Annotated in this window: 54 protein-coding genes and 2 pseudogenes (2 of these 56 only partly in view); 21 read left to right on the forward strand and 35 right to left on the reverse strand. The window is 71.4% G+C overall.

The genetic code is table 11. From position 1 onward, the window contains the following. Positions 1-424, forward strand: the 3' portion of a protein-coding gene (locus IE118_RS25045; RefSeq protein WP_189560289.1) for a serine/threonine-protein kinase. 857 nt of this gene lie to the left of the window's left edge; only the last 424 of its 1,281 coding nucleotides appear in the window; the start codon falls outside the window, past its left edge; it ends in the stop codon at positions 422-424. Between the two features lie 91 nt (positions 425-515). Here the strand turns inward: IE118_RS25045 and IE118_RS25050 are convergent, their stop codons facing one another. The 9 genes from IE118_RS25050 to IE118_RS25090 form a co-directional block, all read right to left on the reverse strand. Then, entirely contained in the window at positions 516-1,331 is an 816-nt protein-coding gene (locus IE118_RS25050; protein WP_189560290.1) for a TrmH family RNA methyltransferase, read from the reverse strand. A gap of 1 nt (position 1,332) precedes the next feature. Next, positions 1,333-2,565: a uroporphyrinogen-III C-methyltransferase gene (gene cobA, locus IE118_RS25055; protein ID WP_189560291.1), complete on the reverse strand. Its 1,233-nt coding sequence runs from the start codon at positions 2,563-2,565 to the stop codon at positions 1,333-1,335. A 262-nt stretch (positions 2,566-2,827) separates the two neighbouring features. After that, positions 2,828-6,628, reverse strand: a complete 3,801-nt coding sequence (gene cobT / locus IE118_RS25060) for a nicotinate-nucleotide--dimethylbenzimidazole phosphoribosyltransferase (protein WP_189560292.1) — start codon at positions 6,626-6,628, stop codon at positions 2,828-2,830. A gap of 370 nt (positions 6,629-6,998) precedes the next feature. Further along, positions 6,999-8,210: a precorrin-6y C5,15-methyltransferase (decarboxylating) subunit CbiE gene (gene cbiE / locus IE118_RS25065; RefSeq protein ID WP_189560293.1), complete on the reverse strand. Its 1,212-nt coding sequence runs from the start codon at positions 8,208-8,210 to the stop codon at positions 6,999-7,001. A gap of 132 nt (positions 8,211-8,342) precedes the next feature. Continuing rightward, complete coding sequence (locus IE118_RS25070) at positions 8,343-8,981, reverse strand: GNAT family N-acetyltransferase (protein WP_189560294.1); 639 nt, start codon at positions 8,979-8,981, stop codon at positions 8,343-8,345. A 133-nt stretch (positions 8,982-9,114) separates the two neighbouring features. Continuing rightward, positions 9,115-9,942, reverse strand: a complete 828-nt coding sequence (locus tag IE118_RS25075; RefSeq protein ID WP_189560295.1) for a MetQ/NlpA family ABC transporter substrate-binding protein — start codon at positions 9,940-9,942, stop codon at positions 9,115-9,117. Between the two features lie 67 nt (positions 9,943-10,009). Further along, positions 10,010-10,747 (reverse strand): methionine ABC transporter permease, encoded by a 738-nt coding sequence (locus IE118_RS25080; protein ID WP_189560296.1) that lies wholly within the window; start codon positions 10,745-10,747, stop codon positions 10,010-10,012. Further along, positions 10,744-11,781 carry a methionine ABC transporter ATP-binding protein gene (locus IE118_RS25085; RefSeq protein ID WP_189560297.1) on the reverse strand — a complete coding sequence of 346 codons (1,038 nt, stop codon included), beginning with the start codon at positions 11,779-11,781 and terminating at the stop codon, positions 10,744-10,746. The genes IE118_RS25080 and IE118_RS25085 overlap by 4 nt, the downstream gene beginning before the upstream one ends. A 397-nt stretch (positions 11,782-12,178) precedes the next feature. Then, on the reverse strand, positions 12,179-12,829 hold the full coding sequence (locus tag IE118_RS25090; RefSeq protein WP_189560298.1) for an HAD family hydrolase: 651 nt from the start codon (positions 12,827-12,829) through the stop codon (positions 12,179-12,181). A 127-nt stretch (positions 12,830-12,956) separates the two neighbouring features. Between IE118_RS25090 and IE118_RS25095 the strand changes: the two genes are divergently transcribed. Both IE118_RS25095 and IE118_RS25100 read left to right on the forward strand, forming a co-directional pair. After that, positions 12,957-13,316 carry a hypothetical protein gene (locus IE118_RS25095; RefSeq protein WP_189560299.1) on the forward strand — a complete coding sequence of 120 codons (360 nt, stop codon included), beginning with the start codon at positions 12,957-12,959 and terminating at the stop codon, positions 13,314-13,316. A gap of 1 nt (position 13,317) precedes the next feature. Further along, complete coding sequence (locus IE118_RS25100; protein ID WP_189560300.1) at positions 13,318-13,758, forward strand: hypothetical protein; 441 nt, start codon at positions 13,318-13,320, stop codon at positions 13,756-13,758. Here IE118_RS25100 and IE118_RS25105 read toward each other — a convergent pair whose 3' ends face one another. Beyond that, entirely contained in the window at positions 13,759-14,256 is a 498-nt protein-coding gene (locus tag IE118_RS25105; RefSeq protein ID WP_189560374.1) for a GNAT family N-acetyltransferase, read from the reverse strand. Positions 14,257-14,503: 247 nt separating this feature from the next. Further along, positions 14,504-15,673: a glycerophosphodiester phosphodiesterase gene (locus IE118_RS25110; protein WP_189560301.1), complete on the reverse strand. Its 1,170-nt coding sequence runs from the start codon at positions 15,671-15,673 to the stop codon at positions 14,504-14,506. Positions 15,674-16,130: 457 nt separating this feature from the next. Here IE118_RS25110 and IE118_RS25115 point away from each other — a divergent pair, with 457 nt between their 5' ends. After that, complete coding sequence (locus tag IE118_RS25115) at positions 16,131-16,760, forward strand: lysophospholipid acyltransferase family protein (protein WP_229846934.1); 630 nt, start codon at positions 16,131-16,133, stop codon at positions 16,758-16,760. A 329-nt stretch (positions 16,761-17,089) separates the two neighbouring features. Here the strand turns inward: IE118_RS25115 and IE118_RS25120 are convergent, their stop codons facing one another. The 5 genes from IE118_RS25120 to IE118_RS25140 all read right to left on the reverse strand — a co-directional run bounded on the left by IE118_RS25120 (position 17,090) and on the right by IE118_RS25140 (position 23,159). Beyond that, positions 17,090-18,631: an MFS transporter gene (locus IE118_RS25120; RefSeq protein ID WP_189560303.1), complete on the reverse strand. Its 1,542-nt coding sequence runs from the start codon at positions 18,629-18,631 to the stop codon at positions 17,090-17,092. After that, on the reverse strand, positions 18,628-19,197 hold the full coding sequence (locus IE118_RS25125; protein WP_221345330.1) for a TetR/AcrR family transcriptional regulator: 570 nt from the start codon (positions 19,195-19,197) through the stop codon (positions 18,628-18,630). Before IE118_RS25125 ends, IE118_RS25120 begins: the two co-directional genes overlap by 4 nt. 86 nt (positions 19,198-19,283) lie before the next feature. Further along, positions 19,284-20,255 carry an aldo/keto reductase gene (locus IE118_RS25130; protein WP_189560305.1) on the reverse strand — a complete coding sequence of 324 codons (972 nt, stop codon included), beginning with the start codon at positions 20,253-20,255 and terminating at the stop codon, positions 19,284-19,286. A gap of 181 nt (positions 20,256-20,436) precedes the next feature. Then, complete coding sequence (gene argH / locus IE118_RS25135; RefSeq protein ID WP_189560306.1) at positions 20,437-21,870, reverse strand: argininosuccinate lyase; 1,434 nt, start codon at positions 21,868-21,870, stop codon at positions 20,437-20,439. A 95-nt stretch (positions 21,871-21,965) separates the two neighbouring features. Next, positions 21,966-23,159 (reverse strand): argininosuccinate synthase, encoded by a 1,194-nt coding sequence (locus IE118_RS25140; protein WP_189560307.1) that lies wholly within the window; start codon positions 23,157-23,159, stop codon positions 21,966-21,968. 226 nt (positions 23,160-23,385) lie between these two features. On the opposite strand from IE118_RS25140, the pseudogene IE118_RS25145 reads away from it, so the two are divergent. The 6 genes and pseudogenes from IE118_RS25145 (at position 23,386) to IE118_RS25170 (ending at position 28,135) form a co-directional block, all read left to right on the forward strand. Continuing rightward, positions 23,386-24,083 (forward strand): annotated as a pseudogene (locus IE118_RS25145) (hypothetical protein). Positions 24,084-24,179: 96 nt separating this feature from the next. Beyond that, positions 24,180-24,767, forward strand: a complete 588-nt coding sequence (locus IE118_RS25150; protein ID WP_189560308.1) for a pyridoxamine 5'-phosphate oxidase family protein — start codon at positions 24,180-24,182, stop codon at positions 24,765-24,767. Between the two features lie 77 nt (positions 24,768-24,844). After that, positions 24,845-25,036 (forward strand): annotated as a pseudogene (locus tag IE118_RS25155) (hypothetical protein); the annotation flags it as partial. A 76-nt stretch (positions 25,037-25,112) separates the two neighbouring features. Further along, on the forward strand, positions 25,113-26,495 hold the full coding sequence (locus IE118_RS25160) for a ferredoxin reductase family protein (protein WP_189560309.1): 1,383 nt from the start codon (positions 25,113-25,115) through the stop codon (positions 26,493-26,495). A 52-nt stretch (positions 26,496-26,547) separates the two neighbouring features. Next, positions 26,548-27,342 carry an FMN-binding protein gene (locus IE118_RS25165; protein WP_189560310.1) on the forward strand — a complete coding sequence of 265 codons (795 nt, stop codon included), beginning with the start codon at positions 26,548-26,550 and terminating at the stop codon, positions 27,340-27,342. A gap of 55 nt (positions 27,343-27,397) precedes the next feature. After that, positions 27,398-28,135 carry an FAD:protein FMN transferase gene (locus tag IE118_RS25170; RefSeq protein WP_189560375.1) on the forward strand — a complete coding sequence of 246 codons (738 nt, stop codon included), beginning with the start codon at positions 27,398-27,400 and terminating at the stop codon, positions 28,133-28,135. Between the two features lie 245 nt (positions 28,136-28,380). Here IE118_RS25170 and IE118_RS25175 read toward each other — a convergent pair whose 3' ends face one another. Genes IE118_RS25175 through argC form a run of 5 tightly spaced genes read right to left on the reverse strand, consistent with a single transcriptional unit; the run spans position 28,381 to position 33,208 of the window. After that, on the reverse strand, positions 28,381-28,920 hold the full coding sequence (locus IE118_RS25175) for an arginine repressor (protein ID WP_030867522.1): 540 nt from the start codon (positions 28,918-28,920) through the stop codon (positions 28,381-28,383). Between the two features lie 7 nt (positions 28,921-28,927). Beyond that, on the reverse strand, positions 28,928-30,136 hold the full coding sequence (locus IE118_RS25180) for an acetylornithine transaminase (protein WP_189560311.1): 1,209 nt from the start codon (positions 30,134-30,136) through the stop codon (positions 28,928-28,930). Continuing rightward, positions 30,133-31,035 carry an acetylglutamate kinase gene (gene argB, locus IE118_RS25185; RefSeq protein WP_189560312.1) on the reverse strand — a complete coding sequence of 301 codons (903 nt, stop codon included), beginning with the start codon at positions 31,033-31,035 and terminating at the stop codon, positions 30,133-30,135. Before argB ends, IE118_RS25180 begins: the two co-directional genes overlap by 4 nt. Continuing rightward, positions 31,032-32,183, reverse strand: a complete 1,152-nt coding sequence (argJ, locus tag IE118_RS25190; RefSeq protein ID WP_189560313.1) for a bifunctional glutamate N-acetyltransferase/amino-acid acetyltransferase ArgJ — start codon at positions 32,181-32,183, stop codon at positions 31,032-31,034. Before argJ ends, argB begins: the two co-directional genes overlap by 4 nt. Next, positions 32,180-33,208, reverse strand: coding sequence for an N-acetyl-gamma-glutamyl-phosphate reductase (argC, locus tag IE118_RS25195; RefSeq protein WP_189560314.1), 1,029 nt, complete (start codon positions 33,206-33,208; stop codon positions 32,180-32,182). The genes argJ and argC overlap by 4 nt, the downstream gene beginning before the upstream one ends. 442 nt (positions 33,209-33,650) lie before the next feature. On the opposite strand from argC, the gene IE118_RS25200 reads away from it, so the two are divergent. The 7 genes from IE118_RS25200 to IE118_RS25225 all read left to right on the forward strand — a co-directional run bounded on the left by IE118_RS25200 (position 33,651) and on the right by IE118_RS25225 (position 39,838). After that, positions 33,651-33,803: a hypothetical protein gene (locus IE118_RS25200; RefSeq protein WP_189560315.1), complete on the forward strand. Its 153-nt coding sequence runs from the start codon at positions 33,651-33,653 to the stop codon at positions 33,801-33,803. A gap of 1,200 nt (positions 33,804-35,003) precedes the next feature. After that, positions 35,004-35,288 carry a helix-turn-helix transcriptional regulator gene (locus IE118_RS25205; protein ID WP_189560316.1) on the forward strand — a complete coding sequence of 95 codons (285 nt, stop codon included), beginning with the start codon at positions 35,004-35,006 and terminating at the stop codon, positions 35,286-35,288. A gap of 138 nt (positions 35,289-35,426) precedes the next feature. Beyond that, complete coding sequence (locus IE118_RS34140) at positions 35,427-36,314, forward strand: DUF6083 domain-containing protein (protein ID WP_229846929.1); 888 nt, start codon at positions 35,427-35,429, stop codon at positions 36,312-36,314. Next, complete coding sequence (locus IE118_RS25210; RefSeq protein ID WP_189560317.1) at positions 36,311-36,838, forward strand: hypothetical protein; 528 nt, start codon at positions 36,311-36,313, stop codon at positions 36,836-36,838. The genes IE118_RS34140 and IE118_RS25210 overlap by 4 nt, the downstream gene beginning before the upstream one ends. Positions 36,839-36,861: 23 nt before the next feature. Next, positions 36,862-38,325 carry a UvrD-helicase domain-containing protein gene (locus IE118_RS25215; protein ID WP_189560318.1) on the forward strand — a complete coding sequence of 488 codons (1,464 nt, stop codon included), beginning with the start codon at positions 36,862-36,864 and terminating at the stop codon, positions 38,323-38,325. Positions 38,326-38,561: 236 nt separating this feature from the next. Continuing rightward, complete coding sequence (locus IE118_RS25220) at positions 38,562-38,930, forward strand: BlaI/MecI/CopY family transcriptional regulator (protein WP_189560319.1); 369 nt, start codon at positions 38,562-38,564, stop codon at positions 38,928-38,930. Then, positions 38,927-39,838 (forward strand): M56 family metallopeptidase, encoded by a 912-nt coding sequence (locus tag IE118_RS25225; RefSeq protein ID WP_189560320.1) that lies wholly within the window; start codon positions 38,927-38,929, stop codon positions 39,836-39,838. Before IE118_RS25220 ends, IE118_RS25225 begins: the two co-directional genes overlap by 4 nt. A gap of 190 nt (positions 39,839-40,028) precedes the next feature. On the opposite strand, the gene IE118_RS25230 is transcribed toward IE118_RS25225, so the two are convergent. From IE118_RS25230 to IE118_RS25245, 4 genes are all read right to left on the reverse strand, one after another. After that, positions 40,029-41,633, reverse strand: coding sequence for a multicopper oxidase family protein (locus IE118_RS25230; RefSeq protein WP_189560321.1), 1,605 nt, complete (start codon positions 41,631-41,633; stop codon positions 40,029-40,031). A 92-nt stretch (positions 41,634-41,725) separates the two neighbouring features. Beyond that, positions 41,726-42,136, reverse strand: coding sequence for a hypothetical protein (locus IE118_RS25235; RefSeq protein ID WP_189560322.1), 411 nt, complete (start codon positions 42,134-42,136; stop codon positions 41,726-41,728). A gap of 193 nt (positions 42,137-42,329) precedes the next feature. Further along, positions 42,330-42,875: a DUF2269 domain-containing protein gene (locus tag IE118_RS25240; RefSeq protein WP_189560323.1), complete on the reverse strand. Its 546-nt coding sequence runs from the start codon at positions 42,873-42,875 to the stop codon at positions 42,330-42,332. A 2-nt stretch (positions 42,876-42,877) separates the two neighbouring features. Next, the gene (locus IE118_RS25245) at positions 42,878-43,132 is read right to left on the reverse strand and encodes a hypothetical protein (RefSeq protein WP_189560324.1); all 255 of its coding nucleotides are present in this window, start codon (positions 43,130-43,132) and stop codon (positions 42,878-42,880) included. A 123-nt stretch (positions 43,133-43,255) separates the two neighbouring features. Between IE118_RS25245 and IE118_RS25250 the strand changes: the two genes are divergently transcribed. The 4 genes from IE118_RS25250 (at position 43,256) to IE118_RS25265 (ending at position 46,466) form a co-directional block, all read left to right on the forward strand. Next, entirely contained in the window at positions 43,256-43,843 is a 588-nt protein-coding gene (locus tag IE118_RS25250) for a TetR/AcrR family transcriptional regulator (RefSeq protein WP_189560325.1), read from the forward strand. Positions 43,844-43,992: 149 nt separating this feature from the next. Next, positions 43,993-44,901: a DUF5134 domain-containing protein gene (locus tag IE118_RS25255; protein WP_189560326.1), complete on the forward strand. Its 909-nt coding sequence runs from the start codon at positions 43,993-43,995 to the stop codon at positions 44,899-44,901. Between the two features lie 199 nt (positions 44,902-45,100). Next, complete coding sequence (locus IE118_RS25260) at positions 45,101-45,490, forward strand: hypothetical protein (protein WP_189560327.1); 390 nt, start codon at positions 45,101-45,103, stop codon at positions 45,488-45,490. A 1-nt stretch (position 45,491) separates the two neighbouring features. Further along, a complete protein-coding gene (locus IE118_RS25265) occupies positions 45,492-46,466 on the forward strand; it encodes a tyrosinase family protein (protein WP_189560328.1) in 975 nt (324 codons plus the stop codon). Positions 46,467-46,485: 19 nt separating this feature from the next. On the opposite strand, the gene IE118_RS25270 is transcribed toward IE118_RS25265, so the two are convergent. The 10 genes from IE118_RS25270 to IE118_RS25315 form a co-directional block, all read right to left on the reverse strand. Then, positions 46,486-47,352, reverse strand: a complete 867-nt coding sequence (locus IE118_RS25270) for a F510_1955 family glycosylhydrolase (RefSeq protein ID WP_189560329.1) — start codon at positions 47,350-47,352, stop codon at positions 46,486-46,488. A 135-nt stretch (positions 47,353-47,487) separates the two neighbouring features. Then, the gene (locus tag IE118_RS25275) at positions 47,488-48,156 is read right to left on the reverse strand and encodes a DUF305 domain-containing protein (protein WP_189560330.1); all 669 of its coding nucleotides are present in this window, start codon (positions 48,154-48,156) and stop codon (positions 47,488-47,490) included. A 93-nt stretch (positions 48,157-48,249) separates the two neighbouring features. Further along, positions 48,250-48,705 (reverse strand): hypothetical protein, encoded by a 456-nt coding sequence (locus tag IE118_RS25280; protein WP_373303225.1) that lies wholly within the window; start codon positions 48,703-48,705, stop codon positions 48,250-48,252. Positions 48,706-48,890: 185 nt separating this feature from the next. Next, positions 48,891-50,312: an NADH-quinone oxidoreductase subunit N gene (locus IE118_RS25285; RefSeq protein WP_189560376.1), complete on the reverse strand. Its 1,422-nt coding sequence runs from the start codon at positions 50,310-50,312 to the stop codon at positions 48,891-48,893. Positions 50,313-50,317: 5 nt separating this feature from the next. Continuing rightward, positions 50,318-51,826 (reverse strand): complex I subunit 4 family protein, encoded by a 1,509-nt coding sequence (locus IE118_RS25290; RefSeq protein WP_189560332.1) that lies wholly within the window; start codon positions 51,824-51,826, stop codon positions 50,318-50,320. A gap of 5 nt (positions 51,827-51,831) precedes the next feature. Beyond that, entirely contained in the window at positions 51,832-53,679 is a 1,848-nt protein-coding gene (locus IE118_RS25295) for an NADH-quinone oxidoreductase subunit 5 family protein (protein ID WP_189560333.1), read from the reverse strand. Beyond that, positions 53,676-53,981 (reverse strand): NADH-quinone oxidoreductase subunit K, encoded by a 306-nt coding sequence (locus tag IE118_RS25300; RefSeq protein WP_189560334.1) that lies wholly within the window; start codon positions 53,979-53,981, stop codon positions 53,676-53,678. Before IE118_RS25300 ends, IE118_RS25295 begins: the two co-directional genes overlap by 4 nt. After that, positions 53,978-54,541 (reverse strand): NADH-quinone oxidoreductase subunit J, encoded by a 564-nt coding sequence (locus IE118_RS25305; RefSeq protein WP_189560335.1) that lies wholly within the window; start codon positions 54,539-54,541, stop codon positions 53,978-53,980. The genes IE118_RS25300 and IE118_RS25305 overlap by 4 nt, the downstream gene beginning before the upstream one ends. 10 nt (positions 54,542-54,551) lie before the next feature. Next, a complete protein-coding gene (locus tag IE118_RS25310) occupies positions 54,552-55,496 on the reverse strand; it encodes an NADH-quinone oxidoreductase subunit H (protein ID WP_189560336.1) in 945 nt (314 codons plus the stop codon). Beyond that, a protein-coding gene (locus IE118_RS25315; RefSeq protein ID WP_189560337.1) for a hypothetical protein crosses the window boundary here: on the reverse strand, positions 55,489-56,431 show its 3' portion. 476 nt of this gene lie beyond the right edge of the window; only the last 943 of its 1,419 coding nucleotides appear in the window; its start codon lies off the right edge, out of view; it ends in the stop codon at positions 55,489-55,491. Before IE118_RS25315 ends, IE118_RS25310 begins: the two co-directional genes overlap by 8 nt.

Consider the following 56,431-nt stretch of genomic DNA (forward strand, 5'->3'; position numbering starts at 1 on the left):
GCGCGCCCCGGAGCCGGACCGGTCCGGCGGGCGCCTCGCGGAGACCCATCCCGAGCGGGCCCGGCGCAGGCAGGGCGGACCGGGGACCCCGCCCCCGCGCGGTCGCGGTACCGCGCCCAGGAACAGCGGTTCCTCCCCGGTGCGGGGCAGCAGGGGCGGGCCACCCGCACGGGGCGGGTCCGCGCGGGACAGCAACCCGCGCGGGGGCGTGCCGTCCCGGAGCGGATCGCGCCCCGCTCCCGCGTCCCGGAACACCACGCGGTCCGGCACCGGTGCGCGCCGTCCGGGACCGCGGACCACCGGAACCGGTCTGCGGCCGGCCAATCCGCGGCTGCTCAGGCAGCGCCTCTTCGTGTTCGTCGTGGTGACGCTGGTCGTCGCGCTGGGCATCGCACTGGTGCAGGGCTGCCAGGGCCCGGGCTGAGGCCACGACGGCGGCGGCAGGGCCCGATCGGCTCGCGCGGGCGCGCCCCGGCCGCGTGCCGCCCGCCCGCGGAGGGCCTCCCGAAAGCCTTCTACCGCGGACGTCCCGTGGTCACCGCGTAGAAGGCGACCGCGGCCGCGGCTCCCACGTTGAGGGAGTCGACACCGTGGGACATCGGGATGCGGACCCACTCGTCGGCGGCCGCGAGGGCCCGCGCGGACAGGCCGCTGCCCTCCGCGCCGAGCATCAGCGCCACCCGTTCCATCCGGTGCGCGGCCACGTCGTCCAGGGGCCGGGCCTTCTCGCCGGGGGTGAGCGCGAGCAGCCGGAACCCGGCCTCGCCCACCGCCTCCAGCCCGCGCGGCCAGGTGTCCACCCGCGCGTACGGCACGGAGAACACCGCCCCCATCGACACCTTCACGCTGCGCCGGTACAGGGGGTCGGCGCAGTCCGGTGAGAGCAGGACGGCGTCCATGCCGAGCGCGGCGGCCGACCGGAAGATCGCGCCGATGTTGGTGTGGTCGTTGACGGACTCCATGACGACGACCCGGCGGGCGGTGCGGAGCACGCCGGCCGCCGTGGGAAGGGGCCGGCGCTGCATGGAGGCGAGCGCGCCGCGGTGCACGTGGTAGCCGGTGACCTCCTCGGCGAGCGCGGGCTCCACCACGTACACCGGGGCGTCGGAGCGGTCGATGACGTCCCGCATGACGTCGACCCACTTCGCCGACAGCAGCATCGAGCGCATGGCGTAGCCGGCTTCGCCGGCGCGCCGGACGACCTTCTCGCCCTCGGCGATGAACAGGCCCTCCGCGGGTTCGCGCCGGCGGCGCAGTTCGACGTCGGTCAGGCCGGTGTAGTCGTGCAGCCGGGGGTCGCCGGGGTCGGTGACGGTGATGAGCTCGGCCATGTCAGGCCGCCTCGTGCGGGCCGACGCCGACGACCTCGCCGATGACGATGACGGCCGGCGGCTTGACCTGCTGGGCGACGACGGTCTCGGCGACGGTGGCGAGGGTGGCGTCGACGCGGCGCTGGGCGGCGGTGGTGCCCTCCTGGACGAGGGCCACGGGGGTGTCGGGGGACCTGCCGTGCGCGACGAGCGTCTCGGCGATCCGGCCGATCTTGTCGACGCCCATGAGGACGACGAGGGTGCCGGTCAGCCGGGCGAGGGCAGGCCAGTCGACGAGGGAGCGTTCGTCGTCGGGGGCGACATGGCCGCTGACCACGGTGAACTCGTGCGCCACCCCGCGGTGGGTGACGGGAATGCCGGCGGCACCGGGCACGGAGATGGAGCTGGAGATGCCGGGGACGACGGTGCAGGCGATGCCCGCCTCGGCGAGCGCCTGGAGTTCCTCCATGCCCCGGCCGAAGACGTAGGGGTCGCCGCCCTTGAGCCGGACCACCGACTTGCCCTGCTTGGCGTGTTCGATCAGCGCGTTGTTGATGGCCTCCTGGGCCATGAACCGGCCGTAGGGGATCTTCGCGGCGTCGATCACCTCGACGTGCGGCGGGAGTTCGGCGAGCAGGTCGCGCGGGCCGAGCCGGTCGGCGATGACGACGTCGGCCTCGGCGAGCAGGCGGCGGCCGCGCACGGTGATCAGGTCGGGGTCGCCGGGGCCGCCGCCGACGAGGGCGACGCCCGGCGTGCGGGTGCGGTGGTGCGGCGCGACGAGCGTGCCGTCGCGCAGGCCCTCGACCACTGCGTCGCGGACGGCGGCGGTGTGGCGCGGGTCGCGGTCGCGTGCGTCCGTGGTGAGGACGGCCACCGTGACGCCCTCGCTGGTGCCGGTGGCCGGGGTCCACGCCGTCGCCGCGTCGGCGTCGTCCGAGCGGACGCACCACACGCGGTGCGCCTCCGCCTCGGCGGAGGCCCTGTTGTTCGCCTCGGTGTCGCTGGTGGCGATGAGGGCGTACCAGGCGGCCGCGAGGTCGCCCTCGGCGTAGGGGCGCCGGTGCCAGGTGATCTCACCTGCGTCCGCCATGGCCTCCACGGAGGGGGTGGCCTCGGGGGACACGAGGTGGATGTCGGCGCCGGCGGCGATCAGGGCGGGGAGGCGGCGCTGGGCGACCTGGCCGCCGCCGAGGACGACGATCCGGCGGCCGGCGAGGCGGAGGCCTACGGGGTAGGCGGGGTGTTCGGCCATCAGGTGGGGCTCCTCGGACAAGCGGGGGGTCAGCGGGCACGCTGCGGCTTTGGAGCGGGCCTGACGGGGGGATTTTAAGCGCGCCCGCGGTGGGGGCCGGGGTGGGTGGGGTGTTTTCCCGGCCCGCCCCTTCCGGGGACGGTGAGACCGCCCCCGGCCCCGCACGTGCGGGTGGACGGCCGTGCCCGCCCGTTCCGCCCGGGGGTACCACCCAGACCCTTGAGGTACTGGGGGAGGAACGGGGAGCGCACAGCCGTCCGGGCTACTTCTCGGTCACCCCGGCCGAGTCGAACGTCGCCACCTCGTGCATGGCCCGGGCCGTGCTCTGGACCAGGGGGAGCGCCAGCAGCGCGCCCGTACCCTCGCCGAGGCGAAGGTCGAGGTCGACCAGGGGGCGCAGCCCGAGGGTGTTGAGGGCGGCCACGTGGCCGGGCTCGGCACTGCGGTGGCCCGCGATGCAGGCGGCCAGGACCTCGGGGGCGATGGCCCGGGCCACCAGGGCGGCGGCGCCGGCGCTGACGCCGTCCAGGATCACCGGCGTGCGCAGCGACGCGCCGCCGAGGAGGAGGCCGACCATGGCGGCGTGTTCGAAGCCGCCCACGGCGGCGAGGACGCCGAGCGGGTCGGCCGGGTCCGGCTGGTGCAGTTCGAGGGCGCGGCGCACCACGTCGGTCTTGCGCACGAGCGTCTCGTCGTTGATCCCGGTGCCGCGGCCGGTGACCTCGGCCGGGTCGGCGCCGGTGAAGACGGAGATGAGGGCGGCGGACGCGGTGGTGTTCGCGATGCCCATCTCACCGGTGAGCAGGGCCTTGTTGCCGGCCGCCACCAGGTCGCGGGCGGTCTCGATGCCGACCTCGACGGCCTGTTTGGCCTCCTCGCGGGTCATCGCGGGACCGGTGGTCATGTCGGAGGTACCGGCGCGGATCTTGCGCGGCAGCAGACCGGGGGTGGCCGGCAGGTCGGCGGAGACGCCCACGTCGACGATGCAGACCTCGGCGCCCACCTGGGTGGCGAAGGCGTTGCAGACCGCTCCCCCGCCGAGGAAGTTGGCCACCATCTGGGCGGTGACCTCCTGCGGCCAGGGGGTGACGCCCTGGGCGTGCACGCCGTGGTCACCGGCGAAGATCGCGACGGCCGCGGGTTCCGGGATGGGCGGCGGGCACTGGCGGGACAGGCCGGACAGCTGGGCGGAGATGATCTCCAGCATGCCGAGTGCCCCGGCGGGCTTGGTCATGCGCTTCTGGCGCTCCCAGGCCTCGCCGAGCGCCTTGGCGTCCAGCGGGCGGATCTGCGCGACGGTCTCGGCAAGCAGGTCGTGGGGGTCCTCTCCGGGCAGGGCGCGACGCCCGTACGTCTCCTCGTGCACCACCCAGGACAGGGGGCGGCGCTTCGACCAGCCGGCCTGCGCCAGTTCGGGCTCGTCCGGGAACTCGTCGACGTAGCCGACGCACAGGTAGGCCACGACCTCCAGGTGCTCGGGGAGCCCCAGCGCGCGGACCATCTCGCGCTCGTCGAAGAAGCTGACCCAGCCGACGCCGAGCCCTTCGGCGCGGGCGGCGAGCCAGAGGTTCTCCACGGCGAGCGCGGACGAGTAGGGGGCCATCTGCGGCTGGGTGTGGCGGCCCAGGGTGTGCCGGCCGCCGCGGGTGGGGTCGGCGGTGACGACGATGTTGACCGGGGTGTCGAGGATGGCCTCGATCTTCAGGGCCTTGAACTGCTTGGCCCGGCCCTTGGGGAGGGACTTGGCGTAGGCGTCGCGCTGGCGCATGGCCAGTTCGTGCATGCTGCGCCGGGTCTCGGCGGAGCGGATGACGACGAAGTCCCAGGGCTGCGAGTGGCCGACGGAGGGCGCGGTGTGGGCGGCCTCCAGGACGCGCAGCAGCACCTCGTGCGGGATGGGGTCGTTGCGGAAGCCGTTGCGGATGTCCCGCCGCTCGCGCATGACCTTCAGCACGGCCTCGCGCTCGGCGTCGTCGTAGCCGGGGGCGGCCGGACCTGCGGCCGGAGCCGTTTCCGGTTCCGTGCCCGCGCCCGCGCCCCGGGTGTCCAGGTCGTCCGGGTCCTGCGCGGGTGCGGCGCCGGCGCCGGCGGGTACGGCGACGGGCTCGTCGTGCTCCGCGGCCGGGACGCCGACGCCCTGCGGCGGCGTCGGGGCGGGGACGGCGTCGGCCACGGCGACGGGCCCGCCCCGGGGCTGCTCCGGCTGAGGTGCGAGGAGGGCGGCGGGGGTCTGCTGGGGGCCCTGGACGGGCTCCGCCGGAGCCGGCGCCTCGGGGGCGTCGGGCGTCCCGTCGACGGCGGGGGGCGCCTCCGTGATCCCGGCGGCCGGGGGCGGGGACGGCACCGGTGCGGCGCCGGGGACCCCCCCGGGCGGGGCGTCATGGGTGGTTGCGGCTTCCGGGGCGGCCGGGACACCGTCCGTCGCGGCCGTCTGCGGCGGACCGGGCTCCGCGGCGGGTGCGGCGGGGGCGGACAGGGCGGGGTCCGGGGCGGCGGGCGTCCCGGGGAGGTCCCCGGCGGTTCCGGTGCCGGGCACCGCCGCGGTCTGCGGCGCGGCGGGCTCCGTGGACGGTACGTCCGGGGCGGCCGGTGCCTCGGCGGCCGGCGCGTACTCCGCCGCGACGGCGTCGGCGGCCGGTTCCTGGACGGTCTGCGGCGTCTGCGCGGCGTGGGCCGGGTCCGCTCCGGCGGCGTCCGCGTCCGGCGCCGGGAGGGGGTGCGGTTCCTCGATCGCCGGGGCGGGCGGCTCGGACGCCACGGCGGCCGGATACGTCTCCGGGCCCGTGGCCCCGGCGCCCGGCGCCTGAACGGGGTGGATCTCCTGGGCCGGCCCGGGCGTTGCGGCATCCGGTACCGCGTCGGTCACCGGCTCCGCGGCGACCGGGGCGTCCTCGGCCGCGGCGCCGGCATCCGGAGCCGCGACGTCCGCGTCCGGGGCCTCGACGGCCGCGTCCGGGGCCTCGACGGCCGCGTCCGGGGCCTCGACGGCCGCGTCCGGGGCCTCGACGGCCTGCGGCGCCCAAAGGTGTCCGGCGGTGTCCGACACGGGTTCGGGTTCCGGCGCGGGGGCGTCCGCGACCGGGGCCTCGGCGATCGGCGGCGCCTCGAAACCCTGTGCGGGTGCGGGAGCGGCGTCCTCCGCGGGCGGCACGCTCACCGGGGCGGCCTGCTCCGACGGCTCGGCCGGATCCCCCTGCTCCGGCGCGAAGGCCGGTACGGGCTCCCCCGCGTCCGGGGCCTCGAAAGCCACCGGAACCTCGGGAACCGCCGCGACGCCGGGCATCTCCGGCAGCTCGGGCACCTCCGGCACCTCGGGGGCCTCCGGCACCTCGGGCACCGTGGCCGTCTCGGGCGCCGTCGCCGTCTCGGGCGCCGTCGCCGTGTGCTCCGGCGCGGTGTCGCCGCCGACGGGGATGCCCGCACCCTCGGTGTCCCCCACCGCGAACGCCTCCGTGGCGACGACGGGGGTGACGACGGCCTGGGCGGCGCCTGCCGAGCCCGCGGGCTCCGCCTGCGGGACGACGGTTTCCGCGGCCGGCGCCCCCGCGCCCACCGCGGGCTGCGCGCCCCAGGGGGCCGCGGCCTGCGGTGCCGTCGCCTCCCGGGCGCGCGGGACGTCGAGGTACTCGGGGCCGAGGGTCGGCGGGCCCGCCTGGCGGGCCGGGAGGTCGGCGGGGCCGCGGTCGGCGAGGGAGCGGACCGGGCTCGCGGAGACGTCGGGGATGGGCGGGCCGAGGTGCAGCGGGCGGCGCGGCGCGGCCGGCGCGGCCTGCGGCCGGCCCGGGTCGGGGAGCCGGACGCCGCCGAGGTCGACCGAGCCGGTGTCGCGGCCCGCCGTCTCGTGCGGTCCGGGCTCGTGCACCGTCTCGACGACCGGTTCGGGCGCGGGCGGAGCGATCTCGTTGCCCCAGGCGCCCTGGGCGCCCGGCAGCAGCAGGTCTTCGTCCTCGGCGGGACTGTCGGAGAGGTAGGTGTACGCGTCGGGCGCGGGGACGCCCGGCTGCTCCACCATGCCTGCGTTCTCCGGCAGTCCCTCGCCCGGGACCTGGCCGGTGTCGGTCATGCGTACCCCTCGCCCATCGGTTAGTGCTCCTACGACCAGCTCACCCGGAACGGCGCACCGACCGCCCCACACTGAAGAACGAGCGTGCGTCCCCAGCGGCACGAACGGCCCGCCCGAAAAAGGCGACAAAGCCATTCACTGGCATTGTCGCGGCCGCACGGCCGTCGCGTCAGCTTGATCGGCGACGGTTCCGCTGTGGACTGCGCCACGTTGCGCGTCCTCCGGTTGTCTGCCGTACCACGACCCACCCCAAAACGGGCGCGGTCTCCGGACATTGAACGACGAAGCGCCGGGTGTCCGGGTGCGGTACAACGATCGGCCAGCCTACCCCGCGCGGTCGGACAATCCGATCACGGGGACGGCAATCGGATCACTTGCCGCGAGCGGGCAGCACCCCGCTGAGCAGGAACGCGACGCTCCGCTCCTTCTCCGTCCAGGCCCGGGTGTCGAGTTCGAGGGACTGCAGCAGCGCGCACTCGACCCGGTAGCCGTGTTCCGTCAGGTCCCGGCCGATGAGTTCGGCCGCGTCCCGGGTCGCGGCGTGCGCGACGATCCGCTGCGGGCGGCGGTCGGCGACCGCGGAGACCACGGCCGCTCCCCCGCCGCCGACCCGGACGACGTCCGGTTCGGGCAGGTCCTCCAGTACGTGGGGCGCGGTGCCGTGGACGATCTGGAGCTGGACCCCCTGCCGGCGGGCGGTGGAGTCGGTGCGGGCGCAGGCGTCCGGGTCGCTGTCGACGGCGATGACGGCGGCGCCGGCCCGGGCGGCGTCGGTGGCGAAGGCGCCGCTGCCGCAGCCGATGTCCCAGACGAGGTCGCCGAGGCGCGGTCCGAGGCGGGCGAGTTGGGCGGTGCGCAGGGGTTCCCGCTCGCCCTCGCCGAGTCCCCCGCCGTACTCCTCGGCGGGCAGCGTCCAGCCGCGCGGGCCGGCCGAGGGGTCGCGTCCGGCGATCCAGCCGCCGGCGTCGCCGCCCGCGGCCCGCCCGCCGATGACGATGACGACGTTGGGGTCGCGCCAGGTGTGGTCGGCGGCCTTGTCGGAGGTGACCACGCTGACCTGTTCGCGCGGGGTGCCGAGTTCCTCGCAGACGACGAAGGTGCGGTGGACCCCCTCCATGAGCAGGCCCAGTTCGGCGGGGCCGGCGCCGGGTGAGGTGAGCACCGCGACCTTGGTGTGGGCCCGGCACACGTTCACCGCGCGGCGCAGGGTGCGCGAGTGGGCGACCACCACGTGGGCGTCGTCCCAGGGCATGCCGGCGCGGGCGAAGGCGGCGGCGACCGAGGAGACGGCCGGCACCACTTCGACCTCCAGGCCGAACTCGGGTGCGCGCAGGGTCCGTACGACGCCGAAGAAGCCGGGGTCGCCGTCGGCGAGGACGACGGCCGTGCCGCGGTGGGCGGCGACGCGGCGGGCGGCGAGGGCGACGGAGCCGAGCCGGAGGCGTTCCGCCCCGGGGGGCACCTCGGGGAGTGCCAGGTGGTGGGCGGCGCCGGCCACCAGTGTGGCGGCGCCCAGCGCGGCGCGGGCCGCTGCGGTCAGCGGCGAGCCGTCCCAGCCGATCACCGTGACCCGGTCGGCCATCGTTGTCAGTCTCCAGGGGTCTGCGCGGGTCGTCGTCGGCGGTTCCGCCCTCGGGGCGGTCTGCTGAGGTTACCCGGTGCGGTCGCCGGCCGCTGCGGGGGTGCGGCTCGCGGCGGGAAGCCGGTGGGGGTGTCAGTTCCAGTCGGGGTAGCTGGAGAAGCCGGTGCTGTCGGCCAGTTGGCCGTCCGCGCCCTCGACGTCCTCGGGCAGCAGGCTCCAGACGATGTAGTCGGTGCGCACGTGGCTCCACCCGCCGTCCTCGGTGCGGGCCCGGGCTATGCAGGCGCCGCGCAGCACGCCCTCGCTGATGCAGCCGATCTTCTGCGCGACCTGCTGGGCGGCGGTGTTGTCGGCGGCCGTGCGCAGCTCGACGCGCTGGAGTCTCTGGTCGCCGAAGAGCCACTGGGCGGTGGCGAGGGCGGCCTCGGAGGCGTAGCCCTCGCCGCGTGCCCAGGGGGCGACGATGTAGGACAGTTCGGTGGACCGCACCTGCCAGTCGGTCCCGCCGAGCCGGATGACGCCGACCAGGCGCTGGGTGAGGAACTCGGTGACGGCGAGGACGAGTCCGCGGCCGGAGGCGCGCAGGGCGGGGGCCTCCCGGGTGATCCAGGTGCGGGCGCTGTCCTCGGTGAAGGGGTGGGGGGCGTCGGTCCAGGCGGTGACCTGTTCGTCGTTCATCATGGCGGCGAGGGCGGGGACGTCGTCCGTGTCGAGGGGACGCAGCACCAACCGCTCCGTGCTGATGGAGATGTCGGGGAAGGTGCTCGTCATGCGCCGCTCCGTAACCTGAGAGACCGTCGGATACCGCTGAACTGCCCAGCATGCAGCATGAAAGCACCGGAGCGCACCACGGGGGCCACTCCGCGCAGCGGAGTGGCCCCCGTGGGTGGCGGGGTGCGCCGGATCAGAAGGAGGCGAGCACGGAACCGGCGTACTTGTCCTCGATGAACTTCTTCACCTCGGGGGAGGTGAGGAGCTCGGCGAGCTTCTTCACGCGCGGGTCGTCCTCCTGGCCCTCCTTGACGGCGAGGAGGTTGTTGTTCGGGTTGTTCTCGGCGGCCTCCAGGACCAGGGCGTCCTCGGCGGGCTTCAGGTCGGCCTCGATGGCGTAGTTGCCGTTGACGACCGCCGCGTCGACGTCCTCCAGGGAGCGGGGCGTCTGGGCCGCCTCCAGCTCCTTGAACTTCAGGTCCTTGGGGTTCTTGGTGATGTCCGCCGGGGTGGCCGCGGTGCCGACGCCGTCCTTGAGGGTGATCAGGCCGTTGGCGGCGAGCAGCTGGAGCGCGCGGCCCTCGTTGACGGTGTCGTTGGGGATCGCGACGGTCGCGCCCTTCTTCAGCTCCTCGGCCTTGCCGACCTTGTCGGAGTAGAGGCCCAGCGGCTCCAGGTGCACGTCGACGACGGACACGATGTGCGTGCCGTTCTTCTTGTTGAAGTCGTCGAGGTAGGGCTGGGTCTGGAAGAAGTTGGCGCCGACCGAGCCGTCCTCCGTCGCGGTGTTCGGAGTGACGTAGTCGGTGAACTCCTTGACCTCGAGGTCGAGGCCGGCCTTCTCCGCGAGGTTGTCCTTGACGAAGGTCAGGATCTCGGCGTGGGGCACGGGGCTCGCGGCGACGATCAGCGGGCCGGAGGTGTCGGAGGCGGCGTCGTCGTCGGCGCCGCAGGCGGTGAGGCCGAGGGTGAGGGCTCCGGTGGCGAGGACAGCGGTGGCGATCTTGGCGGTGTTACGCACGAAAAGTGCCTTTCCTTGGGTGGTGCGACCCCGTGGCGAGGAGCACGGGGAGTCTGGGGAGGGGGTGTCAGGCGACCTTGCCGACGTCGCCCGCGGCCGGGCCCCCGGCCTTCAGCAGGCGCAGCCTGGGGCCCGGGCCGGAGCGGGCGCCCCGCCGGTGCAGGGCACGGGCCGCGAAGTCGCCGGCGAACTGGATGACCGAGATGACGACGGCGAGGATCGCGACGGTGATCCACATCAGTTCGCTGTCGAAGCGCTGGTAGCCGTAGCGGACGGCGAAGTCGCCGAGGCCGCCGCCGCCCACGGCGCCGGCCATGGCGGAGTAGCCGATGAGGGCGATGACCGTGGTGGTGGTGCTGGCGATCAGGGAGGGCAGTGCTTCGGGCACGAGGACCTTGCGGACGATCGTCCAGGTGTTGCCGCCCATGGACTGCACGGCCTCGACGAGCCCGTGGTCGACTTCGCGGACGGCCGTCTCCACGAGGCGGGCGAAGAACGGGATGCCGCTGATGGCGAGCGGCACGATCGCGGCCTCGCTGCCGATGGACGTGCCGGTGACCCAGCGGGTGAAGCTGGTCAGGGCGACCATGAGGATGATGAACGGCATCGAGCGGCCGATGTTCACGATCTGCCCGATGACCTTGTTGACCACGGTGTTCTGCAGGAGTCCGTGCCGGTCGGTGAGGACGAGCAGGATGCCGAGCGGGAGGCCGCCGGCGACGGCGATCAGGGTGGACCAGCCGACCATGATCAGCGTCTCGATACACGCCTGTTCGAGCAGGGGCTGCATCTGGGACCAGGTCACTTGGCCGTCTCCTTCACCAGTGCGGGCTGTTCCCGGTTCAGCACGTCGATCTGCAGGCCCTGTTCGCGCAGGAAGCCGATGGGGACGACGTTGTCCTCGTAGCGGCCGGGCAGTTCGATGCGCATCCGGCCGACCTGGAGGCCGCCGACGGTGTCGATGGCGGCGCCGAGGATCGATATGTCGATGTTGTAGGTGCGCGAGAGCTGGGAGATGACCGGCTGGGTCGCGCTGTCGCCGTGGAAGGTGACATCGAGGACGGTGCGGTCGTCGCCGGAGGCCTCGCCGCCGACCGGGAAGAGCGCGGAGGCGAGTTCGGAGCCGGGGGTGGCCAGCAGGTCGCTGACCGTGCCGGACTCCACGATGCGGCCCCGGTCCATGAGGGCGGCCGAGTCGCAGATCTGCTTCACGACGTCCATCTCGTGCGTGATGAGCAGGACGGTGAGTCCGAGCTGGCGGTTGAGGTCGCGCAGGAGCTGGAGGATCGAGCGGGTGGTCTCGGGGTCGAGGGCGCTGGTCGCCTCGTCGGAGAGCAGCACCTTGGGGTCGCCGGCCAGGGCGCGGGCGATGCCGACGCGCTGCTTCTGGCCGCCGGACAGCTGGGCGGGGTACGCCTTGGCCTTGTCGGCGAGACCGACCAGGTCGAGCAGTTCCAGCGCCTTGCGGGAACGTTCCTTCCCGGACGTGCCGAGGATCTCCAGGGGCAGTTCGACGTTGTCCTGCACGGTGCGCGTGGACAGCAGGTTGAAGTGCTGGAAGACCATGCCGATCCGGCTGCGTGCCCGGCGCAGTTCCCGGCCGGCGCGCGGACCGCGTCCGGCGAGGGCGGTGAGGTCCTGGCCGGCCACGCTCACCGTGCCGGCGGTGGGGCGCTCCAGGAGGTTGACGCAGCGGATGAGGGAGGACTTGCCGGCACCGGACTGGCCGATGACGCCGTAGACCTCGCCTTCGCGGACGTGCAGGTCTACGCCGTCCAGGGCGGTGACCTCGCGACCGCGTGAGCGGTAGACCTTGGTCAGGCCGGAGGTGGTGATCACGTGGGTATCCGTCACTGTCGAGTGCGCGGCGGCTCAGGGAGCACCGGGCACGAGGCAATCAGGGTCGAAAGCAGCCGGAGCGGCACGTGGCGGGGCGCGGCGGCGGAGACCGCCGGGACACGTACGCGCGGGGGCGTGGCTCAGTCGCGGGTGCGGGGCACGGGCGCGGACATGGGCCGGCTCTCGCTTCGGGGCGCGAGGCTCAGGTGGTGCGGGGGCCCTCTAGAAGGCGCGCATTCGGCACGGACACATACAACGAGCACCGGGCGTGGTGGTCGCCTCGGTCGCAGGGATGCGGTCGCTCGTCGTGGTCATGCGGCCAGTAAAGCAGAGGTTCGCTCCTGACCGGACACGGCTGTCCGTATAGTGGACAGCCGTGGACAGCCGTGCGCGCACGTCAGGGGCGTACGGCGATCTCCACTCCCCCGTCGGTGACCAGCGCGGACAAGGCCGAGAGGTCCTCGACGACGAGGTCGGCGGTGAGTTCGTGGGCCTGGTGGGTTGTGGCCAAGGCCACGGTCGTCATGCCCGCGGCGCGGCCCGCCTGGAGCCCGGCCGGGGCGTCCTCGAAGACGACGCAGTGGGCGGGGTCGACGCCGAGCACGCGGGCGGCGAGGAGGTAGGGCTCGGGGTCGGGCTTGCCGCGGGTGATGTCGTCGGCGGCGATCAGGGTCTTGGGCAGGATCCCGACGGCGTCGAGGCGGGCCTCGGCGAGCCGCCGGGTGGCGGAGGTGACCACGGCCCAGCGCTCGGCGGGCAGCGCGCCGAGGAAGTCCCGCGTGCCGGGAAGCAGGTGTACGCCGCCGTTGGGCACGTCCTCCACCTCCAGGTCCTCGATCCGTGCGACGGCCTCCGGCACGACGTGGGCGGGCAGCAGGTCGGCGGCTATCTCGGCGGCCGGCCGGCCGTGCAGCTCGACCCGTCCGAACTGCTCGGCGGTGATGCCGTACTCCCCCGCCCACCGGGTCCAGCAGCGCTGCACGGACAGCAGGGAGGAGACGAGGGTTCCGTCGTTGTCGAACAGCAGGGCCTGTGCATGGATGGTCATGCCATCGACCTTACGGGCCCGGCGGGCCGTACCGGGCAGAGGTCCCGGCCGGGTGCGGACGGCGCCCGCCCGGGTGCTCCCGGGGCCGGGCGCGGCCGGTGCAGCACGGCGTAATAAAGTCGCTGGCATGCTTGACGTCCTGACGGTGGCGACCGCCGTCGCCGCGCTGCTGCTCGCCGCCTGGTGCGGGTGGGCGGCCTACCGTGATCAGCCGACGAAGGACTGGCACTTCATCGGGATGGCCGTGGTCACGCTGCTGGCCCTGGTGCAGCTGGTCGTCGGGATCGTGCAACTGGCCCGGGGCGAGGAGCCCGGGCAGGGCACGACGATCTTCGTGGCGTATCTGCTCGGTTCGTTCGCGTGCGTCCCGGCGGCCGGCCTCCTGTCGCTGGGCGAGCGCTCCCGCTGGGGTTCGCTGACGGTCGCCGCGAGCGGGGTCGTGCTCACCGTGCTCGAAGTGCGGCTCTTCGACATCTGGAGGGGCTGACATGGCCGCGACGCGGGAGAGGACCCGGCGGGAGCCGCACCGGACGCGTTTGATCGGCGGGCCGGGGCTGCTGCTGGTGTGGCTGTACGGGGTGATGGTCGTCGGCGCGGTGTCGCGTTCGGCGTACCAGATCGCCACCGAGTTCGACCGGGCGCCGCTCGCCTACACGCTGTCGGCGCTGGCCGGCGTCGTGTACGGCTTCATCACGTACACGCTGGTGCGGGGCGGGGAGACGGCCCGCAGGGCGGCGCTGGTGTGCTGCGCCGCCGAGCTCGTGGGCGTACTGACCGTCGGCACCTGGACGCTGGTGGACCCCTCCGCCTTCCCGGACGCGACCGTGTGGTCGGACTACGGGATGGGGTACCTGTTCATCCCGGTGCTGCTGCCCCTGACCGCCGTGTACTGGCTGCGCACGGCGCGGCCCCGGCGGGCCGGGGCCTGATCAGGCGGTGGTGGCGAACGCCTCCGCGTCCTTCTCCAGCACGATCATCGGGACGCCGTCGGTGCCCTGGGAGGTGCCGACCCGCTGGTACCCGACCTTGCTGTACAGCCGCAGGTTGCTCTCGCTGCGGTGCCCGGCGTGCAGCCGGAACGTGCGGGCGCCGCGCTCACCGGCGAGCGCGGACTCCGCCGCCCTGAGCAGCCGGGCGCCGATGCCGTGCCCCTGGAGGCGGGGATGCACGCAGAGCTTGCCGATCGCGGCGGCGCCGTCCTCGGTGATCCTGCCGTGCACCGAGCCGACGATCTCGTCGCCGAGCCGCGCGACGACGACGCAGTCGGCGGCGACCTCCCGGCGCACCGAGTCGAGGGTCTGGACGAGGGGGTCGATGCGGTAGTTGCCGTAGAGGGCCGCTTCGCTCTGGAAGCACAGGTACTGCAACCTGAAGATCTGCTCCGCGTCCTGCTCGGCCGCCGCAGAGATGGTCACGCTCATGCCCATGTGCGCACGCCTCCCGCTCACCTGATCACCTGTCGTCCCCCACTCCTATCCCCGTCCTCGGCGCGCCGCAACCTCCGGCGCGAGCAAACGCCGCGGACATCCCAGGCATCCGGTGCGTTCCGGGCCGAGGCCGCCCTGTGAGATACCCAACTCCCCTGCGATGTCCCGGTATACGCCCGACGACACGGCCGCCCCGGGGCACGGTCGCCCGGGGCGGCGCGAGATCGCCCTTTCCGGCCGGTGCGGCTCAATTGCCGAGGAAGTCCTCGCGCGCCAGCAGCCCGGTGTCGGGGTGGTCGGTGAAGACGCCGTCGATCCCGGTGGCGAAGTAGGCGCGGTAGGCGCCGAACACGTCGCCGTAGGCGTCGGGGTCGGTGCCCCTGCGGAAGTCGGCGGGCAGGAAGGGGTTCTCGTTGCGCAGGGTGTAGGGGTGCAGGATCAGTCCGGCCCGGTGGGCGTCGCGGACCAGGGTGGTCGGGCGGGTGAGCCGGCCGTTCGCGTCGCGCGGGATCACCAGGTCGAGGGTGGGGCCGATGCCCTGCGCGTAGGAGGCGATCTCCCTGAGGCCCTCGGGGGTGACGAGGTCGGCGACGGTGCGCGGGTCGCCGGACTCAACGAAGTCCCAGGGCCGGGAGTTCGCGGCGGACAGGAGGACCACGAGCGGGTTGTCCACGAGCCCGCTGAGCCGCTGGACGCCGGTCGGCTCGAACGACTGGAGGATGACCGGGGAGTTCCTGCGGTGCTTGTCGTGCCGGCGCAGGATCCTCGCGACGCGCTCCTCCAGACCCAGGCCGAGCTTCCGGAAGTAGGTGGGGTGCTTGGTCTCGGGGTAGATCCAGACCTGCTTGCCGCGCTTGCGGGTCTGCTCGTCCTGCCAGCGCAGGACCTCCTCGAAGGTGGGGATCTCCCAGCGGCCGTCGTAGAGGGTGTTGTGCGGGCGGTTGGCGGGGATCCGCTCGACGGCGCGCAGCCGCTTCAGTTCGGCGAGGGTGAAGTCCTCGGTGAACCAGCCGGTGACGGGGACGCCGTCCAGCGTCTTGGTGGTGCGGCGGCCGGCGAACTCCGGGTGGTCGGCGACGTCGGTGGTGCCACCGATCTCCGGTTCGTGCCGGCACACGATGTGCCCGTCCCGGGTGGGTACGAGGTCACCGGCCTCGACGATGTCCGCGCCCATGTCGAGGGCGAGCTGGTAGGCGCCGAGGGTGTGCTCGGGCCGGTAGCCGCTGGCGCCGCGGTGGCCGATGACCGTCGGCACGGGCAGGCCCTTCAGCCCCCGGCCGCCACCGCGCCGGGCGTCCGCGGCGCGCGCGGTGCCGCCCAGCGCCAGGACCGATCCCGAGGCGCCGAGCACGGCCGCGCCGAGGAGGGCCCGCCGTCCGGTCCCGCCCGCCTGTTCGTTCGACTCCCGCGTGGTCATGCGCGTCCTCCTGGTGTCGGCTCCTCCGGTGCGGGCCGATCGTAGGTGCGCGCGGTTGACGGACGGGAGACCCGGGGCCGAACACACGGGTGAGGTTGGATGTCGTACAGCCCCTCATACGGATGACGTACACCTGTCGTATTCCGGTGGTGATGTGACGGCTCGTCCGATTGGGTCCGGCGGCCGGGGGCACTCGCGGCCGTGTGCGGGTCCGGGCGACGTCCGTCACAGCGTGACGGCCGTGTTTCGCGCCGGCCACGGCGGGCCACCGCAGATGAACCCGGGTCAAGAGTGAGTAAGACCCCGGTGAACACGCACGAGCCCGGTGTGCGCAACCCCCTGGGCCGCGAGTAATGTCCTCACCTGCACAGACTCATACAGCAATCACCCGCGTCCGCGTCCCACGGAGGGCCCGTTGTCCCGCTTCGCGCTCATCAAGGCAGTGCTCGGTCCGATCATGCGCCTGATGTTCCGCCCACAGGTGGAGGGTGCGGAGAACATCCCGGGCGACGGTCCGGTGATCCTGGCCGGCAACCACCTGACCTTCATCGACTCGATGATCCTGCCGCTCGTCTGCGACCGTCAGGTCTTCTTCATCGGCAAGGACGAGTACGTCACCGGCAAGGGCCTCAAGGGCCGGCTGATGGCGTGGTTCTTCACCGGCGTCGGCATGATCCCGGTCGACCGCGACGGTGGCCGGGGCGGGGTCGCGGCACTGATGACCGGGCGCCGGGTGCTGGAGGAGGGCAACGTCTTCGGCATCTACCCCGAGGGCACCCGCTCCCCCGACGGCCGGCTGTACCGGGGCCGTACCGGCATCGCCCGGCTCACCCTGATGACCGGCGCGCCGGTGGTGCCGTTCGCGATGATCGGCACGGACAAGCTGCAGCCGGGCGGGGCGGGCCTGCCCCGGCCGGGCAAGGTCACGGTGCGCTTCGGCGAGGCGATGGAGTTCTCCCGCTACGAGGGCATGGACCGGGACCGCTACGTCCTGCGCGCGGTCACCGACTCGGTGATGGCCGAGGTGATGCGGCTGTCGGGGCAGGAGTACGTGGACATGTACGCGAGCAAGGCGAAGGCAGCGTAGCGCTGCGCTGGGCTCGGCGGGTGGGGTTGTCCTACGGGTGCGGGCCGGTCGTGGCCGGTCGCGCAGTTCCCCGCGCCCCTGGAGTTGGCTGAGGTCGCCCCACGGGCGCGGGTCGGTTGTGGTCGGTCGCGCAGTTCCTCGCGCCCCTGGAGTTGGCTGCCCGGGCGCCGGCGGGTGGGGTTGTCCTTCCGCGCGGGCCGGTTGTGGCCGGTCGCGCAGTTCCCCGCGCCCCTGGAGTTGGCTGAGGTCGCTCCACGGGCGCGGGTTCGTGGGGGCTGGGCGCAGTTCCCCCGCGCCCCCGAGGGGGACCGCGGTTGCCCCTCGGGCGGTCAGGGCTTGGTGGGGAGGTCTTCGGCTGTGGCGAGGTGCTGGTCCCGGAGCATGTACCAGGCGGCCGCGGCCGCGGCCAGGAGGACGGTCGCTCCGGTGGCCGCTGCCAGGGTGAGGCCGTCGACGAAGGCCTGGCGGGCCGCGTCCAGCATCGGGCCGGCGACGGAGGCGGGCAGGTGGGAGGCCACCTCCACCGCGCCGCCCAGGGACTCGTGGGCCTCGGCCGGAGTGCCCGGCGGGGCGGTGAAGCCGCGGTAGACGCCGGTCACGATCGAGCCGAGTACGGCGATGCCGAGCGCCGCGCCGAGTTCGTACGCCGTCTCGGAGACGGCGGACGCCGCGCCCGCCTGGTCCTTGGGCACGCTGGAGAGGATCACGTCGGCGGTCACCGTGAAGGAGAAGCCGGCGCCCAGACCGACGAACAGCAGGGCCGCGCCGAGCAGCGGGTATCCGGTGGACTGGCCGATCACCGTGAGCGCGGCGAGGGAGAGACCGATGGAAGCCAGTCCGCCGGCGACGACCGAGCGCACCGAGAAGCGCCGGGCGGCCCGGCCGGCGAGCAGTCCGGCCGCCACCGCTCCGATCGCGGCGGGCAGTTCGGCGAGGCCCGCCTCGAGCGGGCGTCGGCCCTGGACGAGTTGCAGGTACTGCGACAGGAAGAACACCAGCCCGGACAGGCCGAGGATGGTCAGCAGGTCGGCGAGCACGGCCCCGCTGAAGCCGCGGTGCCGGAACAGCCGCATGTCCAGCAGCGGGACGGGCAGCGTGAGTTGCCTGCGCACGAAGCCGTGGAGGGCGGCCGCGCCCAGCAGTCCGGCGGCCAGCGCGGGCCAGGTGAAGCCGTGGCCGGCGGTCTCCTTCACCGCGTAGACCACACCGATCATGCCGACGAGCGACAGGACCACACTGGCCATGTCCCACGGGCCGGGGTTCGTGGTGCGCGACTCGGGGAGCAGCTTGATGCCGACGACCACGAGCACCGCCATCACGGGCAGGTTGATCAGGAAGACCGATCCCCACCAGAAGTGTTCGAGCAGGAAGCCGCCCAGGACCGGCCCGACGGCCGTGCCCGCGGATGCGGTCGCGCCCCAGATGCCGATGGCGAGACTGCGCTCGCGCGGGTCGTGGAAGAGGTTGCGGATCAGGGCGAGGGTGGCCGGCATCAGGGTGGCGCCGGCGACGCCCAGCAGGGCCCGGGCGACGATCATCAGCTCGGGTGTGTGGGCGTAGGCGTTGAGCACGGATATCGCGCCGAACGCGGTGGCGCCCCACAGCAGGATGCGCTTGCGGCCGATACGGTCGCCGAGGCTGCCCATGGAGACGAGCAGACCGGCGATGACGAACGAGTAGACGTCGCCGATCCACAGCAGCTGGCTGCCGGTGGGTGCGAGGTCCTCGCTGATGTAGGGGGTGGCCAGGCCGAGGACGGTCGCGTCGACGGCCACCAGCAGCACGGCGAGCACCAGTACGGACAGGGCGAGCCACCGGCCCGGGCGCTTGGTCTCCTCGGTCGTGGTCTCCGGCCGGAGGGCGCTGGTCATGATTCCTTCCTCGGCGCCGGGTCGTCCTGGCGCAGTACGCCGCCGAGCAGCAGCTCGACGATCATGTGGGTGAAGTCCTTGGGGGCGACGCGGCCCTCGGCCACCGCCCAGGCGGCGGAGGCGAGCAGCCCGTAGAGCGCCTCGGTGAGCCAGGCCGGCGTGAGATCGATGCGGAACTCCCCGCCCGCCTGCCCGCGCGTGAAGAGGGCGGCGACGCGTTCGTCGATCCTGGCCCAGCCCTCGTTCTGTTCCTCGCCCTCGAAGAGCTGGTTCTCCGTGTAGAGAAAGGCGATCAACGGGGCGTTGGGCTCGATGTGGGCGACCAGGCGCCGCACGGCGTCGGTGGCGGGCCCTTCGTCGGGCCGGGCCGCCGCCAGGGCGGCCTCGCACTCCGCGATGCAGAGCGCCTCCAGCGCCCGGACCAGCGCGTCACGCCCGGCGAACTGCCGGTGCAGGGTGGCGCGGCTGATCCCGGCCGCCTTGGCGACTTCGTCCATCGTCGCGGTGGATTTGCGGGTCAGCAGGGCGGCGGCACTGCGCAGCACCTGGTCACGGTCGACAGCCATGCGACGAGAGTACCGCACATGAGACATTGATGTCTCATGCAAGGCGTACGCGTCTCACCACAAGGGGGCGTCGACGGTGTGGCGGGTCAGTGCCAGGGCAGCTGCCCGCGCCGCTCCCAGTAGGCGCCCGGCTGCTCGACCAGGACGGCGAGGCGGTCCATGTGCTCGTCGGTGAGGTCGACGGCGGCGGCGTGCAGGTTGGAGGCGAGCTGGCCGGTGGTCGCCGCGCCGGAGAGGACGACGCCGGCCCACGGCCGGCGCAGCACGACCGCCAGGGCGACGGCGTCGCAGCCCAGTCCGGTCTCCTCGGCGACGGCCCGCAGCACCTCGGGGGCGTTCGGCGCGGCCAGCCTGCCGTTGGCCATGCCCTCCTTGACGATCACGGTGAGGCCCGCCTCGTGGGCCTCGGCGAGCGCGGGCCCCGCGGAGGTCTCCAGGGCGTTGTAGGTGGACTGCACGGTACGGAAGAGGGGTTCGCCGTCGACGGTGACGGCGAGGGCGGCGCGGATCGCGTCCGCCTGGGCGGGGCCGCTGGTGGAGAAGCCGACGGTGACCCCCTGGGCCGCCGCCTCCGCCAGCCGGGCGTGCAGTTCCTTGTCGGTGAGGGCGGGGCTCTCCGGGGTCACCGAGTGGATCTGGTAGAGGTCGAGCCGCTCCCCCAGCAGCGCGTCGGACTCGGCGCGCTGACGCTCGTAGGCGGCGAGGGAGTGGTCCTTGACCTCGTGCCGCTCGGCGTCGGTGGTCCAGCCGGCGGTGTAGGTGTAGCCCCATTTGCTGCCGATGACGACGTCACCGGCTTCCGGGTGGACGTCCAGCCAGCCGGCGAGGAACTCCTCGGAGCGGCCGTAGGAGCGGGCGGCGTCGAAGTAGCGCACGCCCTGGGCGTAGGCGGCGTCGAGAAGTTCGTGGGTGCGGGTGCGCAGCGCCTCGACGCCGCGGTCGTCCCCGAGGTCGTCGTCCCGCCCGAGGTTGATGTAGCCGGGGCGGCCGACGGCGGCGAGGCCGAGGCCGATGTGGCAGGTGGGGGTGGTCGCTGTCGCCAGTCGGGCGAAGGGCATCGCGGGCTCCGTCGGTCGGGTCCGGTTCGGCGTTCCGACCAACGTAGCCTGCGGTGTCGCTCCACTGGGGGAAGCGGGCGCCGTCGAGGTCGGTCACGCTGTGCGTGGGCGCCTGCGGGTGCGCCGGGGCGGGTGGCGCAGTTCCCCGCGCCCCTGGGGGACCGCCCTCAGGGGTGTGCGGTCAGTTCCGGCGTGCGGCGTCGGCCCAGGCGTGCTGGGCGGCGAGGTCGGCCTTGAGTTCGGCCAGCTGGACGGCCACCGCGCTCGGGGCGGTGCCGCCGCGGCCGTTGCGGGAGGCGAGGGCACCCGGGACGTCGAGGACCGTCCGCACCTCGGGGGTGAGGTGGGCGGAGATCCCGGCGAACTGCTCGTCGGTCAGCTCGTCCAGTTCCTTGCCCTCGGACTCGGCGGCCTTGACGCACTCGCCGGCCACCTCGTGGGCGACACGGAACGGCACGCCCTGCCTGACCAGCCACTCGGCGATGTCGGTGGCCAGGGAGAAACCGGCCGGGGCCAGTTCCTCCATGCGCTCGCGGTGCACGGTGAGGGTGGCCATCATGCCCGTGAAGGCGGGCAGCAGGATCTCCAGCTGGTCGATGGAGTCGAAGACCGGCTCCTTGTCCTCCTGGAGGTCCCGGTTGTAGGCGAGCGGGAGGGCCTTGAGGGTGGCCATCAGGCCGGTCAGGTTGCCGATCAGCCGGCCGGACTTGCCGCGCGCCAGCTCGGCGATGTCCGGGTTCTTCTTCTGCGGCATGATCGACGAGCCGGTGGAGAAGGCGTCGTGCAGGGTCACGAAGGAGAACTCCTTCGTGTTCCAGATGATGACCTCCTCGGCGATCCGGGAGACGTTCACCCCGATCATCGCCGTGATGAAGGCGAACTCCGCGACGAAGTCCCGGGAGGCGGTGCCGTCGATGGAGTTGCCGGCGCTGCCGCGCTCGAAGCCGAGGTCCTCGGCGACCGCCTCCGGGTCCAGGCCGAGGGAGGAACCGGCCAGGGCGCCCGAGCCGTACGGCGACACCGCCGTGCGCTCGTCCCACTGGCGCAGCCGCTCCGCGTCCCGGGACAGTGCCTGGACGTGGGCGAGGACATGGTGGGCGAAGAGCACCGGCTGGGCGTGCTGGAGGTGGGTGCGGCCGGGCATCGCCACGTCGGGGTGGGCCTCGGCGAGGCCGGTCAGCGCGTCCTGGAGGTCGGCGAGCAGACCGCCGAGAACGCGGGCGTGGTCCCGCAGGTACATGCGGAAGAGGGTGGCCACCTGGTCGTTGCGGGACCGGCCCGCGCGCAGCTTGCCGCCGAGGTCGGCGCCGAGGCGCTCCAGCAGGCCGCGCTCCAGGGCGGTGTGGACGTCCTCGTCGGCGATGGTGCCGGTGAAGTCGCCGGAGGCCACGTCGGCCTCGAGCCGGTCGAGCCCCTCGATCATGCGGGTAAGCTCGTCCTCGGTGAGCAGGCCCGCCTTGTGCAGGACACGCGCGTGGGCGCGGGAGCCGGCGATGTCGTAGGGCGCGAGCCGCCAGTCGAAGTGGACGGACGCGGACAGCTTCGCCAGGGCCTCGGCGGGACCGTCGGCGAAACGGCCGCCCCAGAGCCGTACGTCACCGCTGTTGCTGCTCACTTGCGTGCTCCTCCAGGGTTCCGGATGTGCCGCCGCCTCCCCACGGTCGTGTGAGGAGGCGGCTGTCGGGCCAGTGCGTGCGGGTCGTCGGCCGGTCAGGCGAGGTCGCGCTTGGCGGCGATCTTCGACGACAGGCTGTAGATGTCGATGAAGCCCTTGGCCGCCGCCTGGTCGAAGGTGTCGCCCGTGTCGTAGGTGGCCAGGTTGAAGTCGTACAGCGACGACTCGGAGCGCCGGCCGGTGACGACGGCGCGGCCGCCGTGCAGGGTCATCCGGATGTCGCCGTTCACGTGCTGGTTGGCCTCGGTGATGAAGCCGTCCAGGGCGCGCTTGAGCGGGGAGAACCACTGGCCGTCGTAGACCAGCTCGCCCCAGCGCTGCTCGACCTGCCGCTTGTAGCGGGCCAGTTCACGCTCGACGGTGACGTTCTCCAGCTCCTGGTGGGCGGTGATCAGCGCGATGGCGCCGGGCGCCTCGTAGACCTCGCGGGACTTGATGCCGACGAGGCGGTCCTCGACCATGTCGATCCGGCCGACGCCCTGGGCGCCGGCGCGCTCGTTGAGCTGCTGGATCGCCTGGAGCACGGTGACGGGCCTGCCGTCGAGGGCGACCGGCACACCCTCCTTGAAGGTGATGACGACCTCGTCGGGCTCGCGCGCCACGGCCGGGTTCTGCGTGTACTCGTAGACGTCCTCGATCGGGGCGTTCCAGATGTCCTCGAGGAAGCCGGTCTCGACGGCGCGTCCGAAGACGTTCTGGTCGATGGAGTACGGGGACTTCTTGGTGGTGGCGATCGGCAGGCCCTTGGCCTCGCAGAAGGCGATGGCCTTGTCGCGGGTCATGGCGTAGTCGCGGACCGGGGCGATGCACTTCAGGTCGGGGGCGAGGGCGACGATGCCGGCCTCGAAGCGGACCTGGTCGTTGCCCTTGCCGGTGCAGCCGTGGGCGACGGTGGTGGCGCCGTGCTTCTGCGCGGCGGCGACGAGGTGCTTGACGATCGTCGGCCGGGACAGCGCCGAGACCAGCGGGTAGCGGTCCATGTAGAGGGCGTTGGCCTTGATCGCCGGGAGGCAGTACTCGTCGGCGAACTCGTCCTTGGCGTCCGCGACCTCGGCCTCGACGGCGCCGCACGCGAGGGCGCGCTTGCGGATGACGTCCAGGTCCTCGCCGCCCTGGCCGACGTCGACCGCAACGGCGATGACCTCGGCGCCCGTCTCCTCGGCGATCCAGCCGATGGCGACGGAGGTGTCCAGACCGCCCGAATAGGCGAGTACGACGCGCTCGGTCACGGGTTTCTCCTCACAGTGCATTCGCTGACATGCATGAGTATGCAGGAGTCCGCATGATTCGTCAATCTGCCGTCCGGATGGCCACTGTTTCGGCCATGCGGTGGCCGGATCCAGGTGGCACATGAACACCTGAAACCGCTTTCCCGTATCCCTCCCCGGACGCAGGCGCCGCGTCGTTCCACCCCGTACCGCTCGTACACATCCCGACCCCGAGTGAGGCATCCGCATGTCCAGGGCTCTTCCGAAGTACAACAAGCGCCGCGTCGGCTTCATCGGCGGTGCCGCCGCCATCGCGCTGACCGGCGCGGTGATCGCCGGCACCGCCCTCGCAGGCGAGTCGTCCGGGGACGGCTCCGGGGCGGACGCCCGGACACTGGCGGGGCCCGGCACGATCTCCTGCCCCGACGTGGCGCCGCGGCTGCCCGCCGTGCCCGCCTCCGCACGGGCCGCCTGGACGCGCTCGCCCCGTGCTCGCTCGCCGGGCAGGGCGGAGCGGGCCAGGGCGGAGCGGGCCAGGACACCGGGCAGGACGCCGGCGGCGGGCAGGCCACGACGCCGCCCGCCGGGGACTCCGGGCAGGGAGCGGACCAGGGCGGCGGGGAGGACACCGGCCAGGCGGGGAACACCGGCGCCGGGGCGATCTCCTGCCCCGACGTGGCGCCGCGGCTGCCCGCCGTGCCCGCCTCCGCACGGGCCGAGGTGGACCGCACCCTCGGCGACCTCGACAAGCAGATCGCCGAAGCAAACCAGCGCCTCGTCGACACCGTCGGACAGGGCGGACCGAACTTCGTGCAGAACGCCATCCTCGGCCCCCTGGAGGACAAGCGCTTCGCCGCCATCAACCGCATCGCCACCGCCATCGGCCGCACCGCCGAACGCCCCGCCGGCCTGGACTCCCTGGCTGCCTGCACGCTCACCGAGTGAGGTGACAGGCACTGTGGCCGCCCCGTTCAACACCGGCCGGGGCGGCCACGGAATTTCCTCGGACAGTCGAAAGATCCGCGCCCATAATGGTCCGACATGGGAAAGACGCATGAGCGCATAGACGGCCGCCTCCGCACGTTCATCGAGGAGCAGCCGGTCTTCTTCACCGCCACCGCCCCCCTCTCCGCCGACGGCACGGTCAACCTCTCCCCCAAGGGGCTCAAGGGGTCCTTCGCCGTCCTGGACGAGCTGACCGTGGCCTACCTCGACTTCGCCGGCTCCAACGCCGAGACCATCGCCCACCTGCGGGAGAACGGCCGCATCACCCTCATGTGGTGCGCCTTCCAGGGACCGCCGAACATCGTGCGCGTACACGGCCGGGGGGAGCCCGTCTTCCGGGACGATCCGCGCTTCCCCGGGCTGCTCGCCCGCTTCCCCGGCATCGACCACACCGCCCACGGACTGCGTGCCGTCGTCGTCGTGACGGCCGAGCTGATCCGCGACACCTGCGGCTACGCGGTGCCCTTCATGGCGTACGAGAGCGACCGGGACCTGCACGGGAAGCGGTTCGCCCGGGAGGACGACGCCTCGCTCGACGCCTACTTCACCAAGAAGGAGCACATCGCGACGAGCCTGGACGGACTGCCCGGGCTGCCGTTGCCGCTGCCCCCGTCCACCGTCTGAGCCATGCTCACCGGTGCCGTCTCCGCCGCCGTCCTGCTCTCCCTGTCGCTGCTCGCCCCCGGCACCGGCGGCCGGCCGACTACCGCCGTCCGGTGCGCGGGCGGGGCGCCGGGATCTTCCTGCACGTCGACGGGCGCGGGGCGACGGCGGGGTGCGTGTCCGTGCCCGGGGACGCGATGCGCCGGATCCTGCGCTGGGCCGTTCCGGGGCGGGCACCGCAGCTCGCGATCGGCACCACGGGCGGGCCCACCGCCATCACCCGGTACTGAACCCGGATCTCCTCTGAACGCTGCTGCGTGACGGCACGTATGTGTGGGCCAAGGGTCAAGTCCCCACGGAGGAACCGTGACCACCACGCTCGCCGGCGGCCGTGCCGCCCGCCGTCAGACGATGCGCCGCATCCGTCCCCGCCGCTCCCCCGCCGTGCCCCTGCTGCTCGCCGTGGGCGCGGGCGCGGTGGCCGTGCTGTGGCTGTGGTGGGCCAATACGCCGTCCATCGCGGACACCACCGGGAAGATCATCGCCGCCGGCCGGATCACCGGTCTGCTCGGCGGCTACCTGATGGCCCTGGTGGTGCTCCAGATGGCGCGGGTGCCCGCCCTGGAACGCCGGGTGGGGTCGGACCGGGTCGCCCGCTGGCACGCGATGAGCGGCCGGTACACCGTCAGCCTGGTCATCGCGCACGTCTTCCTCATCATGTGGGGGTACGCCCGCCAGTCCGGCCGGAGCCTCGGCGACATCGTGCAGCAGACGATCACGTCCATCAACACGCTGCCGGACATGGGCAAGGCCGCCATCGGCACCGGCCTGCTGTTCGTGATCGCGTTCCTCTCCATCGGCCCCGTCCGGCGCAGGCTGCCGTACGACGGCTGGTACCACGTGCACCTGCTGACGTACGCCGCGGTCTTCCTGACGTTCTGGCACCAGATCACCACCGGCAACGAGTTCGCCGTCGAGCCGGCCGCGAAGACCTTCTGGTACGGGCTGTACGGCGTGGTGACCGCGCTGGTCCTGTGGTACCGGATCATCACCCCGGTGCGGCTCAACCTGCGGCACCGGATGCGGGTCGAGGCGGTCATCGAGGAGACGCCGGGCATCGTGTCCGTGCTGATCGGCGGGCGCAGGCTGCACCGGATGGGCGCGGAGGCGGGACAGTTCTTCCGCTGGCGCTTCCTCGCCCCCGGGATGCGGTTCAGCTCCCACCCGTACTCGCTGTCGGCGGCGCCCCGACCCGACATGCTGCGGATCACGGTGAAGGCCATCGGTGACCACACCTCCCGACTGCGGGAACTGGAGCCCGGCACGCGGGTGTGGGCGGAGGGACCGTACGGGGCGCTGACCGCGCAGCGCCGCAGCCGGGGCAAGGTGCTGCTGGTGGCGGGCGGGGTGGGCATCACGCCGATGCGGGCGCTGTTCGAGACGCTGCCCGGCGCCGCCGGTGACATCACGCTGCTCTACCGCGCCAACAGCACGCAGGACCTGGCGCTCTGGGGCGAGCTGGCCAAGATCGCCGACGAGCGGGGCGCGCGGCTGATGTACGCGGTGAACAGCCCCGACGGGGAACGTCCGGACATCTCGGCGGAGAGCCTGCAGCGGAAGATCCCGGACGTCGACCGCCACGACGTCTTCATGTGCGGGCCGCCCGGTTTCGCACAGTCGGTGTACGAAGCACTGCGCGGCGCCGGGGTCCCCGCCCGCCGTATCCATCACGAGTCGTTCGAGATGTGAGCGACGGGCCGTCGACCCCGGTCATCCACACCCATCAGGAGCTTGAGAAGCGATGAGGAAGAGTCACCCCGTCCGGCGCGCCGTGCTCGCGACCGCCGCCACCGTGTCCGGGATCGTGCTGCTGCTGTCGCTCAAGCCGGCGTCCGATCCGGGCGCGGCCCAGGCGGCGGGCGGCGCGGCCCCGCCCGCGGCGGCCCAGTCCCCGCAGGGCGGTTCGCAGCCCATCGGCGACGGCACGGTCACCGGCGAGGCGGTGAGCACCCAGTACGGCGCGGTGCAGGTGCGTCTGACGGTGAACGGCGGGAAGATCACCAAGGCGGAGGCGGTGCAGGCGCCCAAGGGCGGCCAGAGCGACCAGGTCACCTCCAGCTCCGTGCCGAGGCTCAACCGGGCGGCCGTGACGGCGCAGGGCGCCGAGATCGACACGGTCTCGGGAGCCACGTACACCAGCACCGGGTACAAGAAGTCGCTGCAGTCGGCGCTGGACAAGGCGCGGGCGGCCGGGGGCTCGGGCGGCGGCGGTGCCGGGGGCGGCGGCGGTGCGGACGCGGGCGGTGACGCCGCCGAGGACCGGGCGCGGACCGTCACCGGGGACGCGGCGCAGACGCAGTACGGGCCGGTGCAGGTCCGGATCACCGTCACCGGCGGGAAGATCACCGAGGCCGAGGCGGTGCAGACGCCCAAGGGCGGCCAGAGCGACCAGGTGAACTCCAACGCCGTGCCGAAGCTGAACCAGGCCGCGGTGGCGGCCGGCAGCGCTGAGATCGACGCGGTGTCGGGGGCCACGTACACCAGCGCCGGGTACAAGCAGTCCCTCCAGTCGGCGCTGGACAAGGCCGGTGGCTGACACGGTGGCCGAACCGGCCGAGGCTCCCGCCGCGGTGCGTCATGCGGAGGAGACGATGGGGACCGTGTTCTCCCTCGACGTCCGCGGCGGGGAACCGGACGCGGTGCGCGCGGCGGTGCGGGATGCCGTCGCGGGGCTGCACCGCGTCGACGAGGTGTTCAGCACGTACCGCGACGACAGCCAGATCTCCCGGCTGGCACGCGGGGAGCTGAGCGTCGCGGACTGCGATCCGGAGGTCGCCGAGGTGCTGGAGCTGGCGGCGGAGGCGGAGCGGGTGAGCGGGGGCTGGTTCAGCGCGCGCTACCGGGGACGGCCGGACCCCACCGGGATCGTCAAGGGGTGGGCCACCGAGCGGGCCGCCCGGCGGCTGGCCGCTGCGGGGGCGTCGGGGGTGAGCGTCAACGGGGGCGGGGACGTGCAGCTGCTGGGTGCGCCGGGGGCGGGGCGGCCCTGGCGGGTCGGGGTGTCGGATCCGCTGCGGCCGGGCGGGCTCGCCGCCGTGGTCTCCGCGGCCGGTGCGGACGAGGTGGCCGTGGCGACGTCCGGTACCGCCGAGCGGGGGGACCACATCGTCGACCCGCGCACCGGACGGCCGGCGGTGACCGACCTGGTGGCGGTGACGGTGGTGGCGCCGCGGCTGACGTGGGCGGACTGCTGGGCGACCGCGGCGTTCGCGATGGGATCGCGGGAGGGCCTGCGGTGGCTGGAATCATTGCCGGGGGTCGAGGGGCTGCTAATCACCGCGGGTGACGAGGTCCGGTGCACCGGAGGACTGGCGGGATGGCTGGGCTGAGCGGCACCTCGGGCGGGAGGGGGTCGGGGTCCGGTCGCGCCGTTCCCCGCGCCTCCGGGGGGGGGGACGGCGGCACCGGCGGTCCCGTGGTTCGGCCCCGCTCACCCTCGGCGAGCGGGCCGCGTGCGGCGACCGGCGGATGTCGGGGGCCGGTCGCGCGGTTCCCCGCGCCCGGGGACAACGGCGGCACCGCGGGCTGAGCGGTTTCCCTCAGTCACCGCCCCCGGCCCCTCACCGGGGAGCGGTCAGTGGCCGTTCTGTGCCAGGCGCAGCAGGTGGTCGGCCAGGGCCTGCCCTCCCGTCGGCTCCCTGCTGATCAGCAGCAACGTGTCGTCGCCGGCGATCGTGCCGAGGATGTCGTGCAGTTCCGCCTGGTCGATCGCCGAGGCCAGGAACTGAGCCGCCCCCGGCGGGGTGCGCAGGACCACGAGGTTCGCGGACGCCTCCGCGGAGATCAGCAGCTCCTGCGAGAGCCGCCGCATCCGCTCCTCCTTGGCGGAGCCGCCCAGCGGCGCCCGGGGCGTGCGGAACCCGCCCTCGCTCGGCACCGCGTAGATCAGGTCCCCGTCGGTGTTGCGGATCTTCACCGCGTTCAGCTCGTCCAGGTCGCGGGAGAGCGTCGCCTGGGTGACGCTCAGCCCGTCGTCGGCGAGCAGCTTCGCGAGCTGGCTCTGCGACCTCACCGGCTGCCGGTTGAGGATGTCCACGATCCGGCGGTGACGTGCGGTGCGCGTCTGCGGCACGGCGGGGCCGGCCTGCTGGCCCTGGTCCTGCTCCTGGCTCATCGTCGTCTCATTCTCCGGATCGTCCTTCCCCACCCGCCGCCGTACCGGCCTGGTCCAGGATGCCGGGCAGTGCCCCGAGGAAGGCGTCCACCGCGTCGTCCCCGAGGGTCAGCGGCGGCATGAGCCGAACGACATCGGGGGCCGGCGCGTTCACGAGGAACCCGGCGTCCTGAGCCGCCTGTTGCACCTGGGGTGCGAGCGGCTCGGTGAGCACGATACCCAGCAGGAGGCCCGCACCCCGGACGTGGTCGACCAGGGCGTGGCCGGACGCCTCGATTCCGCCGCGCAGTCTCTCGCCCTGCCGCTTGGCGTTCTCCAGCAGCCCCTCGTTCTCCACGGTGTCGAGAACGGCGAGTCCGGCGGCGCAGGCGACGGGGTTGCCGCCGAAGGTCGTCCCGTGCTGGCCGGGCCGCAGCAGCTCGGCCGCGCGCCCGAAGGCGACGGTGGCGCCGAGCGGCAGTCCGCCGCCGAGCCCCTTCGCCAGCGTGACGACGTCCGGCAGGACACCGTCGTGCGCCTGGTACTCGAACCAGTTTCCTGTCCGGCCGATCCCGGTCTGCACCTCGTCCAGGACGAGGAGCGCTCCCGTGGCCGCGGTGATCGCGCGGGCCGCCTTCAGGTAGCCGGGCGGGGGCACCACGACCCCGTTCTCGCCCTGTACCGGCTCGATGATCACCAGTGCGGTGTCGTCGGTGACGGCGGCGGCCAGCGCCTGCGCGTCGCCGTACGGGACGTGGGTGACGTCGCCGGGCAGCGGCAGGAACGGCTCCCGCTTCCCGGGCTGGCCGGTGAGCGCGAGAGCGCCCATCGTGCGGCCGTGGAAGCCGCCGTCGGTGGCGACCATGTGGGTCCGCCCGGTCAGCCGGCCGATCTTGAACGCGGCCTCGTTGGCCTCGGCGCCCGAGTTGCAGAAGTAGACCCTGCCCTCGCGGCCGAAGAGCCGGACGAGCCGCTCGGCGAGCGCGACGGGGGGTTCGGCGACGAACAGGTTGGAGACGTGGCCGAGGGAGGCGATCTGCCGGCTCACGGCCTCGACGACCGCCGGGTGGGCGTGGCCGAGCGCGTTGACCGCGATGCCGCCCACGAAGTCGGCGTACTCCTTGCCGTCGGCGTCCCACACCCGGGCGCCCTCGCCGCGTACCAGCGGCAGGCGCGGGGTGCCGTAGTTGTCCATCAGCGCGCCCTGCCACCGCGCGGTGAGTTCCGCGTTGCTCACGACTCCCCCTGTTCGTCGGGCACGACCATCGTGCCGATGCCCTCGTCCGTGAAGATCTCCAGCAGGATCGAGTGCTGGACCCGGCCGTCGATGACGCGGGCGGTGGTGACTCCGTTGCGCACGGCGTGCAGGCAGCCCTCCATCTTCGGCACCATCCCCGAGGACAGCTCCGGCAGGAGTTTCTCGAGCTGGGACGCGGTGAGACGGCTGATCACCTCGTCGCTGTGCGGCCAGTCCTCGTAGAGTCCCTCGACGTCCGTGAGGACCATGAGGGTTTCGGCGCCCAGTGCAGCAGCGAGTGCCGCAGCCGCCGTATCAGCATTGACGTTGTAGACATGGTGATCGTCCTGGGAGCGGGCGACGGAGGAGACGACCGGGATGCGGCCGTCGGCGAGCAGTGCCTCGATCGCGCCCGTGTCGATCTCGGTGATCTCGCCCACCCGCCCGATGTCGATCAGCTCTCCGTCGATCCGGGGCTGGTGCTTGGTGGCGGTGAGGGTGTGCGCGTCCTCGCCGGTGAGGCCGACGGCGAGCGGTCCGTGCCGGTTGAGCAGCCCGACGAGCTCCCGCTGCACCTGTCCGGCGAGCACCATGCGCACGACGTCCATGGCGTCCTCGGTGGTGACGCGCAGGCCGGCCTTGAACTCGCTGACGATGCCGTGCGTTTCGAGGGCGCGGCTGATCTGCGGGCCGCCGCCGTGCACGACGACCGGTTTGAGGCCGGCGTGCCGCAGGAAGACCACGTCCTGGGCGAAGGCGGCCTTCAGGTCCTCGTCGACCATGGCGTTGCCGCCGAACTTGATGACGACGGTCCTGCCGTGGTGCCGGGTCAGCCAGGGCAGCGCCTCGATGAGGATCTGCGCCTTGGGCAGCGCGGTGTGCTTCCTCGTCGTGCTCATGAGCTGTACGCGCTGTTCTCGTGGACGTAGTCGGCGGTGAGGTCGTTCGTCCAGATGGTGGCGGTGGCGTCACCGGCGGCGAGGTCGGCGACGATGTGGACCTCGCGGTAGCGCATGTCGACCCGGTCGCGGTCCTCGCCGACGCCGCCGTTCTTGCAGACCCAGACGCCGTTGATGGCGACGTTCAGCTCGTCGGGCTCGAAGACGGCCTTCGTGGTGCCGATCGCGGAGAGCACGCGGCCCCAGTTGGGGTCCTCGCCGTGGAGGGCGCACTTGAGGAGGTTGTTGCGGGCGATGGAGCGGCCCACCTCGACGGCGTCGTCCTCGCTCGCGGCGCCCACCACCTCCACCTTGATGTCCTTGCTGGCGCCCTCCGCGTCGCGGATGAGCTGCCGGCCGAGGTCGTCGCAGACGGCCCGTACGGCCTCGGCGAACTCCTCGTGGGCGGGTGCGATGCCGGAGGCGCCGGAGGCGAGCAGCAGCACCGTGTCGTTGGTGGACATGCAGCCGTCGGAGTCGACGCGGTCGAAGGTGACCCGGGTGGCGTCCCGCAGGGCCCGGTCGAGCACGTCGGAGCCGAGGTCGGCGTCGGTGGTGAGGACGACCAGCATGGTGGCGAGGCCGGGGGCGAGCATGCCGGCGCCCTTGGCCATGCCGCCGACCGTCCATCCGTCCTTGGTCACGACGGACGTCTTGTGGACGCTGTCGGTGGTCTTGATGGCGATCGCGGCCTTCTCACCGCCGTGCTCGGACAGCTGGGCGGCGGCGGTCTCCACGCCCGGGAGCAGCTTGTCCATGGGCAGCAGGACGCCGATGAGTCCGGTGGAGCAGACGGCGATCGCGCCCGCGCCGGTGCCGAGCACCTCGGCCGCCTTCTCGGCGGTGGCGTGGGTGTCCTGGAAGCCCTTCGGTCCGGTGCAGGCGTTGGCGCCACCGGAGTTGAGGACGACGGCGGAGAGCTGACCGCTCTTGAGCACCTGCTCGGACCAGAGCACGGGTGCGGCCTTGACGCGGTTGGAGGTGAAGACGCCGGCGGCGGCGCGGCGGGGGCCGTTGTTGACCACGAGGGCCAGGTCGGGGTTGCCGTTCTCCTTGATCCCGGCGGCGATGCCCGCCGCCGTGAATCCCTGTGCTGCCGTCACACTCACGGCGCAACTCCGATCGTCGTCAGTCCCGTGGTCTCGTCGAGACCCAGGGCGATGTTCATGCTCTGGACGGCACCGCCCGCGGTGCCCTTGGTCAGGTTGTCGATGGCGCTGATCGCGATGATGCGCCCCGCCGCCTCGTCGTACGCGACCTGGATCTGCACGGCGTTGGACCCGTGGACGGACGCCGTGGCGGGCCACTGGCCCTCGGGGAGCAGGCGGACGAAGGGCTCGTCGGCGAACGCCTTCTGGTAGGCGGCCCGGACGGACTCCGCGGTGACCCCGGGCACGGCCCTGGCGGTGCACGTGGCGAGGATGCCGCGGGACATGGGCGCGAGGGTCGGTGTGAAGGAGACGGAGACCCGCTCCCCCGCCGCCGCGCTGAGGTTCTGGATCATCTCGGGGGTGTGCCGGTGGGTGCCGCCGACGCCGTAGGGCGACATCGATCCCATGACCTCGCTGCCCAGCAGGTGCGGCTTGGCCGCCTTGCCCGCGCCGGAGGTGCCGGAGGCGGCGACGATCACCGCCTCGGCCTCGGCGAGCCCCGCCGTGTAGGCGGGTACCAGGGCCAGCGAGACGGCGGTGGGGTAGCAACCGGGCACCGCGATGCGCTTGGACCCCTCCAGCGCGGCGCGGCCACCCGGCAGTTCGGGAAGGCCGTAGGGCCAGGTGCCGGCGTGCGGGGAGCCGTAGAACCGTTCCCAGTCGCCGGCGTCGGTGAGCCGGTGGTCGGCGCCCATGTCGACGACGAGCACATCCGGCCCGAGCTGCTGGGCGACGGCGGCGGACTGCCCGTGCGGCAGGGCGAGGAAGACGACGTCGTGTCCGGCGAGCACGTCGGCCGTGGTCGCCTCGAGCACCCGCTCGGCGAGCGGCGCCAGGTGCGGCTGGAGGCTCCCGAGCCGCTGCCCGGCGTTGGAGTTCCCGGTCAGCGCGCCGATCTCCACCCCGGGGTGCGCCAGCAGCAGGCGCAGAAGCTCCCCACCCGCATATCCGCTGGCCCCGGCCACTGCCACCCGTACGCTCACGACAACCTCCTCCTCGATGGCATGACTATACGTATAGCCGCACGTTTATGCAACGCCGCAAGGAAGGCGAGTCGCGACCGGTGTGACCAACAATTTTAGTTGGCGGATCATGGTTCGAGCCGTGCAGGTCAGCAGGCCGTGGAGCATTCTTGTTGGCGGATCTTGAGAGGGATAGTTGGCGGATCATGAGCGAGGATGCTGACTGTGAGTGAGCGCCGGGGCGTCGAGGCCGATGATCCGCCCGGCGCCTGAGGAGGGCCGCCGCCGCAGGTGAGAGTGGTCTGACCAGCGCGTTTCATATATGCATCGCCCATGAGTTCGGCCATCTGCTTCTGCACCCCGGACGCGAAGTAGTGCTGGACCGGCCCGTGCGGGTCAATCTTCGGGACAAGACCTCAGCGCGGCGAGTGACCGCGAGGAGATCGAAGCAGATGCTTTTGCTGTGCCGGCTGACCTTGTCCGGCCGGAGCTTCAGCGACTCCCCGGGGTTGTCCGCCAGGACCCGGATCGCAGCGCCGCCGCGCTGGCTGCACTCTTTGAGGTCAGCGATGCGGCGATGGGCGTCCGCCTGATCAATCTCGGCCTGGTGAGTTGATCATGCAGCCGGGTGCCTACTCATCCCGGACCGATTCCGCGAGCGTCCAGCACAGATCCTCCGGCATCGGGCCGGTGTGCCAGGACCTCAGAGCATGCTTCGTCGTGAGGTGGTCGAGGGTGAGGGCGAGCCCAGACGGGGATACCCCGCACTCTCGCGCCAGCAGTTCCGAATCGGCGGTTCCGTTGTCCTCTCCGGGAGTTGAATGGGCTTCGAGGCACAGGGTGACGAGCAGGGGGAGAGGGCCCAAACGGGCCCGGGAGCAGCAGGCGGCGCGCAGGGCCCAGTCGGCTGCGCGGAGCCGGTCCGGGCGGGCGGGGTGTTGCGTGAGCAGGGCCGTGTCGAGTAGCTGAACCTCGAGTGCACGGCCTCTGTGCGGAAGGGGGAGCAGCCACCCGGCTCGCAATAGTTCGTCCCAGCCGTGTGCAGCGGCGCCGAGACGAAGGCTGCGCAGCACGCCGTGGGAGACCCTGGTTCGGGCCTTGTCGTTCATGCGTAGCGCGAACTGCAGAGCCATCAATCGGGCCTCGGCCCCTGTCCCGGTCGGCAGAGTGACGGCAAGGTAGTTGAGCATTTCCCGCACCCGTGTTCGGCTGTCGGGTCCCCTTGGACGGCGCCTGGGGCGCGGATTTGCTTGCTGTCGAGGTGAGTCCGCAGCGGCCAGAATTGTGTCGGGAACGACAGCGGCTTGGGAGGTGGCAGCCGCGCATGCGGCACATGCGTCCGTAAGGCGCCATAGGCGCCCTCCGCGCTCGCGGATCAGAAGGAGCCGGATCGGGCCCTGACATCCGCGGTGACGGGGATGCCAGCCGCATCCCCGCTCGTGGCATTGACAGGTCCGCAGGTGTGAAGGCAGCAAATTTCGACGTGCGTGCCAGCCCAGGTGGGCAAGGACCTCTGTCCGAGCCGCAGAGCCGATGAGCCGCCGCTCACCGTGGGGGCACTGCTGACAAACGAGGACTGGCCCGCCGGGCTGCGGGCGCAGTTCCACCGCCCAGGTGCGCGTGACTCCCGAACCTGTAAAGCAGAGCCTCATGGCGCGTGCCTTCCTCCCGCCTTCGCTCGCGCCGGCCTATGCGGGGCCGGAATCGGGCGCACACGCTAGTGCAGATGTCTGCCCTTCGGTTGTCACCCTTGTGGCCCGAATTAGGGCAGAGGTCTGCACTGACAGGGCAGGTGTCTGCACCGTCGGATGGTCGGGTGACGATCTTCCTGCCCGACCCCGACTTCGAGGCCTTGCGCCTGGAACTCGCTCGGCTGCGGGCGGCGCGTGGGTGGACCTATGACGAGCTGGCCGCCCGGAGCGGACTGGCCAGGCGGACTCTGATCGAGATTGAGCAGGGGCGCACCATCGGCACTCTTAAGACGTGGCACGCCCTCGCTCACGCACTGAGCACTCCACTCGACCAGCTCTTCGGCACCTTGTGCGGCGACCATGAGTCTCCCGGGCAGGGTGGGGATTCCCGGTCTACTCAGGCGACCTGAGGCAACAACCCAAACCGGCGACGCCGCGCGAAAACGTGAGCGAGCAATCGAACGCATGTGTAGCGATTGCGGCCGTCTGAGGGACGAGTTCCGCCCGGCCGCGGGCACTGCGGCGTGTTGCCTGGCACCTTCACGGGCATGCGCTCCTCACCTCGACCCCAACGCCACTGGGACGGCAGCCCCGTCGTCGCCTGTCGTCCGCGATCGCTGCGTGTGGCTCCTGAGAGCCCCAGTCGGCTCCTACGTTGCGCTCAGCGCAGTCACTGCCGTGAATGCGGCAACTCAGTCGAGCGGTATTCCCGCAGTGACGACCGTTCTATTCGTTTGCACCCCGGGGAACTACCGGCAGTAGGTGTGCCCGTCGACCTCCGCTGGCACATCAGCTCGGGCATCGCTCACCCTGCCGGTGACGGCACCCCATGGTGTCGTCTGGCCCACGCCGTCATCTGTCCCGCACGCGAAGCCGTGGCCCTGCCGTCGACCTCCGGGCTGGCTGGCCTACGAAGGGAATTGGCTCTTCGCACACGCCGCCTGATCGACGTCGGTGCCTTCACACCTTCGGTGACACCGCACGGTGCCGCACCGTCGCAAGATGCCTGCCGGCCTGCGCGGCCCATCGTGCAACTTCTCTACGTTCGCTACATCGCCGCCCATCCCGTGGACAAGATCCAGTGTGTCGCCCAGACGCGCCACCGCGACCGCTGCACTCAGACGTTGCTCACCCCAGACAGCCTGGCCGGCATCTGGAGGCTGGTTCCCGCAACAGCCGTAAAAGGCCAACTCGCCCTCCCAGCACAGGTCATGGCGTTGTACGACTTGGCCGCCCTGCCTTACGGGGAACAGTTGCGCTGGCGCATGCAGCGCTGTTCCGTCCACGCTGCAGCTCCCTCCGCCGCAGACCTGGCAATGGCCGAGTGGGAGCCTTTCGACCCTCTCGTCCACCACGCCCACATCCAGTGTCGCCTGCCAACCCGCGGCCGCCGACAGCCTCCGGGAGGCCCGGCTCACCACGGAGCCCGACCATGACCCATCACGTGGTGGAAATCCTGCTGACCAGGCCGGTCACGCACCACGAACTCCGCCGGGCCTGCCGCACCCTGCCTCTCGGGGCGAACAAAGACCGCACCCGGCTGATGGCCGTCCACCCAGCCAAAACTCCAGGCCGCGCACTGAAGTCGGTGCGCCGACGACTTCAACACGTGCTGCCTCTCGATGTCCTGACCACCCACTACCCCAGCCCTACTGGTCAGGTCGTCCTCAACGTCGAGTTCGGCCCGGCCACACGAGCGCTGATCGGCCAAGCCGCGGCCGCCACCGGACAGCGGCCTGCCGAGTACCTCAGCCACAGCGTGACGAAAGCCCTGCGCCGGAGAGAAGAGGATCGCTTACGAGCACTGGCAGCGCAGCTCGAGGACCTGCTCGCTCACCACCGTCCGGAAGAGGTACTGGCCTGCACAGCCCGCATCCTGTGCCACCGCGACCCTTCCGTCAGCCCAGAGCCTTGTCCCGGTCGCGGCGATCGTCCGAGCGGCTCGCTTCCCACCGCTTAGCCCTCCCTTCCTCGGAGCCCTTGTTGCACACGCCCACAGACGAACAGGCACGCGCCGTCGAGGTCTTCCGCGACGGCCGCCACCTCGTGCTGCAAGCCGGCGCTGGCACCGGCAAAACCAGCACACTGCGCCTGCTCGCTGCGAGCACCAAACGCCGCGGCCGCTACCTCGCCTTCAACAAGGACATCGCACACGACGCCTCGACCCGTTTCCCCAGGTCCGTCGTGTGCAAGACGGCCCATGCCACCGCCTACGCCGCCTTCGGCCACCGTTACGTCCGCCGCCTCAACAGCCCACGTCAACCAGCATGGAGGATCGGGCAAGCCCTCGGGATCACCGCTCCGGTCCGCATCGGCGGCCACGAAATCAGCCACAGAGCCCTGTCACACAGCGTGCTGCGCACGGTGACCCGCTTCTGCCAATCAGCTGATCGATCTCTGGCGCCCCACCACGTTCCGACGCTGCGCGGCCTCGGAACCCACGTTGAGCACGCCCAACTCATCGAGGCCGTCATGCCTTTCGCCAAAAAGGCATGGGGTGATCTGCAGGATGCCGAGCAGGGAGTGGTCCGCTTCGACCACGACCACTACTTGAAGATGTGGGCCCTGACAGAACCGAAGATCGACGCAGACTTCCTCTTCCTTGACGAGGCGCAGGACACCAATCCGGTCCTGGAGCAGGTCTTCAGTGCTCAGCGTGCACACGCTCAGCTGGTCATGGTGGGCGACTCCGCCCAGGCCATCTACGGCTGGAGGGGAGCCCGAGACGTGATGACAGGCTTCGACGCCACCCACCTGACCCTGACCCGCTCGTTTCGCTTCGGCCCGCTCCTTGCCGAACAGGCAAACCGGTGGCTCGCGTTCACCGACGCGACTATCCGGCTGACGGGCACAGATTCGATCTCCACGGAAGTCGGCCTGGTCAGCTCTCCGGACGCTGTGCTGTGTCGTACCAACATCGGGGCTATGAAGGAGGCCATGAGGCTGCTCTCGAGCGGCCACCGCGTCGCACTGGCCAGGGGCGGGAAAACGCTGGTTGCACTGGCTTCTGCCGCCCGAGACCTCAAGGACGGTAGGCGCACCTCGCACCACGAACTCGTGCTGTTCGCCTCGTGGGGCGAGGTACAGGATTACGCCGAGCATGATCCAGCAGGTCGTGACCTGCAGCCGTTCGTGGAACTCGTCGACACCTACGGCCCGCAGGCCATTATCGCTGCGGTCGATGCGCTGTCCGATGAAGGGCAGGCCGATGTCACGGTCTCGACCGCTCACAAGGCCAAAGGTCGGGAATGGCTCAAGGTCAAGATCGCCGATGACTTTCCGCCGCCCCCAGACACCGACCGCCTTGACGACCGGGGCTGCCCGATCCCGGAACCTGTGAATGCAACTGACGCGCGCCTCGCGTATGTAGCCGTAACGCGCGCCCGCCACCATCTGGACCTTGGAGGACTGGCGTGGATCGAGAACCACCCAACCCGCAGGGGCTAAACGCCATCCTTCCGGTGGGTGTCGCGCAGAAGGCGTCACCGCCCATGCCCCACGTTCCTCCTGCCCGCGGGCGGTGGCGATCGAGAGGGTGGTGATCGGCGGCTGGCTCTGATCACGGACCATGATTCAGGTCAGCACACGGAGCTCTGCAGGGCTCTGCAACGTCGTGGGTTCCGGACAGCGGAAGGCGCGTTCTACTATGTCGCTGCGTATGTGCAGCGGAAGGGGAACGAGCCATGCGGCGGCTGGGGGATCTCGAGGCGGAGATCATGGACCGTCTCTGGCGGTGGCAGCGGCCGGCGACAGTCCGTGAGGTCGTCGACGACATCAACGAGGAGCGGCCGCTCGCTTACACGACGGTGATGACCGTCGCGAACATCCTCTACAACAAGGGCTGGCTGCTGCGCAGCAAGCAGGGCCGGGCCTGGGTGTACACGCCGGTCCGCAGCCGGGAGGAGTACGCGGCAGCGCTCATGGAGGAGGCCCTCGGCGCGAGTGCGGACCGTCCGGTGGCTCTCGCCCACTTCGTCCAGCAGATGGATCCCGACGAGATCGGTGCCCTGCGCAAGGCCTTGCGCGCAGTGGGGCGGCAGGCCGAGTCGTGAACGCGGCGCCCGCGCTGCTCGGCTACGTGGCAGGAGTCGGTTTCCTGGCACCGCGGCTGTTGCTGCGCAGTGCCTGGCCCCATCGCGCGCCGACGCTGGCTCTGGCTGTCTGGCACGGGCTGACGGTGTCGTTCACCATCGCCATCGCGCTCGCCGTCCATCATCTCGCGATGCCCACCGAGCACCTGCACGCCAATGTGATCGGCGCGCTGCATTACTGCGGTCTGGCCACCGCGACCACAGTCCCCGACCCCGCGGTCGTGAACCGCCTGGTGATCGCTCTGCCGATCTCGGTGTTACTTCTCGTATTCGCGTGCTTTGTTTTCGAAGCATTTCGTGGCCGCCGCGCCCGTTCCCGCCACCGGAAAATCCTGGACATGGTGGGGCGCCGCTCGCCGCAGCTGTGCGCCACCGTCCTCGATCACGACGTGCCGGCCGCCTACTGCTTGCCCGGATACAAACCGCGGGTCGTCGTCAGCGCGGGTGCCGTGCGGCTGCTGTCCCCGGGGGAGCTCGAGGCCGTACTCGAACACGAGCGCTCCCACATCACGGGCCGTCACCACCTGGCACTGGCCGCCACCCAGGCGTTCGCCCGTATTTTCCGCCGCCTCCCACTCGCCCATCACGCCAAGGAGCAGACCTCCGTGCTCCTGGAGATGATCGCCGACGACCGTGCCCTGCGCCGCCAGTCCCGCGAGGAGCTGGCCACGGCCCTGTACGCGATGGCGGCGGCCAAAGCCGCCCCAGCAGGCGCATTCGCGGTGAACGGCCCGAGCGCGGTGGCCCGCATGCGGCGGGTGCTCATCCCGCAGCGACGACCGCACGTCGCGCTCCGTGGAACGGTGGCCGCCACAGCAGCGGTGGTACCGGTGCTTCCGCTGATGTTCGCCTGTGTGCCCATCGGATAAATCCAGCCAAAAAGGCCACGGCAAGGCCATCCACGCCCCGCGCACCGGCAAGAACATTGAGATCACCAACCTCGACTCCATGCCTTACTTCGCGGCCACGCGGCCCTGAACGACGCATCGGCACGCGCGGCGCCGGGGCCGGCCGGACGAGGCCGACCCCGGGCCGAGCACAGCGGTGGCAATCAGATGGTCAGCTCTGGTACGCGACCAGCGCCATCATGCCGACCTCTCCGTGATACGCGTTGTGGCAGTGCAGCATCCACTGACCGGGATTGTCGGCGTCGAAGATGACGGACAGTTTCTTCTTGGGCAGGACGATGGCGGTGTCCTTGCGCGGACCGCTGTTGCCGAGCTGGTAGGTGTGCCCGTGCAGGTGCATCGGGTGCCACATCTCCGTGGTGTTGACGAAGTCCAGCCGGACCCGCTGTCCATCCTCGATCGTGAGCGGAGCGGCGGCCGGGTCGTCCATGGCGAAGGCCTTGCCGTTGATAGCCCAGTTGTACTTGCCCATGCCGCCGGTCAGCTCGACACGGTGTACGCGGTCCACCTTCCTGGACGGCAGGCGGACGTCGTCGGCCGCGCGTAGCTGGGACGCGGTCAGGATCCTGCCGTTGAGCTCCTTGGGACGGACGGTCTTCGGCGGCGCGCCGCCGGCTCCCGTCCGGACCAGGGCCAGGCCGGTGGCGTTCTTGCCCTCGGCCAGCGCGACGAGCGGGAAGACACCGTCGCCGAGGGTGACCAGAACGTCGTACCGCTCCCCCATACCGATCAGCAGGGAATCGACCTGCTTGTGCTCGACGGGGAATCCGTCGGTGTGGGTGATGGTCAGCTTGTGGCCTCCGAGCGCCAGCCGGTACGCCGTGTCGCCGCCCGCGTTGATGACGCGCAGCCGGACCCGTCGGCCGGGCTTGCCCTGGTAGACGTCCGGGTCGGCGGGGACCCGGCCGTTGACCAGGTGGTACGGATACTTCACATCGCCGGCGTCGCCGCCGAGCAGTTCGCTCTCGGCGCCCATCAGCATGAACTTCGTCGACATGCCGCCGGCAGTCGGGGAGGGGGACGAGGAGCCTGTCTCCATGCCCTCCATGCCGCCCATACCGTGGCCCTCGTGTCCGCTGGACCCGGAGCGGGAGTGATCGCCCATGTCCATGCCGCCCATGCCCTGCCGCAGTTCGGCGAGTACATCCTCGGGGGTGCCGGTGACTCCGTCGACCCAGTCGTCCAGGACGACGACCCATTCGTCGTCGTACGCCAGCGGTTCCTTCGGGTCCTCGACGACCAGGGGCGCGTACAGACCCCGGTCGAGCTGGACGCCGACGTGGGGGTGGAAGAAGTACGTACCGGGGGCGTCGGCGATGAAGCGGTAGGTGAAGTTGGCACCCGCGCGTACGGCCTGCTGGGTCACCGGGGGCACGCCGTCCATGTCGTTGCGCATGGCGATGCCGTGCCAGTGGATGGATGTCGCGGTCTTGTCCGGCAGCTGGTTGGAGAGTTCGGCGGCCAGGGTGTCGCCGGCGGCCAGGCGGATGCCCTTGCCCGGGGCCTGGCCGTTGAAGGCCCAGCTCCTGGCCATGACCCCGCCGCCGAGGTCGAGCATGGCGGGCGCGGCCGTCAGGGTCACCTGTTGCGTCCTGCCGGTGCCCTTCCGCTTCTTCTCGGTCGCGGCGACCGCCGAGCCGGAGGGGTTGACCAGGGTGGGGGTTGCGTTGGAGCCGCCGCTGCAGGCGGCGAGCGCGCCAGCGCCCGCAACGCCGAGCCCGGCGAGCAGTACGGAGCGGCGGTTGGTGCTGTTCATGGGTGCCCTCGATCTCAGGATGCGCAGGGGAAGTGGCCGTGCTGGGACGGTTCCTCGGGACGAGACGGCACGAGGAAGCCGCTGGGCACGGCCTAAATGCGCAGCTGAGAGAGGACAGACAGATCCGGGGGCGCTCGGTCGACGGTCCCTTCGGCCTTCGGCCCCGCGCCGACAGCCGCGGGCATGGCCAGACCCCACCGCTCCGGGGTCTGTACCGGTGGTGCGAGCTTCACCACTTCAAGACTCGCGGTCGAGCAGTGCTGCATCGCCATGCCGGAGCAGGGCGGAGAATCGGCATTGTTCATCGCCGGCCCGGCAACCTGCGTCTGTTGGGTGGCCTGGCCGGAGGTGCTGTGGTGCCCGTGCCCGGTGGCCGCCGTTGCGGGTGCGGCATCGTCGCCGTCCATCATCATGCCCGGCCTCATCACATGACCGACGGACGAGGAGTCCGGGCTGATCGCCGTGGCGGCCGTCTCGTGGTGAATCAATACCGCGAGCGCCACGAGCAGAGCGATGACGGCGGCACGAGCCCAGCGGACGACGCCCTGTGAGGCGCAAGTCCGCGGGGCCCTGACTCCCCGTCCCGTCATTGCTTCCCTCTGAAGATTCCGGTGAGACGACTGCCGTCAATATACCCGGAGGGGGTAAGCGGCGCTTCCGCGAGCCGCACCTGCGCCCGTCAGCTCTATCGCCTCTTCACTTCTCCTGGGGCACGGACATAGACCGTGGCGCGCTCCTGCTCTCGCGCTGGCTGTCCTGCTTGCGCAGGCCGTACGGCGTGACGCCGCGGGGCTTGTACACCGCCAGGACCATGGCCAGCAGCAACACGGCCAGAGCAAGCACGGAGTGCAGCACGGGAGAGAAGTCACGCACCGACGACAGCTCGGCCCCCAGGTCGGCTGCCCTCGCCGCCATGGATTTGAAGGTCCCTATGTAGATCAGCAACACGACGGTGGCGACGACGTTGATCAGGAGCTTGAACAGGATCCAGTAGTGCCGGAAGAGGCCCCAGGGCGTACCCAGGGACTGGACGATTCCGGTGAGCAGGGCGGCGAGGGCGAGAGGAACGAGGGTGTACCAGGCGGCCGGCTCCATCACGAGATAGACCCCGCGCACCGTTTCTGGATCCCGGCTGGTCATGCCGATCACCGCCAGGGCGAGGAAGGCGACGACCGCGCCGAGCCAGCCGACCGATGAGGTGACGTGCACGATGAGGGCCAGCTTGCGCAGACGAGGGGGCATGATCATCCGTCGCCGCCGCCTGCTGCCTGTCCGGTGCCTGCGGTGACACCGACGAGCGGAGCCTGCCCCCCGAAGTGGCGGCCCGGGCCGTGGCCACCAGGCCCATGGACCAGCAGCATCACCGCGACGAGCACCGCCAGGATCAACACGACGAGCCCGGACAGCTTCACCCAGCGCGGCATTCCGGCACTCGCAGCGTGACCGGGAGCATCAGCCGCCTCGTCGCGGGTGCCGGGCTCCTGGGACGGATCCACCATCAAGGTTCTCCTTGTCTCGCCCAAGGGCCTGGGCGGCGTGCCGTTGCGACCCCAGCTTTATCGAGACACTTTGTCACTGTCAATCCATAGCGTCTCGACAACGGCGTCGCGTACGCTTTCCGCGTGCCGAAGCTGTGGAACGAGACGATCGAGGCGCACCGCCGCGAAGTGCGCGACGCCATCCTGGACGGCACCGCCTCTCTGGCGGCCGAGCACGGCCCACTGTCGGTGACGATGTCCCAGATCGCGGAGAAGGCCGGCATCGGGCGGGCCACGCTGTACAAGTATTTCCCGGACGTCGAAGCGATCCTGCACGCCTGGCACGCACGCGAGATCGCCGGCCACCTGGCCCGGCTGACAGAAGTCCTGGACAGCGCCGAAGGGCCGGCGACGCGCCTGGAATCGGTGTTGGAGGCGTACGCCCTCATCACCCACGAATCCCATAGCCACCAGGACACGGACCTGGGGGCGTTCCTGCACCGGGACAACGGCGATCACCTTGCCCATGCGCACCAGCATCTTCACCACATGGTTCAGCACCTCCTGACCGACGCAGCGCAGGCCGGCAACGTCAGGGACGACATCCCGCCCAACGAGCTCACGCGCTACTGCCTCAGCGCCCTGGCGGCAGCACGGACCCTGCCGTCCGAGGCCGCCGTAAGGCGGCTGGTCACGGTCACCCTTGCCGGCGTGCGCCCTCCACAGCACTGATGCCGTGGGGGCAGGAACCCCCGCTCCCTGAACGCCTCTTGGCTCCACTACGTACTAAGGGCATACGTAGATAACAGCCAGAGGACGACGCACGTCGACGCGTCCGCGGACCAATGCGCATGCGCCGGCTGGTCGGTGCGGAGGGCAGCATGGGAAGTCCGGCTTTGACCTGGACGCTGGCGGCGGTGGCCGCACTCGTAGCGGTCGTGAGCGCGGCCCGGCTGGCCGCGGCCGGCGACGGGGAGGCCCGGTTCGCGGCCGGAGGCGACGTCGTGATGGCCGGCGGCATGGCCGTGATGTTCCTGCCGGCGACGGCGGCCAGTTTCGGGGACCACAGCCTGTGGTGGGTGGCGGCTTTCACCGGCCTCGGCATCGGCGGCGTGGCCCTGTCCGTACGGCATGGCCGGCTGCACGGCTGGCGGCACGGTCGCCGTTGGGCGCATCACATCATCGGCAGCGCAGCCATGGTGATCATGACGCTCGCCATGCCGGGTAGCGACTCCGGGCCGGTGCTTGCTCTGGGCGGGCATTCGATGGCCGGTATGGCTCACGGACATGGGCACGCATCCGCCGAGACCACCGAGGCCTCGGAGATGGCGGGCATGGCCGGGATGGAGGACATGGACCACTCCTCGGGGATGACCGCCCACGACATGACGGCCGGTGCCGCCCACAGCGCCTCGGCGGGAGGCTCGGCCTCCGTATGGCGCGTCGTCCTGATCGTGCTGGCCGCCTACTTCCTGCTCTCGATCGTCGCGTCCGTCTGGGCCCGGCTCCGCGGCGCCGACCGGCGGACGGGTACGGGCCGCGGCGCGGGCAGGGGCCGTTGGGCTCGGCGGCTCCTCGCGTTGCCGGACGCCTTCGTGGTGTTCGTCGCGTCGCTGGCCGTCTCCGTGTGGGACGTGGCCCGGTCAGGTGGGAACAAGCGCCGGGCTCATGCGGCAGCGGGAGGCCGGAGCCGCCGTCGCCCGCCCGGTACCTCACCGGGTGCGGTCCTGGCGGCCCACATCGGCATGGGCGGCACGATGTGCGCCATGCTCGTCATGATGGCGGGCTGACCGCTCGTCGGCGCCACCAGGCGGACACCGACCGCTGTTTCACGGCACATCGTCGTCGGTGGCCCCGACGTCTCGGCATGCACACCCTGACGCACCTGTTCGCCCTTCTCGGCATGCGGGCGGTCCCGCACGCCCGGAGACTCGCAGCGAAAGGCCTCATACCTCGGCCCCCACCCCTCGTGCTCAGGAAGGCACCCTTGTGACTCCCGAGGAACTAGCGGCAGCTGCCGACCCGGCGACACTCGGCAACTACCTGTCGGAGTTGCCACAGCAACCGCACCACCACGGCCCCCTGACCAGCATTCGCCAGGACGAATTCCAGGGCCACCGCATCGTCATCAAGACGACCTACGAGATCACGGTGGACGGTGAGCCGCTCACCGCTCCACTCATCGTGTCGAACGACGGCCAAGTCCACTGCCATGCCCTGCCCACGTACGAGTTCCGGTCCGCGACGGACACCATCCGAGCGCTGATCGAGAACTTCCCCGACGACTTCCCAGGTGGCGACCACCCTGGTGGCGGCCACGACAGCGGAGGGCATCCCGACCACCAGGTTCCCGGGACCGATCGCGAAGGGAGCGCCTGACATGGCCGTCGTACGCAGGAACATCGTCACCAGCCCTGCTGCCAGGGATGCCTTCATCGAAGGTGTCCTGCGCCTCAAGAGGGAGGACTCAGCACTCAAGACGACCGCATTCGGAATTCCTGGGCCGGCCGCGCCGGTACGAACCTACGACCTGTTCGTCATCTGGCACTTCAAGGCGATGACCACGCCCGTCCCGCCGGACGGAGAAATCGGCACCCGCAATGCGGCGCATCGAGGACCGGTCTTCCTGCCGTGGCACCGGTTCATGCTGAATCTTTTCGAGGCGCACCTGAAACGCGTCCTGGACGACTCCAGTTTCGGGCTCCCGTATTGGGAGTGGTCGATCGACGGCTCACTTCCCGCTCCTGAAACCGCGCTGGTCTGGAAGCCGGACTTCATGGGTGGACAGGGCAATCCGGTGACCGACGGGCCGTTCGCGTTCGACGCGGGCGACTCGAACAGTTTCCGGGTTCGGGTGGAGGCAGGCCCGAACCTCAAGCTCCGCCAGACGAACAGGGGCTTGCGCCGCGCATTCGGAAGCGGCTTCCCTACACTCCCGAATGCCCTGGACGTGGGGGCTGCCTTCAACACGCTGCCGGCACCGGCAGGCGACCCGGACCTCGCCACATACGACTTCGCTCCCTGGCTCGCGAACTCCCGCGGGTTCCGCAGCCGGCTCGAGGGCTTCACAGGAACGGGGCTCCACAACCAGGTGCACCGGTGGATCGGCGGGGACATGGCCCCGGCCTCCTCACCGAACGATCCGGTCTTCTTCCTGCACCACGCCAACGTGGACCGACTGTGGGAGGGCTGGATGAATCGTCACGGGCGCACCTATCTGCCCACCATGTCAGAGTCGGCGGAACTGCTGGGCCACCGGATCGACGACCCTCTGATCTCGCCCCTGGGCGCAGGCGTCACTCCCAGGACGACGCTCGACAACACCGCCTTGTTCACCTACGACGTCATCCCCTGAACGACTGGTGCGGGGCGTCTCAGTGGCCCTCGCCGGATGCAATGGCCAGGCGCTTCTTGAGCGTCTTACCGCCGTCCTTCGACTCGAACACCCCGGTCTGGGTGGCGACGAGGACGTGCTCGGCGCCCACAGCCGTGAGCGCCTGCGGCTGGCCGCCCGGCACGGTGGAGACCTTCGTCCACGTGCTGCCTCGATCAGTGCTGCGGTGCAGGCCGCCGGAGGCGTCGATGCTGTAGAGAGCGTCCTTCACGGGCCAAGAAAGGAAGGCCATCACCGGCTCCTGTCCGCGGGCGAAGCTTTCTCCCCCGTCGCCGCTGCGGACGACTCCCTCGGAGGTGGTGGCCAGCACGACGCCCGGGTTCGCGGGGCTGACTGCTATGTCCAGGGCTTCGAGCTGCGCCCCGTCCTTCCAGGAGACGCCGTCCTTGGTCGTGCGCACCAGGCCGTTGGTGGAGTCGTAGCCGTAGACCGTGCCGTGTGCGAAGTCGAGGGCGTGGAAGTCGGACTCACCGGACAGAGACAGGGACTTCCATGTCTTGCCCGCGTCGGTGCTCCTGATGAGCCCCTTGTTGCCGCCGGAGGTCGGATGGCCGCTGGCGTAGAACGTCTGGTCACCGGCCACGGTGAAACCCATGAAGTCGTCCTTGCTGTCGCCCACCAGCTCGGCCTTCCCCTTGGCGTCGGGGGTGTAGACGCCTTCATGGGTGGCGACGTAGAGGCGCTGGTCTGCCGGGTCCAGACCCAGGCCGTGGATGTGACTCACCGTGGTTCCGTCAGCGGCGGACGTGTCGGTCGAGCCTCCGCTGTCCGCGCTGTTGGAGCAGGCGGCCAGAGGGAAGGCGAGTGCGAGGGCTGTGGCTGCCAGGGCGGCAGGGCGCTTGTTCATGATTCCTCAGGGGCAGGCGGAGGCGCCGGAGCGGCGGTTGCCGGTCGCGGTCATCACGGGAGGGAGGGTGGAGCGGCTGTCCAGGGCTCCTCGGGTGCGCCCTCGGAGCCCCGGACGGTCGGTGGGTGATGCGGATCAGAGCCGGTCGAGGATCTTCTCGAACTTCTCGACCTCGGCGGACTGAGTCTTCACGACGGCGGCGGCGAGCTCCTTGGCCGTGGCGTTACGGCCTTTCTTCTGCTCGTCCTCCGCCATGGTGATCGCGCCCTCGTGGTGCTTGATCATCATCTGCGCGAACATCCGGTCGAAGTCGGTGCCCTTGGCGGCCTCGAGCTTCTTCATGTCCTCTTCGGACATCATCCCGGACATTCCGGACCCGTGATCCATGCCACCGGACCCGTGGTCCATGCCTGGCATGCTCTCCTGCGCGGACTCCGGCTTCCCCCAGGCCTTCAACCACGACTTCATGGTCTTGATCTCGGGGTCCTGGGCCTTTTCGATGTCGGCGGCCAGGGTCTTGATCTCCGCGTCGGAGGCCCGGCCGTCCGCGAGCTTGGACATCTCCAGTGCCTGCTCGTGGTGCGGGATCATCATCTGCGCGAACATGACGTCCGCGTCGTTGAAGGCGCCGGGCGCCGGGTTGTCACCCGCCGCCTGAGAGGCCGTGGCAGAAGCGGAGCTGCCGCTCCCGTGGTCCATGCCCTCCATGTCGTTGCCGCTGCAGGCGGCGAGCAGCAGCCCACCCGCCGCGACGGCACTCACGATCGCGACACGGCGGCGCAGGGCAGTGTTGTGGGCAGTCATGTGCGAAATACCTCGCTCGTTCGGTTCTGTCAGTGGGTGAGGGGATACGCACGGTGGTGGGCGGGCAGGACAGAGCCCGCGCCACGGGCCGGCCTATATCCGCAGCACTGACAGCTGAACGAGGGAGGGTCTGGGGGGTGGTGGGAGGGGAGGCAGCACGGCCATCGCCCGGGCGAGCAGGGCCGTCAGCCGTTCCTTCCTGCGAGCTGCCGCGCCCAGGAACAGCCAGAGCAGCCAAGTGGCGAGGACCGCCACGCACACCGACAGCACGTCCATGCTGATCATCGGCTCGTCCGCCGACGGTGCATTCGATGCCGCCGCTTGGTGGTCCGCCATGGCCGCAGCCTCGGTGGATGGCTGGGTGCCGGCGGTCACAGTGTCCGTATCGCCGTGCTGCGAGCCCACGACGGCATGGACAGAGCCGCCCGATCCAGCTCCGGACGAGTGCTCTGGGTGGCCCATGGTGTGCATGGCGAACACGCCGAAGGTGAGCACGGCGACCAGCAGGAGGTACCCGAAGGCACCGCCCACACGCAATCGCCTGTTCACACCCAACATGTCCCTCCGTGACCCGTCGCTTTCGAGGGCGGGTCGTGAGCGCCTGAGAGGCGCGATCGTTGCTCTGCCGCAGGCCATACTACTAAGCGGCTTCTTAGAACGACGACGTGTCGGCCAGGTTGGTCATCACTTGCCCGGGCCCCTGCTCAGCAGTGACGACGCACACTCCGGGCTGGTCAGCGCACCAGCGGACCGTCCAGCACGTCCAGGACGGTTCCGCCGAGCAGCCCAAGCGCGACGGAGCCGGTGGCCGCGCCGTAAGCGATCACGGCTGCCGGCCGTGACGGCGCACGGAAGGCACCCGCAGGTCCGCGTGCCAGGAATGCCGGACCGATCCAGCGCAGGTAGTAGAAGAGGGAGGCCACCGTGTTGACGGCGGCGACGACCGCGAGCCACGCGTAGCCGCCGTCGAAGGCCGCGCTGAAGGCTTCCAGCTTGCCGAAGAACACGGCGGTCGGGGGCGTGCCCACCAGGCCCAGCAGGCAGACGACGAGCGAGGCCGTCAGGGCCGGGTGCGCCCGCGCCAGGCCCCGATAGTCGTCGATGGTGTCGGCTCCGGGGAGCGCGCACACGACGGCGAAGGCCCCGAGGTTGGTCAGCGCGTACCCGGCCAGGTAGTACAGCAGCGCCTCCTGGTCGAGGCCGGTGCGTCCGGCGACGGCCAGAGGGAGAAGGAGATAGCCGACCTGGCTGATCGTGGAGTAGGCGAGCAGCCGTTTGACGTCCTGCTGGAAGAAGGCCGCCAGATTGCCCAAGGTCATGGAAGCGACCGCGAGCACCGCCACCAGGTCGGCCCACGGCAGGTCGGCGTCCGTGAGCGGCACGGCGGCGAGCCGGTAGAACGCCGCAAGGGCACCGATCTTGGGGACGGTGGTGAGGAAGGCGGCGACAGGTGCAGGGCTGCCCTGGACGGCGTCCGGCACCCAGAAATGCCCGGGCACGCATCCGGCCTTGAACAGGACTCCGGAGAGCAGGGCGAGCGTGCCGACCGCCACCAGCCCGGCGGGCGCCTCGGCGAGGTCGGTGCGCAGCACGGGGTACGACGTGGCCCGCCCGGCGGCGAGCAGGACGGTGATGCCGGTGAGCATCAGGACACCGAGGAGCGCGCCGACGACGTAGTACTTCAGGGCCGCCTCCGTGCCGGGGCCGTCCTTGCGGAACCCGGCGAGCGCGTAGGCCGGCACGCTGGCCAGCAGGTATCCGGCGGCGAGGAGGAGCAGGTCCTGGGCTCCGGCCAGCATCAGGGCGCCGAGGGAGGCGAGTTGGAGCAGGACGTAGAACTCGGTCTCGCGCGGGTCGGCGTACATCCGCGGCATGGCGAGCGCGAGGACCAGGAGGGTGGAGCCGAGGATGACGAGCCTGCTGGTGGCCGTGACCGTGTCGAGGGCGAAGGACTCGCCGAAGGCCGTCTCCACGGGCTTGGCCGCGGCGATCGCGGCGGCCACGATGCCCCCGATACTGGCCGCTCCTGCCAAGGCTCCGGTCAGCCACTGCCGACGGCGCGGCAGCCACGCTCCGAGCAGCAGGCCCAGCACCGCAGAGGCGGCGAGCAGGACCTCGGGAAGGAGGTCGAGGGGGTTCTCGTTCATCCCGGTCATCTCGTTCATCGCGCGAGCAGCTCCAGCAGGGTGCGCGAGGCGGGCTCGATGATGTCGAGCACGAAGCGGGGAGCGATGCCGAGGACGACGCCGAGAGTCAGCAGCGGGACGATCGCGAGGCCTTCGTGGACGCGGATGTCCGCGAACGGCCGGTCGGCTCCGGGCGCCGCGACCGGTAGGCGCAGCGGCCCGAGGAAGACCTGTTGCAGGGCCCGGAGGAACAGGCCGGCGGTGAGGAGGATCCCTAGCACGGCCAGTCCGGTGGCCACCGGCTCCGGCCCCAGGCTCCCGGTGAGGATCTGGAACTCGGCGATGAACCCGGAGAAGCCCGGCAGCCCGAGTGAGGCGAACGCGGCGACGCCGGTCAGCGCGGCGAAGACGGGCGCACGCCCCGCCACACCGGAGTACGCGGACATCTCGTACGTCCGCCCCCGCTCGTACAGCACCCCGGACAGCAGGAACAGCGCCCCGGTCAGAAGCCCGTGGCTGACCATCTGGAAGACCGAACCGGTGACCGCGAGCCGCCTCGCCTCCTCCTGGTCCGCACCGACGGCTCCTGCCGCGCCGATGGCCAGGATGATGTAGCCCATGTGGTTGACGGAGGTGTACGCGACCAGCCGTTTGAAGTCTGTCTGGGCGAGCGCGACCAGCGCGCCGTAGAGCACGGAGACCACGCCGATGACGACGAAGACGAGAGCGTAGTCCCGCCAGGCGTCGGGCAGGACGGGCATGGCGATGCGCAGGAAACCGTAGGTGCCCATCTTCAGCAGCACCCCGGCGAGGATCGCCGACCCTGCGGCCGGGGCATCGGTGTGCGCCGGGGGCAGCCACGTGTGGAAGGGCACGGTCGGCGTCTTCACCGCCAGTCCGACGGCGATGGCCAGAAGGACGAGAGCCCCGTACGTCGACCTTCCGGCCAGCGGGTCGGCTCGGGTCAGCTCGACGATGTCGAAGGTGTGCGGGTCGGCCGCCAGATACAGGCCGATGAAGCCCAGCAGCAGGGCGAGTGAGCCGATGAAGGTGTAGAGGAAGAACTTCAGGGCGGAGCCTGCCGCGTCCTTGTGCCCCCACCCCGCGATGATGAAGTACATCGCGACGATGGACAGATCGAAGAAGACGAAGAACAGGATCAGGTCGAGGGCGACGAACAGGCCGAGGCAGGTGGTCTGGAGGAAGAGGAACAAGGCCGCGAACTCCCTGACCCGCCGCGTCGCCCGCCACGCGTACAGAGCGCAGGCGAGGAACAGCACGCAGGTGACGGCGACGAGCGGGAGCGACAAGCCGTCGACCCCGACGTGATAGCTGATGCCCGCACTGGGGATCCAGCGGGCACGCGTCTCGTACTGCATGCCGCCGTCGGCCCGGTATCCCGCCCAGACGATCACTGTCAGGACCAGTTCGGCAGTGGCGGTCGCCACCCAGGCCGTCAGGAACAGCGGGCGGGGGGCGCTGCGCGGCACGCACAGCAGGAGAGCCGCCATGACGGTCGGGAGCAGGACGATGGCCGTGAGCACGGCGGTCACCTCACGAGGACGAGGACGACGGCGAGGACGGTGAAGGCGGCGACCGCCTGGGCGAGGTACTGGTGCAGCTGCCCGGTCTGTGGCCGGCGCGCCCAGCGCCCGAGCGCGCGGGTGCCGCCCGCCACGCCCTCCACGGCGCCGTCGACGAGCCGCTCCACCCGGGCATTGGTCCACAGCGCCAGCCGGACCGAGCCACGGGCGGAGCCCTCGACGGCACGGTCCAGCACCCGGTCGTCGAAGGCGGCGAGCGCGTCGGCCAAGCGCATCACGGGGCGTACGAGGAGCGTGCGCGCAGCGGTCTCCAGGTGAAGCCACTGCGACGCCGGGGCGGTGATCCGGCCGGACAGGCTGAGGATCTGAGGGCCACGGACCCAGACCACGGCCGCGACGGCGACCGCGAGCGCGCCGGACAGCACGAACTCCCACGCGTGCGGATGCGGCTGCGCATCGCCGAGCACCCGCCCCACCGCATCCCGCACCGGCGGAAAGGACGTGACGGTCAGGGCGAAGCAGGCGACAGCCAGGGTCACGAGCGGCAGGCGGGCGGCATACGGAAGTGGCCCCCCGCGGACCGCCGAGGCCGGATCGGGCTGCCAGACGAACCACAGCGCCTTGATGCTGTAGACGGCCGAGATCACCGCACCGGCCAGCCCGACAACGTACAACGCAGTGCTGTCCTCGAGGGCGCCGGCCAGGAGTACGTCCTTGGCCGACCACAGGGCAAAGGGCGGCACCCCGGCCAGAGTCAGGGCCGCGACGCTGAAAGTGATTCCTGCCGTACGGTGCCGCCGGGCCGCGCCGCGCAGTGCGGGCAGCGCCTTGGTGCCGAGGGCCGTCAGCCAGGCGCCCGCGACGAGGAACGCCAGGCTCTTGGCGGCGGCGTGGGCGATGAGCTGCAGGGTTCCGCCGGTGACGGCACCGGCCCCGGCGGCGAGCACCATGAAGCCGATCTGCGCGCAGGTCGAGGCGGCGAGGAGCTGCTTGAGGTCGGTCTGTGCCACGGCGACCAGGCCGAGCACCACGGCCGTCACCGCACCCGTCCACGCCACTACGTGCCCGCCCCAGCCGGACTGAGCGAGCAGCGGCTCCAGCCGCAGCAGCAGATACGCCCCGGCCACGACCATGGTCGCCGAGTGCAGCAGGGCGGAGACGGGGCTCGGACCCTGCATGGCCCGAGACAGCCAGAAGCTGAACGGCAGTTGGGCCGACTTGCCCAACGCGGCCGCGATGACCCCGGCGGTGATGAGTGCGGACCAGGAACCGGTCGTGGCGGCGAGGTCATCGAGGGCAAGGGAGTCCGCCTGCCCGCTCGCGAGCGCCGCTCCGGCGGCGAGGTAGAGACCGAGGTCGGCTGCGCGGGTGGTGAGGAAGGCCGTGTTGGCGGCGTCGCCGCGCTCGGGGTCACGCCACCAGTAGCCGATCAGTGCCCAGGAGGTGGCTCCCATCACCTCCCAGGCCATCAGCAGAACCGGCAGCGTGGTCGCGGTGACCGTCGTCAGCATCGCCCCGCCGAACAGCAGCATCAGGCCGAAGAAGCGGGCGCGTGCCTCGTCCGGTCCGATGTCCGCGACGCTGAACAGCAGGACGGCAGCGATCACCGCCGTGACGGTCACGACCATGAGGCCCGACAGACCGTCGACCGCGAGCCCGGCGGGAAGCCCTTCGAACAACGGCGCCTCGGCCCGCGGGTGCTCGAACGCCACCACGACGGCAAGGCCGAACGCGGCGACGGCCGTGCCGACCGCGACGCCGGGGGCGTACCGGTCCGCCGGGCGGCCGACGACCACGAGCAGCGTCCCCACGGCCAGCGGCAGCGCGACGAGCGCCCACAGCAGCACGCTCACTCCTTCAGCTCCGCCGCCATGTCGGTCAGGTCGACCTCCCGGGACCGGAACAGCGCGGTCACCACGGCGAATCCCATCGCCATCTCCACCGCCATGACCGTGACCGCCAGGACCACCAGCACCTGCGCGTCAGCGGCTGCCGGGGCGATGTAGTGCCAGACGGCCGCCGCGCCGACGATGATGCCGCCCAGCATCAGTTCGAGCCCCATCATCAGCATCACGATCGACTGCTGGGTGAGCGCGCCGAACAGGCCGATGCTGAACAGCGCGGCACCGAGCAACAGGAACAGCTCCAGGCTCATCGGCCCACCCCTCCCCGTACCGGATCGTCGGCGGCGCGCGCCTTCAGGTCGTCGCCGAACCGGTCGTAGCGGCCGCGGCGCGTGGCCAGGACGACGGTCGCGACAATGGTGGCGAACAGCGAGAAGCCCAGAGTCATCATGGTGAGCATCTGAGGACCCATCAGCGACAGGCCCAGGTCCATGGTGGGATCAGCCGACGACCTACCGCGCCGCGCGGGCCACGGAGCGAGCAGGATCCCCGCGGCGAGTGCGGCGAAGACGCCCGTGCAGATCACGGCCGCGCCCCTCTTGTTGTGGACCATGGTCATCGGCATGAGCCCGGCCGGGTTCATCATGTACATCACCATGAACACCGCCATGATGGCCATCTCGATGGTCATCATCAGCACGATCACGACGCCGAGATAGTCCAGCCCGAGCAGCAGCACCTCGCCACCGACGCACAGCAGCGAGGTCAGCAGGGCGTACGTCGCGCGGGCCATGGAATCGAACCGGAAGACCATGACGCCGCCGGCCACCGCCAGCAGAGCCAGCGCCCAGAAGATCAGGTCATCAAGCATGGCCTCTCGCTTATCGGTTGAGGACGACGACGGCGACGAACAGCGCCTGCAGCAGCGTCAGGGGCACCAGCACCATCCACGCCAGCTCCATGTACCGCTCCATGCGCAGCACCGGCAGTGCTCGACGCCCGGCCACCAGCAGCGCCAGGACTGCGGCGGTCTTGAGCAGCGTCCAGGCCCAGCCCGGCAGTAGCGGGCCGTTTCCGCCACCGAGGAACAGCGGGACGCTGAAGCCGGCGGTCACCACGAGCAGCAACCACCGCCCCCCGAGAAAGACCAGCCGGTCCACGCCCGCCAGTTCGGCGGCGACACCACCGGCCGCATCCCGCCCCAGCGGGTACTCGAAAGGCCCCCAGAAGGCCATAGCGAGCGCGCTCAGCAGGTAGACGACGAAAGCGACCGGCATCCACACCACGAACCACACGCCGTCCTGCGCCGCGACCACCTCCCCCACCCGCAGTGACTCGGCCCCGAGAGCGGCGGTGGTGATCGCGAACATGTGCGGAAGCTCGTAGGCCAGCCCCTGTGCGAGGAACCGGTACCCGCCGATCAGCGACAGAGCAGAGTTCGGCCCCCAGCCCGCCAGCCACACCGCCGCCCAGGCCAGCGCCTCCATCGCGTTGAACCACACGACGCCGACGGACGGATCACTCACGGCACCAAAGCCCCAGGGCAGTACGGCCCCCGCGAGCACCGCGGCCACCGGGACGAGCACCACGCCCAGCCGTCCCAGCAGCCGGTCGGCGGCCGTCGTACGGCGCGGCTGCTGGACGAGCAGCCGCAGGCCTTCACGCAAGGGCCCGACCGCACGCCGCCCGGCTTCCCGCACGCTACCGGCGGAACCACGCTCGGCAGCTCCGGAAAGCACCGAGTCGAACCCGGCCGTGACCACGGCGGCCACTGCCAGGACGACAGGAAGGACGACGGTCGCCCACAGGGGCGCGGCATCAGGCATGGGCCGCGCCCGACGCCGGTGCGAGCGCGAGTTCCTCGATGTCAGGGTCCAGGCTGGCCACGATGATTCGCGCGCAGGCGAACTCGGCACCAGTCAGCAGCTCGGGGAGGACGTCGAGCAATGCCTGCGACGGCGGTCGCGGTCCGTCCAATCGCCCACGCGGGCCGGTCAGCTCGTCCGAGGTCAGCAGCCGCCCCTCGTCCAGTTCTGCGAGCCCGCGCTCGATCTCGCCCAGCCACATCATCAGCCGGTCGTAGGCGTCCCCGTCCGCCGCGAGCGCAGGCCCGGTCACTCCGGCCGCCCGCCCCCTGCCTGCCGGCAACACCCCAAGTCCGGCGATCGACCAGCGCAAGGCCCGGGACCGGCCGATCCGCTGAACCGTCCTGCGCAACTCGCCGTCGATCGTCTGACGTGAGGCCCCCGACAGCAGTTCGTCCCGCAGCCGACGACACCGCGCTGCACCGTCGTCCCATCCGGCGACGGCAAGGAGTCGCCCGGCACTGTCCAGATGCGCCGCACAGCGTCGGCGCGCCGCGCGGCCCCTGGTGACCTCTTCCCCCTGTGCGGCCAGCAGCCACGGCTCGTCCCAGTAGGGCAGCCGAGGGCCGGACGGCACGGGGAGGTGGTCCACCTCTACGCCCTGTAAGACGTCTCCTTGGAGGGTGAGTCGAAGGATCAGCCCCACAGGCCAGTCGGAGAGCCCGGGGCCGATCGGCACGTGCAGCCGGTCGAGCCTCAACGCGTCCCGGTCGTCGTCCCGCTCGGCCATCGGCAGACCTGCGACCTCGCCCATGGAGTGCATGTCGTGCCCCATGTGATCCATATGGCCGCCGTGGCCTTGGTGGTCAGCGTGGTCCATGTGCGCCGCGTGGTCCGCAGGCTGCTGGTGACCGTGACCCTCGTGTCCAGAGTGAGGTGAATGATCCTGATCGTGG

The sequence above is a fragment of the Streptomyces pilosus genome, from assembly GCF_014649835.1.
Lineage (GTDB): Bacteria > Actinomycetota > Actinomycetes > Streptomycetales > Streptomycetaceae > Streptomyces > Streptomyces pilosus.

What these genes read in the sequence shown, in the direction of transcription:
- IE118_RS25050 (WP_189560290.1), bottom strand. Translation starts at nt 1,331, where the DNA reads ATGGCCGAGCTCATCACCGTCACCGACCCCGGCGACCCCCGGCTGCAC.
- cobA (WP_189560291.1), bottom strand. Translation starts at nt 2,565, where the DNA reads ATGGCCGAACACCCCGCCTACCCCGTAGGCCTCCGCCTCGCCGGCCGC.
- cobT (WP_189560292.1), bottom strand. Translation starts at nt 6,628, where the DNA reads ATGACCGACACCGGCCAGGTCCCGGGCGAGGGACTGCCGGAGAACGCA.
- cbiE (WP_189560293.1), bottom strand. Translation starts at nt 8,210, where the DNA reads ATGGCCGACCGGGTCACGGTGATCGGCTGGGACGGCTCGCCGCTGACC.
- IE118_RS25070 (WP_189560294.1), bottom strand. Translation starts at nt 8,981, where the DNA reads ATGACGAGCACCTTCCCCGACATCTCCATCAGCACGGAGCGGTTGGTG.
- IE118_RS25090 (WP_189560298.1), bottom strand. Translation starts at nt 12,829, where the DNA reads ATGACCATCCATGCACAGGCCCTGCTGTTCGACAACGACGGAACCCTC.
- IE118_RS25095 (WP_189560299.1), top strand. Translation starts at nt 12,957, where the DNA reads ATGCTTGACGTCCTGACGGTGGCGACCGCCGTCGCCGCGCTGCTGCTC.
- IE118_RS25100 (WP_189560300.1), top strand. Translation starts at nt 13,318, where the DNA reads ATGGCCGCGACGCGGGAGAGGACCCGGCGGGAGCCGCACCGGACGCGT.
- IE118_RS25105 (WP_189560374.1), bottom strand. Translation starts at nt 14,256, where the DNA reads ATGGGCATGAGCGTGACCATCTCTGCGGCGGCCGAGCAGGACGCGGAG.
- IE118_RS25110 (WP_189560301.1), bottom strand. Translation starts at nt 15,673, where the DNA reads ATGACCACGCGGGAGTCGAACGAACAGGCGGGCGGGACCGGACGGCGG.
- IE118_RS25115 (WP_229846934.1), top strand. Translation starts at nt 16,131, where the DNA reads ATGCGCCTGATGTTCCGCCCACAGGTGGAGGGTGCGGAGAACATCCCG.
- IE118_RS25120 (WP_189560303.1), bottom strand. Translation starts at nt 18,631, where the DNA reads ATGACCAGCGCCCTCCGGCCGGAGACCACGACCGAGGAGACCAAGCGC.
- IE118_RS25125 (WP_221345330.1), bottom strand. Translation starts at nt 19,197, where the DNA reads ATGGCTGTCGACCGTGACCAGGTGCTGCGCAGTGCCGCCGCCCTGCTG.
- IE118_RS25130 (WP_189560305.1), bottom strand. Translation starts at nt 20,255, where the DNA reads ATGCCCTTCGCCCGACTGGCGACAGCGACCACCCCCACCTGCCACATC.
- IE118_RS25150 (WP_189560308.1), top strand. Translation starts at nt 24,180, where the DNA reads ATGGGAAAGACGCATGAGCGCATAGACGGCCGCCTCCGCACGTTCATC.
- IE118_RS25165 (WP_189560310.1), top strand. Translation starts at nt 26,548, where the DNA reads ATGAGGAAGAGTCACCCCGTCCGGCGCGCCGTGCTCGCGACCGCCGCC.
- IE118_RS25170 (WP_189560375.1), top strand. Translation starts at nt 27,398, where the DNA reads ATGGGGACCGTGTTCTCCCTCGACGTCCGCGGCGGGGAACCGGACGCG.
- IE118_RS25175 (WP_030867522.1), bottom strand. Translation starts at nt 28,920, where the DNA reads ATGAGCCAGGAGCAGGACCAGGGCCAGCAGGCCGGCCCCGCCGTGCCG.
- argB (WP_189560312.1), bottom strand. Translation starts at nt 31,035, where the DNA reads ATGAGCACGACGAGGAAGCACACCGCGCTGCCCAAGGCGCAGATCCTC.
- IE118_RS34140 (WP_229846929.1), top strand. Translation starts at nt 35,427, where the DNA reads ATGCGCTCCTCACCTCGACCCCAACGCCACTGGGACGGCAGCCCCGTC.
- IE118_RS25210 (WP_189560317.1), top strand. Translation starts at nt 36,311, where the DNA reads ATGACCCATCACGTGGTGGAAATCCTGCTGACCAGGCCGGTCACGCAC.
- IE118_RS25220 (WP_189560319.1), top strand. Translation starts at nt 38,562, where the DNA reads ATGCGGCGGCTGGGGGATCTCGAGGCGGAGATCATGGACCGTCTCTGG.
- IE118_RS25230 (WP_189560321.1), bottom strand. Translation starts at nt 41,633, where the DNA reads ATGAACAGCACCAACCGCCGCTCCGTACTGCTCGCCGGGCTCGGCGTT.
- IE118_RS25240 (WP_189560323.1), bottom strand. Translation starts at nt 42,875, where the DNA reads ATGCCCCCTCGTCTGCGCAAGCTGGCCCTCATCGTGCACGTCACCTCA.
- IE118_RS25245 (WP_189560324.1), bottom strand. Translation starts at nt 43,132, where the DNA reads ATGGTGGATCCGTCCCAGGAGCCCGGCACCCGCGACGAGGCGGCTGAT.
- IE118_RS25255 (WP_189560326.1), top strand. Translation starts at nt 43,993, where the DNA reads ATGGGAAGTCCGGCTTTGACCTGGACGCTGGCGGCGGTGGCCGCACTC.
- IE118_RS25265 (WP_189560328.1), top strand. Translation starts at nt 45,492, where the DNA reads ATGGCCGTCGTACGCAGGAACATCGTCACCAGCCCTGCTGCCAGGGAT.
- IE118_RS25270 (WP_189560329.1), bottom strand. Translation starts at nt 47,352, where the DNA reads ATGAACAAGCGCCCTGCCGCCCTGGCAGCCACAGCCCTCGCACTCGCC.
- IE118_RS25275 (WP_189560330.1), bottom strand. Translation starts at nt 48,156, where the DNA reads ATGACTGCCCACAACACTGCCCTGCGCCGCCGTGTCGCGATCGTGAGT.
- IE118_RS25285 (WP_189560376.1), bottom strand. Translation starts at nt 50,312, where the DNA reads ATGACCGGGATGAACGAGAACCCCCTCGACCTCCTTCCCGAGGTCCTG.
- IE118_RS25300 (WP_189560334.1), bottom strand. Translation starts at nt 53,981, where the DNA reads ATGAGCCTGGAGCTGTTCCTGTTGCTCGGTGCCGCGCTGTTCAGCATC.
- IE118_RS25305 (WP_189560335.1), bottom strand. Translation starts at nt 54,541, where the DNA reads ATGCTTGATGACCTGATCTTCTGGGCGCTGGCTCTGCTGGCGGTGGCC.
- IE118_RS25310 (WP_189560336.1), bottom strand. Translation starts at nt 55,496, where the DNA reads ATGCCTGATGCCGCGCCCCTGTGGGCGACCGTCGTCCTTCCTGTCGTC.